Genomic DNA, 56,301 nt, shown 5'->3' with positions numbered 1-56,301 from the left:
CCCGAATCTCCAGCTGCATGTCGTTGGCACGGAGCGCCCGGTATCCGCCGAGGTCCGCCATGCCCTGCTGCGCGTGGTGCAAAGCGCCGCTGCCAACGTTAAGCTGCATTCCGGGGCGGATCAGGCCACCGTCACCATCGGCTTCCTCCAGGACACCGTCACCTTGGACATCCATGACAACGGCTGCGGCTTCACCCCGGAAAACATCGAGGCCCCCTCGGAATCCGGTGGCTATGGGCTGCGCGCCATGAGGCAACGCGTGGAACAATTAGGCGGGGAATTCTCGGTGGAAAGCACCCCTGGCACCGGGACCATCATTGCAGCGCAGATCCCCAGCGAGGAGAACTTCTCATGACAACAATTTCGGTGCTCCTGGTCGATGACCATCTGGTGGTCCGCAGCGGGCTCAAGGCGCTGCTGGACACCCAGCCGGATATCGAGGTGATCGCCGAAGCCGACTCCGGCGAGGCCGCCCTCAAGCAGCTTGAAACCCTCGCCCCGGATGTCATTGTCATGGATCTGGCCATGGGCGCGGGCATGGACGGCATCGACGCGATCAAGGAAGTCCGCCAGCGCAACGCCAAGCAGGCGGTGCTGGTGTTCACCACCTATGATTCGGATGCGGATATCGTGCGCGCAGTGGACGCCGGCGCCATGGGCTACCTGCTCAAGGATGCAGCCCCGGAGGAGATCTTCAGCGCCGTGCGCGGCGCCTCCAACGGCAAGAGCGTGATGAGCGCCCCGGTGGCCTCCAAGCTCTTCCGCCGGCTGCGCAACCCCGATGAGGCGCTGACTCCCCGCGAGGCGGAATTGCTCAGCCTGCTTGTCGAGGGGCTTGGCAACAAGGAGCTGAGCCAGCGGCTGTTCATCTCGGAAGCGACGGTCAAGACCCACCTGGCCCATATCTACGCCAAGCTGGGCGTTGAGACGCGGGTCGAGGCAATCACCACCGCCATCCGCCGGGAGGGAATGCGCTAGTGAGCAAGGCGTTGGCGAACTCATCCAGCAGGCCGCAAGGCCCAGCTTGATGGCCGATGTATTCCCTGATTCGAATCGACAAGATTGATTTATCACGATGCCCCACCAGGCATCCGTGCACAACATCTTTTACGAATCGAGGCAGGAAATATGAAGAAGCTCTCCAACACCCCCAAGCTGCTCATGTCGCTGGGCGGAGCATCCTTGGCCATCGGACTGCTGGCCGGTTGCACCGCCGGCGCCGATGCCGGGCAGTCCAACGCAGGCACGACCGCCGAAGCCTCGCAGAGCGTCTCAGCGTCCACCGAGACCATGACCCCGTCCGAGATCCTGTCCTCCACCGCCTGGGAAACCACCGGGGCCACCGATGCGAAGGGCGAGGCAGTCGAGCTTGCCGATGAAAACATCAGCAACTTCGTGGGCAACGCCTACTTCCACGCGGATGGCACTTTCGACATGTACAACTTGGATGACTCGCCCAAGATGCAGGGCGATTGGACCGTCACCGAAGACGGCAAGACCCGCAACATCGTCGCCAAGGATGACGCTGGCAAGGTGTTGTTCACCCGCGATTCGGATATCGTCACGCTGACCGATGAAGAATTCACCTACCGCGTCTTCCCTGACCCAGAGAAGACCGATGTCTACTTCGATATCATCCACGCCCCGACGGATCACGCAGAGCCAACAGCCCCATAGCAAGATTGACCCCGACCAGAAAGCCCGCCGCCCCCCTGATTCCTCCGTGGGGCGGCGGGTTTCTTCGGCTCAATAGCACCCGGTATCGCTTCACCTGCGATTGCCAGCAGGCGTGCTGCATCTGCCCGTCAGGCAGCATAATAGGCCAAGCCGCATGCCCCGGCTGGACCGCACCCCTGGTGCTAGTGCGTTTCTGGGTCTTTGGGCACAGATTCGTGCCAAACCAGGTCTCCTTCTGGATCATGCACGTAGATTTCGCCGGATCCGAGCTCCACGGCCTTGGCGACGGCTTCGTGGTAGGCCTCTGTCCGTGAGCCACACGTTTTCACATGCAGCCCATCCAAAGTGACGGTCCAAAGTTCATCTTTGGCAAGGACGTGAAAATGGTTGGTGCTCATCTGGATCCCTTCATGAATTCGAAATCAGTCTGTCCGCTTTAATATGCCATTCATCTTGTGCTGCAGCTGTGCCTCACAGGTGCTCTCCAGACGTGGGACGCAGCCTCACCGGCCAACTCCCTCCTCCATCAGGCCAAGGAACATAGCCCAACGGGTGATGTGCGCCGATATGGCGATCCGTAATGTTGAAGCCATGAACATTTCACCAATTTCCCGCCGTATCGCCCTGTCCACCGTTGCCGTCGCCGTTGCCGCCGGCGCAGTATTCAGCGTGGCCCCGGCCAACGCCGCACCAGCACCAGCACCAACACAGGCCGGCACCGTTTCCGCCAGCGCATCGGCTTGGCAGGGTCTGACTCCTTCGCAGACCCTGGCTTCAACCCCTTGGAAGACCACCAGCGCCGTAGACCAGGACGGCAACCGCGTAGCCCTGGACAACCCGGCGGTGTCCAGCTTCGTGGGCTGGGCCTACTTCAAGGCCGATGGCACCTACACCATGTACAACCTGGATGACAGCCCGAAGCTCAAGGGCGACTGGACCGTGAACGCCGAAGGCACCGAGCGCTGGATCAACGCCAAAAACGACGCTGGCGATGTGCTGTTCCAGCGTGTTGTCCCGATCACCGAGCTGACCAAGAACGTCTTCACCTACCGCGTATTCCCCAACGTTGCGGACACCAGCGTCTACTACGACATCGTGCACACCAAGACCAACCACGTTGAGCCGGGCACGGATGCCAAGGGTCCAGGCGCCAATGGCCAGGCCAGCCAGGGCCAGGGCGACTACCACTTCAACAACGGCAACCAGCACTAGGCACTGGTTTCTGCTTTCCTGCAAATAGCCAACTGAAAAACTATCGCCGTCCCTGCCAGCTTGCATCAGCTGGCAGGGACGGCGATAGCTATATCCAAAACCGTCCAACGTTGGACGATCCGGCTTGGAATTCCCGATTGGCCGGTTAAACCCACTGGGCTTCCCCGACGCGTGGCACCTTCCTGATAGGAACATCCCGGAGAGGATTCCAGCCTCGCGCCAATCTGCCGCTCACGGCGTGAAGCGGTAGCCCATCCCCAGTTCGGTGAGGAAATAGCGGGGATTCGAGGGCTCGGGTTCCAACTTGTTGCGCAGCTGGGACATGTACACCCGAAGGTAATTCGCTTCCTCGCCATATTCCGGGCCCCAGACTGTGGTCAGCAGCTCGCTGCGGCCAATGAGCCGATGCGGGTTGCTGGCCAGCACCTCCAGCAGCCGCCATTCCAGCCGGGTCAATCGGACCGCTTCCCCTTGAACGCTCACCGAGTGGCTCGACAGATCAATGCGCACCCGCCCATCGGTGGTTTCCACCACGGCCTGCCCTGGATCCGGCAGCGCACGGCGCAGGGCCGCGCGAAGCCGGGCCAGCAGCTCATCCATGGCGAAGGGCTTGGTGACAAAATCATCGGCTCCGCGATCCAGGGCGTCGACCTTGCTATGCGATTCATGCCGGGCCGAGACCACAATGATCGGCACCGTGGACCAGCCGCGGATTCCGTCGATGACATCGGCCCCTTCCAGATCGGGCAGCCCCAGATCCAGCAGCACCACGTCAGGGTGCTCGTCGGCGGCCAGCTGCAGGCATTGCACCCCGGTGGCCGCATGCAGCGCACGATAGCCCCGGGCCTTGAGATTCACCAGCAGGGCGCGGGCGATCTGCGGGTCATCCTCGACAATCAATACGGTAGTGGTCATTCCCTGTCCTCGGATATCGGCAGGCTGAAGACCATGGTGGCCCCGCCGCCTTCGGTGTCCTGCGCTTGGACGTCCCCATCCATGCCAGCGGCAAGTCCCCTCGCGACGGCCAGTCCCAACCCCAGTCCGGTGGTGCTGTTCCGGTCGCCTTGCCTTTGGAAGGGACGGAAAATCCGGTCTTTTTCGGCCTCCGGAACACCGCCACCGTGGTCGATGACTTGGATCTGCACCGCATCGGAGAGCGGCACGGCCCGCAGCTGCAACTGGTTTTCTCCGCCATAGCGCACAGCGTTTTCCAGCAGGTTGGCCAAAACGCGCACGGCCAGGCCATAGTCGGCACTGACCCGAGGGCAACCGCCTGGAATCTGCAGCTGGATGTGCGAAGGACGAAGCAGCCCGGCCACGTCGCGCAGGGCCGAAGCGACGAGGTCTTCGACTTGGATGGGACTACGATGCACCACCAGTTCACCGGCTTGGATGCGGCTCATGCTCAGCAAGTCCTCAATCCGCTCACTGAGCTGATCAGCCGATTCCTCGATGGTCGCGAGCAAGTCCGCGGTGTCTTGTTCGCTGAGCACCACATCCTGCATCCGCAGGCTCGAGGCGGAAGCCTTGATCCCTGACAGCGGAGTGCGCAAGTCGTGGGATACCGCGGCAAGCAAGGCGGTGCGCATCGCGTTGCCGGCGGCCAGTTCCTGGGACTTCAGCCGCGCTTCGGCCAATTGCCGTTGCTGCAGCACCGCCGAGATGCGGCCGGCAAATGCTTCAAAGATTCCCTGGTCAGAGGGCTCCCGCGGATTTCCGTCGATGAGCAGCACATGCTCCTGATCCACCGTGACGGCATAGTCGCTGGAGTGCGTCCCTTCCGGCGGCGTACCGGCCGAGGCTACGGTGCGGTGCGAAGGCGCGGATTTGGTACCGCGGTTGACCAGTGCAACTCCGCGCAGCTGGTAGGAACGGCAGACCCATTCAAGCAGTGCGGATACGCTCAATCCTTCGCGGATCACTCCGGCAGAAAGCTCGAAGAGGGTGTCAGCCTGGTGCCGCGCTTGGCCTGCCTCGGCGGTGCGCCTCGCCTCGACGTCGACTACCCGGGCCACACCGGCCGCGACGACGAGGAACAGCACCAGAGCCAGAATGTTAAATGGCTCATGGATATGCCATTGCCCTGTGGGCGGGGTGAAAAACCAGTTCAGGATGGCGGTGCTGAGCAGGGCTGCTGTCAGTGCGGGCCACCATCCGCCGAGCAAGGCCACGAAGACGACGAGGGTGAGCTGGCACAGGAAGTTGAGGGTCAGCAGTTCATTTTCCAGGCCACCGAGGAGGAATCCGGCGGCGAGCAGAAGCGGACCGGTAAGCGCCAAAAGCCAGCCGAGGACCCGACGCGTTGTGCCCAGCCGATGATGGCCGCCCAAGCGGTTTCGTGCGGGCCGGGGTTCTCTGCCTGGCTGGGCCGGGACGGGAATGATCAGGATGCTGGGATCAGTTGGCTCGGCAGCTTGCTCCAGCAACAACAGCGACACCGTATTGGCCGGGCGCTTGCCCCTGCTGGCGGGAAGCGGCGCGCCAACGATGAGGTGCGTGGCCTGGGTGCTCCGGGCGAAGCCGAGCAGCGCCTCGCCGATGTCCTGGCCGAGCACCATATGCCAGCTGGCGCCGGAGCTTTCGGCCACGGTGCGCAGCCGGGCCAGTTCGGTGTCCTGCGCCGCCGGGTTCGTCCCGACTCCGCGCTGCGGGACATGGACCGCCATCACTTCGGAGCCCGGCATCAGCGCCGCCTCGCGCAGCGCGCGGCGCAGCAGCTGCCCGGATCCGGCATGGCCCGAGAGCGCCACGATCAGAAGGGGATGGACCTGCGGCCCGGTGTTCGGCACGTCCATGCTGCTCCTTGCGCGTTCGGTTCCTGGCCGGTACCAAGTGATCGTACCGGAATCAGGGCAGCGGCGGGCATGCGGCACCATCAGCCGATGACCGGCTGTTCTTCAGGCAGCTTGAACAGCAGCCGCCGGTGGCGCAGGGCCAGTGCCGCGGCAGCCGAGACGATCCCGACACGGCCGATGAACATGAGGCCGATGAGAACCCATTGCGCCGCCGTGCCCAGATCCGCGGTGATGCCCATGGACACACCTACCGTGGCGAAGGCCGAGATGCACTCGAAGAGGACCTCTTGCATCGAGTGCTCGGTGAGCACCAGCAGGGCCAGCGTGCCGGTCACCACCGCGCCCAGGCCCAGCAGCGCGACGGACAGGGCCTGGCGCTGGATCGCCGGGCCGATGGCTCGGCGGCCCACGGTGATCTGGTCATGGCCGCGAGCTTCGCTCCACACCGCGAAGGCCAGCACCAGGAAGGTGCTGATCTTGATGCCGCCGGCGGTGCTGGCGCTTCCGCCGCCGATGAACATCAGCACTTCAGTGACCAGCAGCGATTCGGGGGAAGCCTGCCCGTAGTCGATGTTGTTGAAGCCCGCGGTGCGCGGGAAGACGCTGAGCCCGAGCACCCCGAGCGCCTTTCCCCCGGGGGACAGGTTCCCCAAGGTCTCGGCCCGGTTCCACTCGAACAGGCCCAGCAGCAGCGCGCCGACGGAGAGCAGGACGATGCTGCCCCAGACCGTCAGCGTGGTGTGCACGGACCAGCTCTTCTTCACGCCGTTGCCGCGCAGCAGTTCGTGGATCACCGGGAAGCCCAATCCGCCCAGAACCACGGCTGTGCACAGCGGCACCATGATCCATGGATCACTGGCATGGCTGATCAGGCTATCGCTGAAGAGGGCGAATCCGGCGTTGTTGAAGGCGGAGACCGAATGGAAGATGCCGCCCCAGATGGCCCCGGCCGGATCGCTGGGGGCGAGGGCCCAGAAGCGTCCCGCCAGCACGAGGGCGATGGCCGCTTCGATGGCGAAGGTGGTTTTCGCGACGAAGACGAGCACCCGGCGCACATCGCCCAGGTTCATCGCCTGCGCTTCGGAGGCAGCCACCAGCTGCGTGCGCAATCCCAGATGCTTGCGGATCAGCAGCGCGAGCAGTGAGCTGAGGGTCATGATGCCAAAGCCGCCCACCTGGATCAGGGCCAGGATGATCCCCTGCCCTATCGGGGTCCAGTAGGTGGGGGTATCCACGGTGACCAGGCCGGTGACGCAGACAGCGGACACCGCGGTGAACACGGCCGGCATGAATTCCGTGGCCTCGGGATCAACGCGCGAGATCGGCAGCAGCAGCAAGAGGGTGCCGAGGGCGATCGCGGCCAGGAATCCCAGCGGCACCATGCGGACCGGATTATCCCTCAGGGACTTGCCCAGAGGTCCGGCGAGGTTGCTGAGCACCCGGTTGGCGTTGCCCGGATGCTGGGCCTTCATGAACACGATGTGCTCCACCTTCATGCGACTGCAGAAATCGACGGTACCGGAGTGGACCGCTATGTTCCCATTGCACACCCCTGGGCCGGGGTGCGGACCGGCTCTTAATGCTGCCTTAACGCGGCCCGGAGCAATCTTGATGGCCTCTTCACACCATCGCCCGCAGTGTGCCGAAAGACACGTCCGGCCTCGCGGAATACCGTAGGTTGCCAGCCGTGCAGCGAATGTCGCTTTCACCCAGGGAACACCGTGCTTCAGCCAATCATCTTTACTTTATAAATCCAGGCAAATAGCTATTTTCATTTGAATACTTCCATCATTCAATCCCTCGGACGGAGTAGAATCCACTCTCCCGGGCTGGGCCGCTGGCTTCGCAGTAAACTGGCGAAACTCCTAGCTGACAAGGGAACTAAAAAATTTTGCTACCAGGTGACGCTTTCCTGCAATTTCGGGCGTACCGTTCATCTTCGTGAACACAACAATTGCGTCGGCCCCAGGGCCGCAAAAGGCATCGGCCAGCACCGTGCCATCACGTGTGCGCCGATGGCTGACGGACAGCTCCGTCGGCCAGGAAGACCCCAACGCCGAGAATCGGCAGGGCGCTAAATGGTGGCAGGTCATGTGCCTCTCGGGCCTGGACTACTTCTCCACGCTCGGCTACCAGCCGGCCATTGCCGCGCTAGCTGCCGGGGCGCTGGCACCCTTTGCCACCTTGATCCTGGTGGCCGTCACCTTGGGCGCAGCGCTGCCGGTGTACCGCAGGGTGGCCCAGGAATCCCCGCATGGCCAGGGTTCCATCGCCATGCTCGAACGCCTCATGCCGCACTGGAAGGGCAAGGTCTTCGTCCTGGTCCTCTTGGGATTCGCGGCCACCGACTTCATGATCACCGCCACCCTCTCGGCTGCGGATGCCTCGGCGCACCTGATCGAGAACCCGTTCACCCCAGAGTGGTTCACCGGCAAAGAGGTGCCCATCACCCTCGTTTTGCTGATCCTGCTCGGCGCGCTGTTCCTGCGCGGCTTCACGGAAGTCATCTGGATCGCCGTGACCCTGGTGTTCTCCTTCCTGGCATTGAACCTGGTGATCATCCTCGTCTCGGCCGCCAGCATCATGGGCCATCCTCTCGTCATCTCGAACTGGATGGATTCGCTGTTCACCGCGCATGGGGACCCGATCATGATGCTATTGGTCTGCCTGATCGTGTTCCCCAAGCTCGCGCTGGGACTCTCAGGTTTCGAGACCGGCGTTGCCGTGATGCCGCAGATTTCCAAGGCACCCGGCGATACCGAGGAAAACCCTGCGGGCAGGATCAAGGGCGCCAAGAAGCTGCTGGCCACGGCGGCACTGATCATGAGCGGCTTCCTGGTCCTTTCCTCCATCGTGACCACCATCTTGATCCCCGCCCAGGAATTCCAGCCGGGCGGCGAGGCCAATGGCCGCGCCCTGTCCTGGCTGGCCCACCATCTGATGGGTGATGCCTTTGGCACCGTCTACGACATCTCGACCATTCTCATCCTGTGGTTTGCCGGGGCTTCGGCGCTCGCCGGGTTGCTGAACCTGATTCCCCGCTACCTGCCGCGCTTCGGCATGGCCCCGGCCTGGGCCAGCGCGGTGCGCCCCCTGGTCCTGGTGGTCGTCATGGTGGCGCTGGGCATCACTGTCCATTTCAAGGCCAGCGTCGACGCGCAGGGTGCCGCCTACGCCACCGGTGTCCTGGTGCTGATGAGTTCCGCGGCCATCGCAGTGACCATCTCGGCCCGGCGCCACGGCGAGAAAGGCAAAACTGTTCTCTTTGGCGCCGCCAGCCTGGTCTTCGTCTACACGACCATTGCCAACTGCGTAGAGCGTCCTGATGGGTTGAAGATTGCCGCCTTCTTCATCGCCGCGGTGCTCCTGGTTTCCTTGCTGTCCAGGTTCCGCCGCTCCACCGAGCTTCGCGCCACCTCAGTGAGGTTTGATGACTGCGCCGTGGATATCATCCACAAGGCCAGCAGCGCCGGAATGCTGCGGCTGATTGCCCATGAGCCGGTGAAGATTTCCAGGCGGCGCTACCTGCATAAGCATCAGCATGCGATCTTGGCCAGCCATATCCCGCAGCGCGCCCCGGTGGTGTTCCTGGAAATCAAGGTCAGCGACTACTCGGACTTCGCGCAGGATATCGAGGTCCGCGGCATCACCCGCCATGGCCAGTGGATCCTCGAAGCCACGGCACCCTCGGTCTCGACGTCCATCGCGGCCATTGCCATGGCTATTCGCGACCACTACGAGGTGATGCCGCACATCTACTTCCGCTGGACCGAAGGAAATCCGCTGTTGAACCTCGCCAAGTTCATCTTCCTGGGACAGGGAGAGATCGCCCCGCTGACCCGCGAGGTACTGCGCGAGGCGGAACCGAACCTGCAACGCCGCCCGTGGGTCCACGTGGGATAAGGCTCCTGCGGATGCCGCTGCCCCGGCCCGCCCGGTGCCGGCTACCTCAAGCCGGCACCGATCTGGTCGATGTCATCGAGTACTGCTTGGCGGCCCTCCAGCCGCACGTTCTTGGCAAGCGGCAGCTGGTGCGATGCGCTCTCGATGATGTGCATCAGGTATCCCCCGGTATTGGGAAAAGCGATGATGTCGCCTTTGGACACGCCCTGCGGGAACTCGAAGCGCCGGCGCAGGATCACCTCCTCTTCAATGCAGTACGCGCCCACGAGGAAGCCGCTGTACGGCGAGCGCCCTTGCGCATGCCGGCCAGAACCCGTGACGAGGATCGGGTCAACCAGGAAGTCCGCACCGGCGGAACGGCACTGTGTGCGGTTCATATGGAGCCCCACCAGGCTCACCCCGTCGCTGCGCTGTTTGGTGAATGCGACCTCGGACAAGGTCAGCCCGCTGCCATCAAGCAGTGAACGGCCCGGCTCGCAGCGCAATTGGATCCCCCGGGCTCTTAGCATTTGGGCAATGCTCTGCGTTCCATCGGCACTGCGGGCAGCGAGGATCTGTTCAAGCCACGGGCCGCGAATCAGCTGCTGGTGATAGGGATACAGGGCAGTGCTGGGCTGCGGCCCGGTGGCGCCCAGCCGGTCGGATTTCCAGGTGAGGGATTCATCGCCTTCGGGCAGTTCGGCAAGGGCCTGCCAGAATCCGTTCCACTGGTTCGAATCATCAAGATACGACATGGGAATTCCGCCGCCCATGTCCACGAATTTCACTGGGTGCCCCAGCTGCCCCAGGGCATCGGCAAATTCCAAGGCCTCTTGAAGGACTACTGCACGCTGCTCGCCGCTGTAGCCGTTGAGGTGGAAGTGCACGCCGGTGACGCTGATGGCCTCGGGGTGATCCAGCTCGGCGAAAAAATCCAGCCACGTCTGCGCCGATAGCCCAAATCTGGTGGGAGGAATCTGAGGGCTGCTGGAGGCCAGACGCAAGGCCACCGGGACCGATTTTCCCCCCGGTTTGGCCATCTCCAGCAACTGAAGCGCTTCATCGGTGTTGTCCAGGATCAGCACGACGTGATGCTCCACCGCCAGCTGGAGCAGGGCTCTGGATTTCACCGCGGCGGTGACAATCAGCGATTCCGGGCTGACTCCACGCTGCAGGCATTGCTCCAGCTCGTGGAAGCTTGCCACGTCCACGCCGCAGCCTTCGGCCATGGCCTTGTCGATGGCCCCCAGGGTCTTGTTGGCCTTGCGTGCCAAATAAATCTGGAAGTCAACGCCATGTCCGGCGGCGGCATCACGCAGCTGCGCGATGTTCCGGCCCATGGCCGAGTAATCATGGACGTTCAGCGGGGATCCGAAGTCACAGAGCAATTCCTTGCACAGCTGCGGATCCTCCACCAGGTTCTTCATCCATGGTTCCAAGCGGGCGGTCAGGGGCAAGGTTCCGTGCATCAACGGTGGCATTAATAAGCTACTTTCCGGTTTCGAGCGTTCACTTGCGCAATGATGCGCTGGGACCAGCCCCGGTATTCCGGGTGCAGCGCCCTGTTCAAGGTGTCATGGCCCAGGGTGGGGTCTTCGGTGGGGCGTCCCAGCGCTGCCAAGGATTCATTGCGTGATCCTTCGGCAGTGATACAGGTTCCGTCGGTGTCCGTGAGCAGTCCGCGCTCGCCGGGCCTGATCTTGATCTGGCCGGACCGGAGCAAGCCCCTGATCAATTCTCTGGTGGGCTCCCCCTGGGGGCATGGACCGGAGAGCACCCCGGCAGGAGCTGTCACGGCATCGATTTTTATGGATTCCCCGGCTTCGCCGTAGCCGGCCCGTTCTTGACGGAGCATTCCTGCCTCGTGCAAGGCCAGCAGTTTCTGGGCGGTGGGCGCCGGCGGTCCGAAGGCCATGCGTTCGAGGTTCACGGCCGCCGCATTGAACTCCTTGCGGTCCTGCGGGTCCCACTGGAATCTTGCCAGCGATACGACGAGTTCCGAATAGAGGCCGGACCAGACCACGGCCCACACCCATTCCTGGGAATGGGGATTTCGTCCATGGTGCGCGTCAAGGCTGTACCGGATCTGCTCGAAGGGGTTGGCCTGGGTGGCGAACTGGTCCGATCTTCCCATCCTCACGGTGTGCGCCAAGGATTCTTCGCTGGCCGCAACCTGCGTCGCATCAGCAATGTCGATGGCGCAGTCCAGCAGGATGCGCCACATCTGCCCAATCTCCCGCGTGCCACTGCTTCCCCACTGGCGCAGTTGCAGCTTGTAGCTATCGAGAATTCGCTGCGCCGTGGAGTCAATGTCCTGTGGTTTCGGTGTCATGGGAATGCCGTGCCGCGAGATCATGGTGATCAGCCGTGGCTCATCACCGCTGGGCACATATTTCAAGGCATCCGGTGAACCGCCTGCCAGGGGCTCCCAGCGCCCGCCGCGCCCCTCGGTCAAGACCATGGCCACGTCGTAGGCGGTCAGCGCGGCACCGCGGATCTGAACTGCGGCTCCGGCTGGCACTTTCCGCGTGGCCTGCGCTGATTGCTCGACGGTCAGTTCCGCGGCCGGGATCATGCCGTGCAGCGCTTCGCGCCCAGCTCCTGCCAGGCCATGGCCGGTAGCCAAGACCACTTCGTCATATAGGACGCTGCCGGTGCTGGTGGCTACCCGCCATTGTTCCCCGTGGCGTTCCACGTGTTCCACCGCCAATGCCCGATGCGCTACTGGCAGCGTTCCCTGCCGAGCCAAAAGCCTGAATTGTTCGCTGAGGTATTCGCCGACCAGGGCCCTTGGCGGGAAGGCATCGTGGCTGCTTGCCGCTGATTCCTGCGCTCGATAGCCGTTGAACGTCTGGGCGCAAAGGCTGGAAGAGGCGTCGATAATGCGCGAGTTGACATTCAATCTCAGTTCCCGGGGCTGCCCGGTATTCCATACCCGTCCCGCGCCCGGCGGGTACGGGTCATACACATCAACCTGCACCAGCCCGGCGACATCGCCGGTGAGCGCATCATTGAGTTCCAGCAGCGCGAACAGGCACTTCGGCCCTCCGCCAATCATCGCTATGCGAATCATCGGGCGGCATCACCTTCCAGCAACTGGGTGTCCACCTGTTCCGGAGTTTCCCCCAGGTTCTCCTGGACCCATTCATCGTTGTAGACGCTATGCAGATAGGGAACCCCGGAATCGTGGACGAGGAAGGCCGCGCGCGATCCTGCGGGCAGCTCGGGCAGCACCTGGCCCATAGCGGCGACAATCGCCCCGGTGGAGGCACCGGCCAAAATGCCCTCGCGCCGGGCCAGCAGCCGGCAGCCGCGCACCATGTCGATTTCGCGGATCCTGCAGATGCGGTCCGGTTCCACCTGCAGGGACAGCTCGGGAATGATGCCCGCCCCCAGGCCTGGCAAGCGGCGGTTCCCGGCTTCCCCGCCGAAGAGCACCGAGCCCAGCGCGTCCACTGCCACAAGCTTCGTTGGCAGGCGGTGCTCCCTGAGGTAATTCTGGCACCCGAGGATCGTTCCGGTGGTGCTGGTCGCGATGAACAGCATGTCCAGGTCCCCATCCAGCGCTTCCATGATTTCCGGCATGGTCGAGGAATGATGGGCTTCGGGATTGCGCTCGGATCCGTACTGGTTTGTTGTCACGGCACCGGGGTTATCGGCCAGCAGCTGCGCAACCCGCTGGCGCCGCGCGGCCAGCCGGTTGCCGTCGGCCGGGTCCCGGACGAGATCCACTGTGGCCCCGTAGGCCCGCATGATCTCCACGGCCGACTGATTGGCCTTTTCATCCACGACGGCCACGAATTCGATGCCCCTTACGATGCATTGGCGCGCCAGCGAGATGCCCAGGTTCCCGGAGGTGGATTCCACCACCATGCCGCCGGGCTCCAGCTGGCCCGAATCCAGGAAAGAAGTAATCAGGTTCTCGGCGGTGCGTTCCTTGGTGCTGCCCGAAAGCTGCAGCGAATCCAGCTTGGCGAAAAGCTCGATTCCGCTGGCGTGGAATAGACGCTCGAGTTTCACCATGGGTGATTTGAAGGGCGTCAAGGCACCGGAAATTTCCATAGTTGCTGCTCCCATTCCTGCGACGAAAACATGGTTGACGGTACTCGTCTTGCCAGTAATTACAGGCTTGATTTGTCCCGTTTATCGCCAGTCTATGTGCAGAATTCCAAGGGCATCACTCGGGCCGGAAATTCACATGCAAAGTCCAGATTCTGTCCTCGCCTCCTTCAGCGCGCTTCCTGGGAGGCGCTTGGAACCAGATGCTCGTGGGCTGCCAGCGGGCCCCGTTCACGCCGGTTCCAGGACAGGCCGAGATAGAGCAGGAAACTGACCGCAAAGCAGGGAAGGGTGGCGCCAATGGGGCTTGGGAAGAGATAGGTGAGCAGGTAGGCGACCAGTGCTCCAGCCACCCACACGGCCACGGCAATCCAATTTACCCCGTCGCGGTACCAATAGGATCCCCCGCTGTGGCGCAGGATGTCCCGGGTGTAGCGGGCACGCTTGAGCAGGTAGTAATCGACAATCATGATGGCGAAGACCGGGACGAAAAATGCCCCGATGAGCGTCAGGAAGTCGGTGAACTGGTCCAGCAATGCCAGCCACGTGGCTCCAAGGATGGATATTGCGCCAACTACCAAGGCGGTGGCCAGGAATGGCAGTTTACGTTCGGGCCGAGAATTGACCACTGAAGTGATCATTCCGTAGACAGCCATCGTGTTGGTCGCCATGACCGAAAGGAAGATTGCGATGGCCAGCGGGGCGCCAAAAGCTTCAACAAGAATCGTCGGGTCAAATTCTGTAGCTTCACCGCCGGAGAGAATGACGTACCCAATGGCGGTGGCGCCAAGGATCATTGCCAAGACCGTCGAAAGGGTATAGCCGATACCTGCGCCCGCAATGCTGGCGCGCGTAGTGCGGGCCATCCGGTTGATATCCGCCGAAAGCACGGTCCACGAAATCGCGGTGGCGATGACAATGTCCAGCACGATGAAGGGCGTGTAGCCCAACGAAGCGTCGGCAGGGATTGCAGCGAACTCCGCCGGGTCAAATTTGCCGAAGGCCATGGCGAAGACGTAGGCCATAATGGCCAAGATCAGCACAGCGAGCCATGGTTCGACACGTGAAATGCCTTCATGCCCAAAGAGCGCCAGCGTAACCACGAATATTTGGCAGATGACGGAGAACAGGACCGGGTTGCTGAAACCGGTGGTTGAGGCAACCAGGTAGTTGACGGTGACGCCCGCCAGCATGGCTTGCACCCAGCTCCAACCCATCAGGACGATGACGTTGGCCGCGACGGGTAGGAGGCTGCCTCTGGTTCCGAAGGCTCCACGGGTTATGGCCATTGTGGGCAATCCGGTGCGTGTTCCGATATTGCCAACAAGCACCAAGATGACCGCACCGATCAGGGTACCGGCCACAATCATGATCAGCGCAAGACTGAAATTGAGTCCTGGGACAAAGAAGGTTCCGGTCAGCAGCGTGGTCACCACGAGGTTCGCGGCCAGCCAGATCATGCCGATGCGTCCAGCACCAAGCTGCCCGCGGATAGGTCCCGAGTTTTCCGCCCCGGCTTCCAGTTTCGATTCAGCTTTGCGATAGAGATTCATGCGTTTTCACCATTCGTTTCAGAGGCTGCTTCTTCTGGAACGGTGGAAAGGTGTTCATGGATAGCGATAAGTGACCCATCTGCTTCTTGCCGGAAAACGATGGTTTCACGCTCCACGTATGAATCAGTGGCGATGTTTTCTGGATCGGTGCCGGTTTTGATTTCGGTGGCTACGGTATGGCTGAAGATTGCACCGCCGGCAAAGACCTGGACCAGTTGATCCGAGGATTGGCAGCCGATGACCTGCCAGCCCTCAACTAACCAGCTGTTCCACAACTCTTCGTATTCAGCCCGGTTTTCAAGTCGGGAAGATTCAGGATGGAAGATGAACGAGGCATCGGGCGCGAAGAGTGAAAAATACTCTTGTGTATTGGTCGCAGCGAAGGCGTCCACGATCTTATTCGCGACGCCCAGGACATCTTGCTCTGAAGGTATGACGGTGCTCAACGATTCTCCCAAGGCTGAGGCCCACTTTCGGACACTGCGGGACGGGCATACGGCGTGAAATGGATTACCTATATGCATTTTTTGTTTACCCTAGGTGATCCACCGCAGAGGGTCAATGGGTATGATCCATGTGACGCGGGCCGGAACGCACGTGCCAAGGCCTGTAACATTTCAAGAAGATAGACAATGCACTTTCAGTGCAATATGATGCACTCATGGAAACTAGTGCGGAATTACTTGCCCAGACCATCGGCGCGCGGGTCAAAAGCGAACGCAAAAAACATGAATGGACGCTTGATCAGCTGGCAGAACAGGCAGGCATCAGCCGGCGCATGCTGATCAACGTTGAGCAAGGTACGGCCAACGCCAGTATCAGCATGCTGCTCAAGCTTTCCGATGCACTTGGCCTCGGACTGCCCGCACTAGTGGAACCACCTGAATCACGACGCTCGAAAGTTACTCGCGCTGGCGAGGGAGCCACGTTGTGGACTGGCGAGAACGGTGGACGCGGAACACTGGTGGCCGGCACCGATGCCCCGGAAGTCGTAGAACTCTGGGACTGGACCTTGGCATCCGGCGAGCGCCACGAAAGTGAAGCCCATGCCGAGGGGACCCGTGAGTTGCTCTACCTGCTCAAAGGATCCATCACCGTTGAAGTTGATGGTGAAGCCCATGAACTCAAGTCCGGCGATGCCATCTCCTTTGATGGCGACGTCGCCCACTCCTACGCAAACAGCCACAATACACCGGCCACCTTCAGCCTCTGCGTCTACGAACCAGGCGTAGGCCACACCCATAAGTCGGAGAACACCAATGCCAAATAACCTGACCCCCACCGAGTTCCTTTATGGCTGCTCCATCGGACCGGCCGTCCTGGAGCTCCGCCCGGACTACCGCGCCCTGCTGCTGGTTGTTGAAGGCATCAACCCACAGGCAAAGGCAGATATTGCCGATGATCTCATCCGCCGCGCCGAAGCGCACGCCACAGCGCTTCTTGCTGAAACTCCGGTAGATCAGCTACCGCAGATCAGTGCTTGGCGTGAAACGTACCGGGCTTTCGGGGCCAAGCCTCAGCGAACCCGCAACAGTCTGGAAGCACTCACCCGCCGCGCTGCCGCAGGACTGCCACGCGTGAATGCCCTCACCGACATCTACAACGCTATTTCCGTGCTCCACCAGATCCCTCTGGGCGGCGAAGACTTTGATCTCTACGAGGGTCCAGCCCAGCTCAGTCGAGCTACCGGCGATGAAGCTTTTGATACGACTGCCGGCGGTGAAACGGTCATCGAAAACCCCGACGCCGGCGAAGTGATCTGGCGCGATGGCTCCGGGGTGACCTGCCGCCGCTGGAACTGGCGCCAAGGCAAGCGCACCGCCCTCTCCGAGAACACCGCAACCGCGTTCTTCATCCTGGATGCCCTGGCACCGATGACCAATGAAGAACTAGAAGCCGCCGGTGAAGCCCTAAGCCACGCGCTGGAATCCTTGGGTACCGATGTGCAGGTTTCCAAGCGAATGGTAGGCGCTCAGTGAACGCTCGCTCTTCGCTGCACGGCGTCCCGCCGTGGACTTTAGCGATCACCGCCATGCTGGCGGTTCAGCTTTCTAACGCTACGTCGGTCTTCGTGATCGGACAGGTTGGCGCAGGCGGAACAGCCTGGCTGCGCATGTGCTTTGGCGTTCTCTTTTTATGGATTATTGCTCGTCCCAACCTGCGCTCTATCCGCAAGAAGGATATCCCTGCACTCATCGTTCTCGGTGTCGTGACCGGCTACATGACTGCGCTCTTCCTTGAAGCCGTGGACCGCATTCCTTTAGGCACTGCCGTGTCCATCGAGTTCCTCGGACCGCTAACGGTCGCCGGACTCATGAGCAAGAACCGTAAGGCGCTGGTCTGGCCGGCTTTGGCCATCCTCGGCGTGGTACTGCTGACCGAACCGTGGCACGGGAAAATCGACGGGGTTGGCGTGCTGTTTGCACTGGGAGCGGGAATTTGCTGGGGTTCGTACAACATCCTGACACAGCATGTCGGGGACCGTTTCTCTGGCATCAGCGGACTGTCCTTGACCATCCCCGTTGCGGCGATCGCCACTATGCCGGTGGGCTTGCATCAGGTCATCAGCCACGATTTCGCGTGGTGGACCCTTCCTGCTGCTGCGGGCATTGCCTTGATCACTCCGGTCATCGCCTTTGGATTGGAAATGCTCGCGCTCAAGCGGATGACTCATACGGCCTTTGGCACCTTGTTGTCCGTTGAACCCGCGTTCGGTGTCCTTATCGGCTTGCTGATCCTGTCCCAGACGCCAACGTGGTTCCAAGCCCTTGGCATCATCGTCGTCATTGCCGCTGGCGCCGGGGCTCAGCGCGGTGGTCGGCGCAGGAGTCACGAACTCCCGCTCACCGACCTGCCTCTAAAAACACAGAAGTAATCCCGTGCCGCCTCACAGCCGCAGATAAAGCTATTGCCCAGGATCCGGTAGATCCTGGGCAATAGCTTTATCTGCGGCTAGCGCATGCGGAACGAAGTGCTCGACTCAGGACTATCAGGGAAATCGAAACTGATAGTGCGCCACTTGTTCGTTTGCAAAGTCGTCACAGACATCTGCATCGGGCCGGCACACGAAAGCTTGAGCGAGTGAAGTCCCGTCATGCTCCAGCTGCACTGCCCCGAAACGTCCACCACGTCATAAGCCAGGTTTTTCATCCCAATGTTGACAATGTAATGCTGGGCATCATCTGATGGAGTGATATCGAAGGTGTACGTCGGCAGATACGGATGGCCGTCTCTGCTCATAGCCACGGCAAACGATTCTTGTGGCCCAATGCTCGGGGATTCCGTCGGTTCTGAACTTGGCTCTGGCGTTGGCGCAAGAGTCGGTTCAATGGTCGGTGTTGGTTCAACAGTGGGCTCTGGCGTTTGAGTCGGCTCTGCAGTCGGTTCAACAGTAGGTTCCGGCGTCGGCTCCACGGTTGGCTCAGGGCTCGGTTCAACAGTAGGTTCCGGCGTCGGCTCCACGGTTGGCTCAGGGCTCGGTTCAACAGTAGGTTCCGGCGTCGGCTCTGCAGTAGGCGTTTCACTAACCCCAGGCGTTGGCTCAACAGTCGGCTCCACTGTTAGCTCAGGGCTAGGCTCTTCCGTCGGAATTTCAGATTCGACTGACGTTGGTCCGACAGTCGGCCCGACGCTCGGCTCGCTCGTCGTCAAACTAGGCGCAGGCTGCGAGGAAACTTCAGGAACAGGCTCGGCTGAAGGCTCCACCGTCTGAGTCGCTGAAACCTCAGCGCTAACCTCGCCGCTTGGTTCTGTTTCTGGATTAGAACTCTCGCTTGGATCCACGGCATTGACCGTTGGAGTCTGGGATACTGCAATCGTCGAGGATGGCCCCGAGGACGGTTCTGTCGATAGTTCCAGGTCTGGAACTTGCGCGAAAACGCTTGGCTCCGGCGGGACAAACTCCTGCTCGGGCACTGGATCAACAAACCCAGGAGTATGAGCAAGATACTCCGACGGCGAAGGGTCCAAAGTCGGCACAGGCTGGGACAGCGTGGATCGATCAAAATTATCCGCTGATTGAGTGCTTTCAGGAACGAGCACTTCAGATGCCGGACCAGGATTGTATTCGTTTGCGCTCGCAGGTGGTATCGGCTTAGGGTCCGCACTCTTAAAAGCATTAGGAAAAATGCCTGCCGCAGCAGCGATAGCAGTCGTGGCCAACAAGCCAACACCCACGGATGACGCCAGCACCCCACCGCTGGTTACGCCAACGCCAACGGCATTTGCGGTTCCACCAGCAGTAGCGCCAGCACCAGCTGTCGCTACTGCTCCCACACTTCCGGCGCCTGCGATACCGCCTGCCGCTGGCACGCCAAGTGCAGTGGTGCCACCAACCACCAACGGCAAGATAAAGATGCGTAGGCTGGTGCCGACCTCGGTGAGTTCCGAGAAGACTTCGGTGCACTCAGCGCAAGTCTTCAAATGCTGCTTGACTGCTTTTTTGTCTTTGCTCTTAATGGTTCCTCGAACCAGCGAGGGCAAGTGTTTTCTGGCTTCCGCGCACTCTTGCGGAAGCCCGGAAAGCACCTTCATATGCGCCGTGAGATAAGCCTGGCGTAGCCCTTCCCTCGCACGGATGGTCAAGGCCGAAACTGCATTAGGCGATATCCCGAGAATCGGAGCGATTTCACGTGGAGCAAGTCCCTCAACCTCGACATACCAAAGCGCCATCCTCCAGCGTTCAGGCAAGGACTTAAACGCGTTGATGATAAATGATGATTCGGCCCTCTCCATCACATCGTCTGCATATGCGTCCCGCAAATGAAACTCTTTGAGATCATCGACGACAATCTGCTTCGACGCAGCCTTATTTCTGGCGAAGGCGCAACGCGATACAGCGGTCAACAAATAGGCGCGGAAAAATTCTTGGGGTCCAGAGCCACGTTCGATGGCTTGGAAGACCTTCAAAAATGCTTCCGAAACAATGTCTTCTGCCTCAGACGAAGTGTCGGTATGACGATAGGCGACAGCCAGCGCAACCTGCTTATGGCGTCGATAAAGATGCGCTTGAGATTCTCTATCTCCCCCGCGAATCCCTCGGATTAAGTGTGCATCGCTGAGTTCAGCGAAAATCTCTCCCGAATCTATGGTCATAGCGCCCCCAAAACGTCTACGGCATTCAGCTGGCCATCACGTTCCTGGCCATCTGCATCATTCCCCAAATTTGCGACCCACACAACGTCCACGGCCAAGATCCCACCCTTAGCCCCCTTGCCTCGAGCCACCGACAGGGTCACGCCGCGTGTATCGACAGTAAAGGACGATTCCACACGAACATCGTCGCTAAGTCCCGCTGCTTGATTTCCTGCTCGCATTTCATCTCCCTTGCATGTTCTTCCACGCCACTTCAGTGGCTACCTGGCCGCGCATTTCCAGCACTGAAGTTGTGCGTTGCACATCGCGCAGTCTCGCGCGTACATATTTTTAGACCACAGAATTCGACGATCGTGACGCTGCTTTCGAAAAAACTTTATTTTTCTTTTCCCGCTTCCCGCGGACACAGATCTGCGTTCTAGCCATCATCTCAAGGAATTACTTCCATAGTAGAAATTGTGAGGAAAAGCTCTGCTCGCTGCTCGCGGGTCACACCGACCCCTACCAACCCTGCGAAAAATATCCCCGTCAACCTGAGAAAAGTGTGATCCAGGCGACCCTGACGCTGCACTGAAGATGGGGTGCGGCAATCAGAAAATTCTCGGGAATCTTCAAAGTGTCGATTGACCTGATTCTTTATGAGGAAAAGCCAAACCATCCTGAACACTCAAGGAATTTTCTTCATATCCCCGCGTCACGATTCGCGCCACACGCTGTCTACAAGATATATCCATCACTCGCAGAGAACGGATAAATCTGAGGTATCGACGTGGCATTGGAACGCGGGGGCAATTCCAATGCCACGTCCACCTCTGTCTGATGTGCGCTCCACATCAGACGCAAGATTTATCGCTCCTTCGTTGACGGATTTGCATTCGGAAGTCCAAGAAGGAGAGCAATATGCAAGCGACCATCAGTGTCTTCGCGCTACTCGTTTCAATCACGGGTATTTCGACGGCTCTTAGCCGTTGGGGCAGGCGTTGGCTAGCACGTGATTTTGCAAACCACCGGCTGATCTTGATCATTTGGGTGGCAGGAAACTTCGTGTTGCTTGTCTCAGTCATCGGCTATCTCTCCGTGCCCAAGAACGCAGAACTTTGGGCAGGATTCGCCATCATCACCGCCATCTGGCTCTTCATTTTTTCAATGGCGAGCATCTTCTTGCAGAGACGTCCGGCACGAAGCGAAAACCCCAAGCGGTTCCTCGCCGTTGGCGCACACCCCGACGATGTTGAATTGGCATGCGGCGCGACCATTGCCAAACTCGTTGATTCCGGACATGAGGTGCGCATCATGGTGATGTCTCAAGGAGAAAACGGCGGCAACGCGCCACGACGAATCCGCGAAGCACAACGCGGAGCCGCTTATCTCGGGGCGCAATCCCACTCAGTCCAGGACTTCTGTGACACCCGCCTCTCGGAAAGCTCCAACGAGATGGTGGCAGCAATCGAACAGGAACTTGCACTTTTTAAGCCTGATGTTGTCCTCACGCACTCCGCCACCGACATCCACCAGGACCACGAAGCAGTACACCGCGCGGTGATGCGCGCAGGGCGAAAGCTCCCCTCCATCCTCTGCTTCGAAAGCCCCTCGGTAGGTCAAGACTTCTCGCCAAAATTCTTTGTTGATGTAGAGAAGTACACCGATGTCAAGGTCGAGGCCATCAAGCTGCATTCGGATCAACGCACCAAGCCCTACATGACTGGCACTCGCACTAAAGCCATCGCCAACTTCCGCGGAAGCCAAGTCAAGCAGAAAAGCGCCGAAGGGTTTGAAGTGATGCGTTTGGTTTCAAAGACGGTAGGAGACTTTTAATGAACATTCTTATTACCGGAGTTGGAGGGCCAGCCGGAAGCAGTTTGGCACGCCAGCTCCATGACCGTGGCCACCAAGTCATCGGGGTGGATATGAACCCGGTGGAGGACGAACATCTTGGCGTCTTCCTGCAGGTGCCCGCGGCGCGCGATGCGAGCTACGTTCACGCTCTTCGGGAGATCATCAGACAACAGGATGTTGCTCTGGTCATTCCCACAGTCAGCGAAGAACTGCCCATCCTGGCAATGGATCAGAATCGCGAACTGCTGGAATCAGCTGGGGCTGCAGTTCTGCTGTCTTCAGAAACGTCAATCCGCATCGCCGACGATAAGTACCTGACGATGCTGGTCCTCAACGATGACCACGTACCCGTACCGGATTTCGTTCGTGGCGACCTTTATGGCCGCCCCTCGGTGACAGGGTTCCTCCCCCACCAGTATGCCATCGTCAAGCCCCGAGTCTCCCGCGGTGGCCGTGGGGTGCGCCTGCTCGCTTCGTCCCAGCTGACAGATGGTTCACAAGACCTGTCGTCTTTGGATCTGGTCCAGCGTTTCGCTCCAGGGCGCGAATTCGCTCCGATGCTCTTCCGCCATCCTGACACCAAAAAAGTTGATATGTGCGTTGTCGTGGAGAAAACAGAATTACGCGAAGGTCTCATAGGCAACGCGGTATCTGTACAGCGCTGCGAATTCAATGCCACCACAGCCCATGTGGCCCAGGTGGCTAGAGCCGCGGTAGCCAGCCTTGACCTGGTCGGGCCGGTGGATCTGGATATCCGCCTGACCGACGAGGGCCAGCCGGTGGTTCTAGAGATCAATGCGCGCTTTGGCGCCAATAGCGCGGCAGCACCGGAGTTGGTGGATTCAGTGCTTCAGTTTGCCAGTTCCCCTGTCCCGGGCAAGGTGGGCAATGCATGAGTTCAGCACTGGTCATCGTCTTTAACGCGGCGATTGCCCTCATCATCATTTTTGGAACCATCAAGTTGGCCTACATCCCACTGGCCATCTGGTTTGAAGTTCGCCGTGGATTGCTGTTTACGCGCAACGGAAAACTCACAAGGCTCCCTCCAGGGTTCCCGCATGCCGAGCAGGAATTGCGCCGGCCCCGCGGACGTTCTCGCCGGGCGGCCCGATACTTCGGGACAACCCCAAATTACCAAGTATCGGTCATCGTTCCGGCCTACAACGAGGGCGTAGTGCTGCGCGCCTGCGTTGAATCAATTGTGCGTACCAAAGGCGAGCTGGCAGAAGTCATCATCGTGGACGACGGGTCCACCGATGACACTGCGGCGGTCATGCACGAATTGGCGCAAGCCCACTCGATGGTGCGAGCCATTACCCAGCCCAATGCCGGCAAGGGAGCCGCGCTGAATCGCGGCATAAAAGAAGCCACCGGGGATGTGCTGTTGTTTGTTGATGCCGATGGCATCTTCTCACCCGTGACCATTCCATGGCTGCTCGCCGGGTTCCGCGATGCATCGGTGGGTGCAGTCTGCGGGGATGACCGGCCGGTCAATCTAGACCGAGTCCTGACCCGCATGCTCTCGGTGCTCTCCCACATGGGAACCGGCATGGTGCGCCGCTCCCTGTCTCTGCTGCATTGCCTACCGGTAGTCTCCGGAAATATCGGCGCCTTCCGTGCCGACCTGGTCCGCGAACTCGGTGGCTTCCGCACCGATACCGTGGGCGAGGATTTGGAGCTGACCTGGCGGATATACGATGCCGGTTACCGGGTCGCTTTTGAACCCCGTGCCATTGTCCTGGCCGAGTCGCCCTCCACCCTGCGAGCGTTATGGAAGCAACGCGTGCGGTGGGCGCGAGGACTGCTGCAGTCCATCAAAATCCATTGGCGGCTTCACGGCAATCCACGGGTGGGGCCTTTTGGGCCCTTCCTGCTCTTCAATTTTCTCACCATGGTTTTTGTCCCGGTAGCCCAACTCTTTGTTCTGGCCGCCTTGGCCTATCTGGTGCCATCCGGCCAGGTGTCAATCACCAACGATGATCAAACCTCGATGCTGTGGAAAGTTATTGCCATCCTCAGCTGGGCGGGCTTGGGGATCACCGTAATCTCTGTTGTCATTGGCATCATCTTGAATACCGCGTGGCGGGATTTTTTGAATCTGTGGACCTTCCCGCTATGGCCCCTCTACGCAACAGCCATGGGCATGACCATGGTGGCCGCAATTGTTCTTGAAATCCGCGGGCAGCCCGCGCAATGGAACAAGCTCCAACGCACCGGTGTAGTCTCCAGCCACGAATTCAGCGCAATTTTGGGCAGCGACGGATGATCACGGACCGGGGTTCGCGTCGTAAACGGAGGCTGTTGCTGCTCTCTGTATTGCTGCTGAGCCTGGTTAGTGTGCCGCCGTATGGGCGAACCTCGGCCGAAACCCGAATTTATCACCCGGTACCTGCTGCCCAAGAAGAGTGCCTAAGCACGGTCCAGCGGCCAGAGAAAGAACGTAATAACCCGATGAAAAGCGATGCCGCCAATGCTCGTGTGGTCAATATCGGTTTCGAGGACGTCACTAGTGCGGACCCAACGCGGATTCCAGAAATCGCCGAGCAGCTTGACTCCGTCAACGCCACCGGGGTGTCCATTTCCGTGGGCCGCTTGGACTGGATCGGTTTCCCCTGGGCCGAAAACAAAGACATGCAATCCAGCGAGGTGGAAGACACCGGACGCGACTATGTGCGCGAGGCTATCGATGCATTTATCTGCAGCGATCGCGGAGCCCGACGCACCATCTCGCTGAACATCGACACCCTCCTAGGCCGCGAGCTTGAGCAGCGCCCGGAAATCGCTGGCGTCAATGCGCAAGGAGAAGCATCAAAGAATTGGACCAGTATCTCTTCGTGGAAGTATTCCGGACTCACGGAGCGTCTCACCGAGCTCGCTTCAGAACTCGTTCAGCGTTATTCGCCAGATAGCATCAACATCACCGAAATGATGTTTCCGTCCTACACTTTCGGTGATGCGGACTTGACTGATTTCCAAAAATTCAGCGGCATGAATAGCTGGCCTCTGCACCCCGACGGTTTGATCGATACGGATGCCGCCGCTATCTACGAGTGGCGTAGCGATGCAGTTGGCAAGATCATGGCCGAGGTGGCCACCCAGTTGTCCGGCACCGACGTGGAGCTGACTATGGATGTGCGCTCCCCCATTAACGGAGATTTGCGAGGTCGTCTGGACTCCGGGCAAGACTACGCAGCACTACTGGAAATGGTTGATCGACTGAACATCTGGAATTTCCAGGGCATCGACTCCACCAGCTACTATGCTACCGATCAGCTGGCCGGCTTCTATGTGGATCAGGATTCCACGCGCTATGGCATAGAGATTGGGCTTTGGGACTCCGACGGTGCCATCAGCCCGGAAGCATTGGAAAAAGAACTGCTGCTCGCCGAAGACTGCAACGTACCTTACGTATCCATTACGCCCACTTCGTTAATGGATCAGGGAGCGTGGGACCTCTTGCGTCGCGTTTGGGGCTCGCCTCAGACTGCCGCGACGGGAGAATAGCGTCATTTCCCGTCGCAGCAGGCCAATGCCTAGTGAACCGGAGGATGCTCTGCAATGCAGAAGAGATTGCCTTCTGGGTCAGCCAAGGTGGTCCACTGAACATGTTCATGCTCTTCAAGAACATCCCACTGATACGTTGCACCCAGATCGATGGCACGTTGAACTTCTTGCGCCCGTGATCCCCAAGGAACAGTTAGATCCATATGCGAGTCCTGCGACTGCAGACGTGGCCCGCTGCTTGGCTGGAAAAACATTCCAAAGCCGTCTGGCCCATTTGGTGCAAGATAGAAGCTGTCACCTCCACCGGAGATTTCGTTGCCGGTCACTGCCGACCAGAAGGTCGCTTGCGCCTGTGGGTTTTCGGCGGTCATGTTGATGGCGCCGAGAGAAATCTTTAAAGAGCTCATTTCCTCACGATAACCTGCATTGCTCTCGATCACTGCCAGCCGGCCTCGATGCTTTCATGCGGATATTGAGGGCCTCCGAGGTGCTACCCCGCACAGTCGATTCTTGATCGCTCACAATTGCCCGCCACACTGACACATCAGCTGTTAAACCTATACGTGGCAGACGGCTGAGCCTATGGTGGTCTCATAGGCCTCTGCTGTCGCCATCGGAGGTCCAAGGAAATCTCATCTTGATCGAGGCTCCCCATGAAATCCCACCGCTATGACGAAAGCTACCGTCAGCTAAGTGCCGAGGTGCATGATGCCGGCCTAGTCCGGCGCAGGTACGCCTATTATGCCGTGTCCATTCTGGGATGGATACTGGCCCTGGCGGCCATCCTGGGTGCGGTTGCCGCCCTTGGGGATACCTGGTTTCAGCTCATCGTCGCGGTACTGGCGGGCGTCGTCCTCACCCAACTTGGCTTCCTGACCCATGAAGCCGCGCACCGTTCGATCTTCGCTTCGCGGGCGTGGAACGAATGGACCTCGCGGTGCATCTCCGGACTGCTGATGGGCCTGAGCTACAGCTGGTGGATGGCAAAGCACAATACCCATCATGCCCATCCGAACAAGGAGGACGCGGACCCGGATGTCCAATCGACCGTCCTGGTTCTCACTCCCGGTGCCAGCGTCCGCCGAACGGGCTTGCCCGCTGAGATTTCCCGTTTCCAGGGCTGGTTCTTCCTTCCGCTGCTGTGCTTCGAAGGGCTTAACCTGCACGTTGCTTCCTTGAAGATGCTGTTCTTCACCCCGAAGGTGAAGCACCGGCTAGTCGAACTCCTGATGATCATTGCCCGGCACGGCGCCCTGGCGTATTTCCTCTGGACGTTCTTGCCTGCGGGAAAGGCGCTGGCGTTCCTGGGGGTCCAGCTCGTGGTTTTCGGGGTGATGCTTGGTGGAGCCTTCGCGCTGAACCACATCGGAATGCCGACGGTCCCCCCTGGTATCCATCTTGATTTCCTCAGACGGCAAGTTCTCATGTCCCGGAATATCACCGACGGCCCGCTGGTTCGATTCCTTATGGGCGGATTGCAGTACCAAATCGAGCACCATCTGTTTCCCGTCATCCCACGCTCCCGGCTTCCCGAGGCGCAACTACTGATCCGCCAGCGGTGCAAGCAGCTGGGCATCAAGTACACCGAAAGAACCTTGCCCCAGGCCTTCATCCACGTAGTCTCGTACCTGAACCAAGTGGGCTTGAGAACCCAAGACCCCTATGCCTGCCCTCTGGTCCAACGCTACCGCGGCTGAGCTGCCCATCCAGGAATCCCCACGCGGCCGAGACCGCACGAGAGCCCAGAGGAGCCAAGAATGAAAATCAGGGTGCACGGCGCCATGTGCATCGCCTCGGGGAATTGCGGTTTAACTGCTCCGCGTTCCTTCCAGAATCGCGCGGAAAATGGCGGTTTTGCAGAGCTGTTGCAGGAAGAACCAGCTCCAGGTGATGAACAGGCCGCGCTGGAGGCCGAATATCTGTGCCCGTCGGGGGCGATACAGATTGACAAGCACCGGATTCCAGCCCCAGGGACCGGGAGCGATCAGCACGGGGAACAGCCCGGTTCGTAAAAGGTGAAATGCTTGCTCCCCGCAAGGTCCCGTCGCCTGCACCGGTGGCATGATTTGCACGCCACGCACAGGTTAAGTGATAATCATTCTCATTATGATTAACAAGGGGAAGCGGCCTCGCGCCCACAGCGCCACGGAACTGTTCTCATTGAACAACTGCACGCTCTGCCTGCCCGGCGCATCCCGGCCGCTGCTGGAGATCCCGAGCCTGCAGATCCGCTCCGGCGAGTGCCTGGTGATCACAGGCCCTTCGGGCAGCGGCAAATCCCTGCTGCTCTCGATGATCACCGGACGCTGGGCCGCGGAGCTGGATTACGCCGGGACTCGCACCAGCGGCTGCGAACGCATCGGCTACATACCGCAGCGAGGCCAAGACGCGTTGCATCCGCTGATGCCGCTGGGCCGCCAACTGCGCAAGGCCACCGGCCGCAGCGCCCAGGACGTCGCGGAAACCCTGGCCGCGGTCGGCCTGGACGATCCGCAGCTGCTGCAGCGCCGCCCCGCAGAGCTCTCCGGGGGCCAGGCACAACGTGCCGCCGTGGCCCTGGCCGCGCTCAGCTCAGCCCCTCTGATCCTGGCCGATGAACCCACCAGCGCCCTGGATGAGGCATCACGCGACAAGATCCTCTGCCTGCTGGACACCGTGGTTTCCGCGCAGAAGGCGCTGGTGGTCGTCACCCATGATCCCGACGTTGCCGACACCCTGGCCACACGGCGCATCCAGCTGGACTCCGGAAAGCTGCGCGACGATCCGGCGCCCGCACTGCAGGCGGTGCCGGCATGAGCCACCCGGTGCTCGAGGCAACTTCAGTAGCCGCAATGCGCGGCACCGGTCCCAGCGCCCGGCAGGTCCTGGCCCCTCTCTCCCTGTCCCTGGATGCCGGGGAATCCGTGGCCATCACCGGTGCCTCCGGTGCCGGAAAATCCACGCTGGCCGACATCATCCTGGGACTGGGCGATCCCTCCGCGGGGCAGGTGAAGGTGCTCGGCGTGCCGTGGTCGCTGCCCGGCAGGAATCTCTCGGCGCAGCGCAGGCACCTCGTCCAAGGCGTCCCGCAGGATGCCGCGGCGGCCTTCGTGCCACGGTATTCCATCCGCAAGTCCCTGCACCTGGCGCTCTCGCGCCTGGCACCGCAGGCCGCCGCGGAAGAGCAGGTCGAGCGGGCCGCCCACGTGGCCCGATTCGACCCCTCCCTGCTGGACCGGCGTCCACGCGAGCTCTCCGGCGGCCAGGCACAGCGGGCGGCCTTGGCCCGCGCGCTGGTTGTTGCCCCGGCGCTGCTGGTCGCCGATGAACCCACCAGCGCCCTGGACGCCGCCACCGCGGGCGAAGTGGCAGAGAATTTGTTCACGACCGCGAAGGACACCGGAATCGCGCTGCTGCTGATCACCCATGACCTGCAGCTCGCGGCCCGCTGTTCACGACAACTATCCATCAGCGCGCCCCGCTGATCACCGCACATCACCGATCCACCTGCAAGGAACACACTTTCATGGCTCGTCGCCGCAGCACCTCCCTGCCCTTCCTCCTGGTCCCGCTCGCTGCCACCTTGGCGCTGACCGGCTGCTTCTCCGCCTCAGCCGAGCCAGCCGGCAGCACCGGCCGCATTTCGGTGGCCCACATGCAGCCGCCCCGCTCGGGCCTGGACCCGTTGAGCGATGACGCGTTCAAGCTTTCACGCTGGTCCACCGCCGAAACCCTGGTGTCCCTCAACGAATCCGGCGATGCCACCCCCGGGCTGGCCACCGCCTGGCAACGCACCAACGACACGACCTGGGAAATCACCATCCGCGAGGGCGTCAGCTTCCACAACGGCGAACCCTTGACGGCCGCGGCGGCTGCCAACTCGCTGCAGGCGGCCATCGATGCCACCCCCGTGCCGCGCATCCTCAACGGCACCGCCTTGAAAGTCGCCGTGGTCGACGGGCACACCCTGAGGATCACCACTGGCGATCCCGACCCGCTGCTGCCCCAGCGCCTTTCCAGCCCGCAGCTGGCCATCTTCGACGCTGCCGCCTACACCGATCACGGGGTCGATCCGGTGAACACCGGAACCGGCCCGTTCAAGATCACCGCGGTCGACGGCATCTCCGGGGCGAGCCTGGAACGCTTCGAAGGGTACTGGGGCGTAGCGGCAGCCGCCGAGGGCATCGACGTGAAGTTCGTCCCGGATGGAACTGCCCGCACCGCGGCGCTGCGCACCGGAGAAGCCGACATCGTCGAGGCCATTCCGGCGGGCCAAGCCTCCACCGTGGACCAGGAGCTGCTCACCGAAGTCCCGATGCCGCGGACCAATACGCTGTACCTGAACACCAAGAAGGGCCCCTTCGCCGATCCCGCAGTGCGCGCCGCCGCCCGCGAAGCCATCGACCGCGCTGCCATCATCGAATCCGTCTACGAGGACCGCGCCGATGTCGCCGAAGGCCTGCTCGGCCCGGCACTGCCCTACGCCGCCGGGTACCGCGACGATGCCGAGTACAAGGAACTGCTGGCCCACCGCGCTCATCCGGCCAAGGTCAAGGACGTCAAGATCTCGCTGGGCACCTTCACCGACCGCGCGGAGCTTCCCGAGGTGGCCGTCATCCTCGAGCAGCAGCTGGAAGCGGCCGGCTTCGACGTCCAGCAGGATGTGCGCGAATACCAGTACATCGAGGCCGACGCCCTGGACGGCGCCTTCGACGCCTTCATCCTCTCCCGCGCCACGGTCCTGGACTCCGGGGACCCGGTGGCCTACTTCGCCTCGGACTTCACCTGCGAGGGCGGCTTCGCCATCTCCCAGCTGTGCGATGCCCAGGTCGAAAAGAGCATCACCAGCGCGTCGGAAACCGAGGCCGGCACCGGCCGCCAGCGCGCCATCATGCTGGCCGAAGCACGGATCCTGGGAACCGATGCGGCTATCCCGCTGCTGCATGAGCGGGTGATCCAAGGCGAGAATGCCGCCGTATCCGGTGCTGCCCAGGATCCGCGCGAACGCGCGCTGGTCACCGCCCAGACGCAGCGCGACGCCAAGTAGCCCGAAGGCACAGCGCATGAAATTCCCCCGCTTCACCAGGCAGAAAACCTCCCTGGTATCAGCCGCCTCCTATCTGCTCAGCGCCCTGGTGCTGCTCCTGCTCGCCGGAGCCTTGCCCTGGCTCTCGCGCACCGATCCGGCCGCCGCAGTGCTGCGCGCCCGCTATGCGGAGCTGGAGCCCACGCCGCAGGCGCTGGCCGCCATTCGCGAGCAGCTTGGATTGGGCCAGGGGCCGCTGCATTCGAGCCTGCAGTGGTGGGCCGGCGTGCTGCGCGGGGATCTGGGCTCTTCCTGGGTCAGCGGCGCACCAATCGGCCCCGGAGCCTGGCAGGCCCTGTCCGTCTCGGCCACGCTCACGGCCTTCGCCAGCGCGGCGGCCCTGCTGGTCGCGCTGTGCCTGATCACCCCGGCGATGCTGCGGGTGCTGCGCGACAAGCCGCAGACCGGTTCCGGCCCGCTGGGCGTTGCGCTGACTGCCCTGCCCGAATTCCTGCTGGCCAGCATCCTGCTGGTGCTGGTCGCGGTGAAGCTGGAATGGCTGCCGCCCTATGGCTGGAGTGGGCTGGATACCGCGGTCTTGCCGGCATTGGCCCTGGGCATCCCGGCCGGCGGGCTGCTGGGCCGGCTGCTGGCCGATGCCATTGCCTCGGTAGCCGGCGAGCGCTGGGTGATGGTCTGGCGGATGGCCGGAGCCCCGCGACCGGTGCTGCTGGCCGGGGTGCTGCGCCGTGCGGCGGCTGGAATCATCGACCAGTTCGGCCTGGTATTCATCGGCCTGCTGGGCGGGGCGGTCGCCGTGGAACAGGTCTTTGCCATTCCCGGCCTGGGACGCTTCCTGCTCGGCTCGGCCAATGCGCAGGATATCCCGGCGCTGCAGGCGGGATTGCTGCTGATGGCCGGAACGGCACTGCTCATCGGATTGCTGGCCAGCGCCGCCCGGCGCTGGCTGCGTGGTGGTCCGCTGCCCGCCGGGGCCCTCTCCGCCCCGCCGGAATTCCGCGGCAAATCCTCCTTGCTGCGCTGGACTGCGGGGATCACCTGCACGGGCTTGCTGGCCATCATGGCCTTCGGCTTGCCCCGCGACCCCTACGCGACCAGCCACCAGCGGCTGGCTGCGCCGAGCTGGGCTCTGCCTTTCGGCGCTGATGCCAGCGGCCGGGACCTGCTGGGCCGGGTGGCCCATGGAACCCTGGGCACGGTGGCCCCGGCGGTGCTGATCGTGCTGTGCGCCGTGGCCGTAGGCCTGCTGCTGGCCGGGCTGGGCGAGATCTCCCGCGGGCCGTCGGCGATTGCCAATGCCACCCCGCCAATCCTGGCCGGCGTCGTGATTGCCGCGCTGCTCGGACCCTCGGTGATCGGCGCCGCCGTGGCGGTGCTGTGGGTGACCTGGCCCCCGTTGTCCGCCCATGCCGCGGCACTTTTCGAGGAAGCGCGGGCCATGCCGCATATCCGCTGGTTGCCGCTGTCCGGGGTTCGCCGCGGGGAAATCTTCGTCAAGCACTTGTTGCCGTCTATCATCCCGGCCTTGCTGCGCCATGGCATGCTGCGCCTTCCCGGAGTGGCCCTGGCGCTGGCGGCGTTGGGCTTCCTGGGCCTGGGTGCCCAGCCTCCCACCCCGGAATGGGGTTTGCTGCTGTCCGAAGGCATCGGCTACGTCGAGCGCGCCCCCTGGACGGTCTTCGCCCCAGCACTCTCGCTGGTGCTGACCTCGGTCTGCGCGGTGGCCGTTGCGGGGATGAGCCCCTCCCGGCGTCCTTCGAAACATTCCGGACTTTCCGATGCCGGCACCACGGCGCCAGCGGTGAAGGCAGCGCCTGCTGCTTCTGCACCCGCCGCTGCCGGCGCGGTACGCAGCAACGGCTGAATTCTGGCCTGTCTGCCCTGGAGCTATTTCCAGGCCGCATGGATGCTTGGGCTCGGGTCAAGACGGCAATCGCCCCCAGCCGCAATGTACGGCTGAGGGCGATTGCTGCCTGCTGAATAATCCCTAGTGCTCGCTGACGCGCTCACCTTCGTTCTCGTCTTGGATCGCCGGGGCGCCGTCCGAGGCACCGCGCTTCTTCAGGTTCCTGCGCACCAGCGGCCACAGGGCAACCAGCACCACGGTGGCCAGCAAGCTGGTCCACACCTGGGTCCGGCCGCTCTCGGAGCTGAGCATGACACCCAGCACGCCCGCGATGGCGGCAAACAGCAGGATGTTCAGCCACGGGTGCAGCCACATCTTCAGCTTCAGTCCCGCAACTTCTTCCGCCGTCATCTTCTGGCGCAAGCGCATCTGCGTCAGCGATATGAACACGTAGACGAACAATGCCACCAGGCCTGCGGAGTTCATGATGAAGTCGAAGACGCCCGAATCGGGAGCAGCGAAGTTCACGATGGTCGCGATCACCGCACCGGACGTGGAAGCCACCAGCGCCCACAGCGGGACGCCGTTCTTGGAGCGGCGGGCCACGAACTTGGGAGCGAACCCCTGATCAGCCAGGGCGGCGAACATCCGCGAGGCCGAATACAGCCCGGAATTGAGCACGGAAATCACCGCGGTGAAGATGACCAGCTGCATGATCATCGCGGCTCCGGGCAGGCCGAGCAATTCAAAGACCTTGGTGAATGGCGCGGCGGCCACATTCACCGGCTCAGGCAGCTCATCCCATGGAATCACCATGGTGATGACCAGTACGGCGCCGACAAAGAAGAGCAGGATACGCCAGATCACGGTGCTGGTGGCCTGCTTGATTCCCTTGGCCGGATCCTCCGACTCGGCTGCTGCCATCACAGCGATCTCGGTGCCGAAGTAGGAGAAAATCACCAGCGCCACACCGGTGAGCGCCACCCCGAAACCATTGGGGGCGAAGCCGCCGTGATCCCACAGGTTGCTGACCGAAATTTCGGCATCAGGCCACAGGCCCAACGCGAAGAGCAGGCCAGCGCCGAGGAAGACCACGATGGCCAGGACCTTGATGCTCGCCAGCCAGAATTCGACCTCGCCGAAGGTGCGCACCGAAATCGCATTGGTGCCGATGAATACCAGGATCAAGATCAGCGACCAGGCCCATGCCGGAACGAAGGCAAACCAGGAGTTCAGGGTTTCACCGCCAAGCACCGCTTCGTAGGCGAGCACCCCGACCCAGAAATACCAGTACAGCCAGCCCACCAGATAAGCGGCCCAATTGCCCAGCCCTACTCGGGCATATTCCATGAAGGAACCGATCGTTGGGCGTGCGGCGGCCATCTCTCCGAGCATCCGCATGGCAAGAAATACCAGCAGGCCTCCAATGAGGTAGGAGATGATGGCCGCTGGCCCCACCGAGCGGATGACGTTGCCCGAACCGACGAACAGGCTGGCGCCAATGATGCCTCCGAGGGTAATCATCATCACGTGGCGCGAGCGAAGCCGCTGGGGCTGCGCCGGTGTGCCGGTCGCGGTGCCGGAGGAACCCTGCGGTTCCTGCGGCGCCGGCAATGGGGGGTCTTGTGTTCCTGCCATGGCTACCTCACTGGAGAAAAGATCAACCAGCACGAATACGTGCCGTTATTTAGTGCGAGGTACAGCATAAACGTTGGGCCGCGGGCACAGCAATTGCGTGCCGGCGCATCCCAGGTGCGCGCGAAACCTGGCTGGCGATAGGCAAATCGCTTGCCTGTCTCCAGCCTCCTGGCCGATGGCCGTGCTACAGTCCCGGCGCGATAGTGCGCTCCGGCGGCGGGCCGACCACCTGCAGATCCAAGTCGGGGTTCGACTGGATCCCGACGATCACCGTGGAGGGGTCGACCAGGCCTTCGGAATACACCGGGGCATGGGCCGGTCCGGAGGTCACGTCGAAGAACTTCTCGAAGACCCCGCCGGTGAGCAGGCCGAGCATCTGGGTATTATGCGCGCCGATGGCGAAGCTGTGGATGGTTCCGGCCGGCGCATGCAGGAAGTCGCCCGCGGTCAGCAGCAGCTCCTGGCCATTGACCCAGAGCCAGACGCGCCCGGAAAGGCAGATGAAGTTCTCGGTGTGCAGCCGATGGAAATGGCGGATGATGTAGGGCTGCACCGCGGCCAGCGTATTGACCGCAAAGTAGCGTCCGCCGGTGTTCGAGGGCCGCGCCAGATAGCTGTTCAACGCGTCGGGCCACGCCCGGTGGTCGCCGCCGCCGGCATTCAGGAAGTATCCGCCCTGCACTGCCGGCAAGTGAAGCGACCTTCCGGACTCGACGCCCTGCGGGAGCTGCAGCTGCGCGGGCGCCGGGGAATCCATGGTGAACAGATGCCTTTCGGTGCGCACGCCTCCGTCCAGCAAATCGGCCAGCGCACCGCCCGGAGCGCTGAACATGAACAGCCGGGTCATATGGCTCAGCAGCCGGTACTCCAGAGCTTCGCCGGGTGCCACATGGAAGGAATCGCCCTGGACCAGGATGCGGGTGCGCCCGGCCACGGTGGCCTGCACGCAGCCATCGACCACGAAGAAAGAGCGCTGCACGGAGTCCAGTGCGCAGCCGGTGCTGCCTGCTCCGGCCGGGCCGAGGATGAAGGCCGCCTCGAAAAGCCCGCCGGTGTCCTGGGTGCGGGCGACTACGGTGATCAGCTGGCCGTCGACTTCGTGCCGTTCTCCTTCGCCCGAGGCCAGGTAATAGGGAACGGGTTCGCCGGGCAGGGCGTTGACCACCGGGGCCAGGCAATGGATGCGTTCCAGATCAATGGTGCTCATGTTGGGGTTTCTCCTGATTCAGCAAGGGGCTTCGGTGCGCATGGGTGCAAGTGCGTGGCCAGGAATGCCTCGATGTGCCCGAAGCTGAACGAGGTGTCCCGGGGTTCTGGCTCTCTGGTGTCCCTGAGTACGGCAGCGGCACTGGATTCGGCCTGGAGCCGTCCGTCGTCCATGACGGCCGCGATCTGGACATCGAGGCGGCCCGGCGGATTGGCGAATCCATGCCGGTATCCGTCGAGCAGGTACAAGCGGGCATCGATTGAATGGGATGCCAGGGCTTCGAAGAGCATCTGCGAGTGGATCGGAGGAACCAGCACATCGGCGGTGCCGTGGCAGAGCAGGAAAGGCGGGGCCTGCTGTGAGACGTGGGTCAGCGGATTCGCCGCCTGCGCCGCCTTCCGGCCGGTGTCCGTGCCCGGATCTTCTCCCAGCAGGCGCCCCTCGGGAGTCTGCCGCCAGGTTGTCCCGGCAGGCTGAGTCGCGATAATCAGCTCCAGGTCGACCGGCGGGTAGCAGGCCGCCACGCAGCTGACCTGCGCGTCGGCCGGCGAGCCCGGTGCACCGGAAGAGGCCGCCAATGCGGCCACGGCGGCCAGATGGGCGCCGGCCGAAGCGCCCCACAGCCCGATGCGCTGGCCATCGATTCCCCACTGCTCCCCTTGCGCGCGCAGGTGCCGGATGGCGGCAATAACGTCATCCAGCGGTGCCGGGAATTTCGCTTCCCCTGAGAGCCGGTACTCGATGGAGGCAAAGGCGATGCCTGTGCGGGCCGCGGTGCCGGCCAGATCCGGGGCCAGGGTGCGGTCGCCGGTGAACCAGCCGCCGCCATGCAGCCATATCACCACTGGAACCAAGGGCCCGCCGGCATCCGGGAGATATAGGTCCATCAGCTGCGCGGCCCCATCACCGCCGGGATGCTCCAACGCAGCTTCGCTGCGTACCGGATTGCTCGGAGAAGAGGAAGTCATCTTTCCATCTTCTGCCCGGCAGGGCATCACTGCCCATCAGAAAAAACCGAAGCAGCATTCGGAAAACCTGAATCACCAGGGCAACGCGGGGTGTTCCGCGGCGCCACGGGTTCGCCGGGTGCATGGGCTACTCTCGAAGCGTGGATCTTACCCTGCATCAATTACGCTGTTTCATGGCGGTGGCCGATACCCTGCATTTCGCCCGGGCCGCCGGGCTGCTGCACGTGAGCCCCTCCACGCTCAGCGCCCAGATTTCCGCGCTGGAGCGCCAACTGGACTGCAAGCTCTTCGAGCGCAACCCGCGGGCGGTCCTGCTGACCGGGCGCGGCCAGGAACTGGTGGCGCTGGCCCGCGAGACCCTGGATGCCGCGGAGAACATCGCCCGCTGGTCCCGCGCGCCGCAGGATTCGGTGCTGCAGATCGGCACCCCGGCCTCCAGCGCCGGGTTGCGCTCCATCCTGCAGGCAGCGGCCGTGCAGCTGCCGCGGGTGGATTTGAGGTTGCGGCCCAGCGGCTTCACCGGAGGACTGCGCGCGCTCAGCACCCGGCAGGTGGACTGCGCATTGATCTTCGAGCTGGATCCCCACGCGCGCTACGCCGGAATGCAGAGCACCGAATTGTGGACCGAGCAGCTGGTGGTTGCCCTTCCGGCGGGGCACCGGTGCGCCGGCCAGGACCGCATGGCCGTGGCAGACCTGTTCGGCGAGACGCTGATCGGCCCGGCCCTCGGCGAGGCCGCGGATGAAGCGACGCGTCCCGGCTGGTACGAGACCATCGATCCCCTGTTGCCCCAGCGCTGCGCCATCAAGGCGCTGGTGGACTCGGCGGATCAGGCCATGGAGCTGGTGGCGGCCGGCATCGGGCTGAATATCGCCGGCTCCTCGGTGATTTCCTCCTATGCCAGACCCGGAGTGCGCTTTGTCCCGCTGGAGACCGGGCACCGGGTCAGGGTCCTGCTCGCCACGCGCGACGAGCAGCCAGCGCCCGAGGTCGCGGCCTTTGTGGACGTCGCAGCCAGAACCGTGGCCTAGGAGGCCACCGGCCCCACCGGGCGGGACGCCGGTTCCTCCAGAGCGGTGGCCCGCGCGTCCGAGGCGCGGAAGACCACGACCGAGGCAAGTACCGCCACGGCCAGGATCCCCAGCGCCACCGAAAGCATCACGGTGAATCCGCCAGCGGATTGGATGATCGAGCCGGCCAGCAGCGGGCCTATGGCCAGGCCCCCGCCAATGGCCATATTGGTCGCGTTCATCACCTGGGGGCCGCCGACGCGGGAGACCTCAGCCAGCAGGAAGGGCAGCAGCCAGCTCCAGGCGATCTTGAACAGCACCGCGGCCAGCACGAAACGCACCATTCCGGGCATCCCGTAGAGCAAGGCGACCGAGATGCCCATCAAGGCGAAGCCGCCGAGGACGAAGTAGCGTGCCCGGGCGTTCTCGCCGACCAGCGTGCTGGCGAAGGAAGCAGCTACCCCGAAGAGCGTGGCAATGCCGATCATGCTCGAGGCGGTGTCCAGCTCGATCCCCGAACCGATGGCGATCTGGCCCATGAAGGTCCACACGCCACCCAGGGCAATGTAGAAGCCGAGCACCGCCACCAGGGCGCAGGCGAAGGGGAAGACCCGGCGCTTGGCCGCGGAGCGTTCCCCGGGGACCGCGCGCAGCTCGTCGCCGCGCACGCAGCGGGCGCAGAACAGGCAAAGGGCTGCCAGCACCGCCAGGGTCAGGTAGACCGCCGAGACCGGGCGCTGCGCATAGATCAGCGGGAACAGGAACAGGATCACCGCGCCCATGGCCAGCTGGCTGACCACGAAAAGCCCGTAGGCCCGCGAGGGATTGGCCGCCTTGGCGCTGAGCGAGAGGATCACCACGATGATCGAACCGGCGGCGAAGGAGGTGATGGCGCGGATGCCCAGCAGCATGGCGAAGCTGCCGGCCAGCGCCGAGACCACGTTGCCGGCAACCACCACGAGCAGGCAGGCGATGGTCAAGGTCCGGATGTTGACCTTGCGCAGCCACAGGAAGGCCGGGACCGTGGCCAGCGAGAAGCAGCCCAGCTCCACCGAGGCGATCAGCCCCACCTGCGCCGGCTGGAGCCCCAGGTCGGCGCTGAGCTTCGAGGCCAGGATCGGGGCCACCAGCAGGACCGCGTTGAGCACGGCGGAGATGGCGGCGATATAGATGTAGATGCTGCGTTCGGCACTGCGGGCGATAGGGGACATGGAAGGCTCCTGTGATCGGGCGGCGCTAGCCGCGTGATGCCGTGCTCTGCGCCGCGTAGACGCGGCGGCCGGCGAAGTAGGTGGACTCGGGGCGCAAGTCGATGAGCTGCTCGGCCGGGACCGCCATGGGGTCGATGGGCAGCACCGTGAAGTCCGCGGATTTGCCGACCTCCAGGCTGCCGGTGGCATCGGCCAGGCCGCAGGCCTCGGCGGCCGCGCGGGTGTAGGCGGTCAGCGCCTCGGCGATGGTCATGGCCTGCTCCTCCCACAGCGCTCCGGGGAAGGCGCCGCTGGGGTCCTTGCGGGTGACCAGGCCGTAGATGGCTGGCCAGGGATTGGGGCTCGGCGCCACAGGCCAGTCGCTGCCGGCGGCGATGCGCGCCCCATGCTCAAGCAGCAGGCGGTTGGGCTGCACCTGGGAAGCCTGCGGCTCGTCGAGCACCTCGTGGAAGGTTTCGGTGATTACTCCCGGATACCAGATGGCTGGGGAGATATCTGCCGACACCTCCAGCTGGGCGAAACGCGGCAGGTCCTCGGGGTGGATGAACTGCCCATGGGCCACCTGGTAGCCGATATCGGTGAATCCGGCGGCCCGCACCTGGGCGACGGCGTCGAGCACCGCGCGCACCGAGGCATCCCCGGTGCAGTGGATTTTCGCGCCGACGCCCAGCGGCGCGGTGCGCAGCAGCCAGCCGGCCAGCTGGTCCTGGCTCATGGTCATCTTGCCGTGCGAGCACGGGTCGGATTCGGCCGCGCCCTTGTAGGGGTTCAGGAAGGCGGCGGTGCGCGTAGGCGGCACCCCATCGAGGAAGATCTTGATGAACGTGGGCCGGTGGTGTTCGCTGGCGGTGCCGGGCATGGACTCGATGACCGGCTGCCCCACCGGCTCGTAGCCGAAGATGAACTCTTCGACCGGGGTGGAGGAAACCACCCAGGCATTGAGCCGCCCGGCCGTATCGAGCCGGTGGACCGCCTGCATGATCTGCATCGAGGTCGCGGCGTCCTGGAATCCGGTGATGCCGAAGGCGTTGCATTCGGCCACGCCGCGGGCGCTGGACTCGACGAGCTTGTCCAGGTCGAAGGGGTCCAGGCGTTCCTTGGCCTTTTCGGCCATCATGCCCGCCGCCTCCACCAGCCACCCCGTGGGCTGGCCCTGCGCGTCGCGGCAGATTCGGCCGCCGGCCGGGTCCGGCGTGCCTTGGCCTATTCCGGCCAGCTCGAGCGCCTGCGAATTGGCCCAGCGGTTGTGCAGCGAGTCGTCGGTGAGCAGTACCGGATGCCCGGCGCTGGCCTCATCCAGCCGGGCCAGGGCTTGCGCGGTGTTGACCTGGCCGATGAGCCCGGAGCCCACCGAACCGCCGGTGAGCCAGGCGCCCTCGGGCAACTCTGCGGATGCCTGCGCGATCCGCTGCAGGATCTCTTCCAGGCTGGCGGTGGGCGCCACGCAGAAGTCGAAGAGCTCCTTCTTGCCGCCCTGCACATGGTGGATGTGGGCATCAATCAGCCCGGGCAGGACGGTGCGCCCGCCCAGGTCCGCCTCTTGGGCTCCGGCCGCCAGCAAGGCGCGGGCGGCGTCGCCGAGGGCCGTGATCCGGCCATCGGCCACCGCGAAGGCATCCACGGCGGTGAGGTCGGCGTCCATGGTGTGGATCGTGGCATTGGTGTAGACGAGGGTGTTTTCGCTCATGGTTGCTCCAGGGAATTCAGAACGGTGCAGTATTCAGGAAAGTGCGTCAAAGCAGATGGTGGGCAGATCCACCATGTGGGCGCCTCCGTCGGCCACCAGGGTGGCCCCGGTGATGTAGCTGGAATCGGGGCCGAGCAAAAAGGCGATGGTCCCGGCGATCTCCCCGGGGTCCGCCGGGCGGCCCAGCGGCACATGCTCCGTGACCTTGGCGTAGGCGGCCGCGCGCCCGGCCAGGCCCATGGCCTGTGCCAGCTCGTCCATTTCGGCATCGGCCATGTCGGTGCGCACCCACCCGGGGCAGACCGCGTTCACCCGCACCCCGTGCTTGCCATAGTCGCGGGCCATGGAGCGGGTCAGTCCAATCAGCGCATGCTTGCCCACGGTGTAGCCGGCCACCGAGGGGCCGGCGGCGATGCCGGCCAGCGAGGAGACGACGGCGATCCGCCCCCGGGTGCGGGCCAGTTCTGGCAACGCCGCCCGGCAGAGCTTGAAGGCGGTGGTCAGATTCGCATCCAGGCTTGCGGCCCAGGACTGGTCATCGGTGTCGGCCACCGTGGAGAAGCCGTGGCCCCCGGCGTTGGCAAGCAGCGCATCGATCCGGCCGAAGCGCTCCAGGGCGCCCTCGACGACTTCTTGGGCACTGGCAGTGTCGGTCATGTCCCCGGGGATGGCCAGTGCGCCCAGGCTCGCCGCGGCGGCCTGGAGCGGTTCGGCGCGCCGGCCGGTGAGCACCACGCGGTAGCCGTCCCGGCTCAGCCTGGTGGCGGCCGCCAGCCCGATGCCGGTGCCGCCTCCGGAGATCAGCGCGACGGGGGCATCTGCGGATGAAGGGGACTCGGAAGAACGTTCCGGGCTCATGGGCGGCCTCCGTTGGCTGGGGCGTTGGCTGGAGTCTGGCTGGGCTGGCGCTGGGCGGGCTGGTATTGCCCGATGAGCTGCATGACCACCGGGACGACCCGGGTTTCGATGAAGGTGGCCTCCTCGTCCCCGTGCCGTTCGGCGGCCCAGCCCAGGTAGGTCAGGCCGCGGGCCAGCAGCAGGTCCTCCCAGGGCTCGAAGAATCCGGCGGGCAGCTGCGGGCGCTGCGCGCGGTAGCCGGCTTCCAGCCCCCGGCGATACTCGGCCAGCAGCGGGTGCCGGCTGTAGAAGAAGAGCACCGTCACCAGGTCGAACAGATGCCAGCCGGTGCCGAAATCGTCGAAGTCGATCAGCGTGGGCTCGCCTTGGGACACCAGCACGTTTTCCGGGGTCAGATCCGCGTGGATCACCCCGAAGCGCTCTGCGTCCACCGGGAGGGCGGCCAGCCGGGCGCGCAGGGCGGCCATGGCATGGCGGATGGCTTCGCGCTGGGCCTCATCGAGGCTCGGCAGCTTGGCCGGATCGCCCCAAAGCGGGGCCGGGCCGGCCAGGCCCCCGGCATCCCAGGCGCCGCGGGCGAACCATCCGGGAACCCCGATCCGCTGGCAGGCGATATGCAGCTTGCCCAGTTCCCCGCCCAGGGCGTGGAAGTCGGACTCGGCCAGCGTCCGGTCGCCATCCAGCGCCAGGACGATGTCCCCCATGGGGGCCGCCTGGTCGATCCAGTCCTGCAGGTCGATGACCACCTGCTGACCGCCGGATCCGTGAGCCACGTTGGCCGCCCCGTCGGTGGTGGGCAGCAGCCGGGGCACGCGCAATCCGCGGCCGGCCAGGGCCAGCAGGTAATTGGCTTCCGTGTCCAGCTCGGCGGTGCTGCGGTAGCCCACTCGGTGGATGCGCGCGGCGTAGTCGCGCCCGGAAGCATCAGTGACGCGGTAGACATGGTTTTCGCGGTATTTCACGAGGGACACTTCTGCCGTTTCCTCGATGCCGTAGCGGGGCAGGACAGCCCTGAGTGCTGCTTCGGCGGTGCTGGCGGAATGCATGGAAGCCTTTCGGAGGTGGCGTTGGGGTGTGAGTCCGGTCATACCAAGTAAAAAGTTGAACAGAGTGTTTGTCAACAGTACAAACTGTTCAATTTTTTGATTTTTGCGGCTATGCTGGTGCCAGCGGGGCTGAGATCCCGCACCAGCACCACACCATCAGGGACCACAACCAGCCGAGGACCATGAGCCAGAAACCAGCCATCACCAGCCAGCGCGAACGCAACCGGCTGCGCACCCGCAACGACATCCTGGATGCCGCCGCCCAGCTGCTGGGCGAAAGCGGCTATGCCGGGACCGCCCTGGAGAAGATCGCGGCGCTCGCTGGCATTGCCCGCGGCACCATCTACGCGCATTTCCCCGCGGGCCGCGAGGAAATCGTCCGCGCGGTCTACCTGCGCCTGGCCGAGTCCGTGGTCGAGCGCGGGGTGGAACTGCGCGGGCAGGCCGAGGGGCTGGTCGACCGCACCCGCGCCCTGGCCCGGGCCCTGCTCGAGGCCAGCGCCGATCCGCGCGGGCGCTTCTACGGCATCATGGGGCCGGACCTCGCCCCGATCCTGGCCGGGGTCACTGGCACCGCCTCGCGCTCCTTCGAGAACTTCATCCGCGACGACCTGCTCATCGCGCAGCAGGAGGGCCGCTTGGTGCCAGGCGCTGACGCCGACGCCCTGGCCGAGATCCTCAACGGCGCCCTGCGCGCCGCAGGGGCACGGGCCGCCACCGAGCCGGAGAGCCTGGAAACCCGCATCGACGCCATAGGCCTGCTGGTGGCCGGGCTGCTGAACCGCCCCGAACCATCCACGATCGGAGAAAAGCCATGACCTCAGTGGCCCCCAAGCAAGAGATGGCCCCGGCCACCGCCGCGCTGATGGCCCGCCGCGTGGCGACCATCGGCCCGCACTCTCCGCTGTTCTACGACACCCCGCTGGAGCTGGTGCGCGGCGAAGGCGCCTGGCTCACCGATGCCGCCGGACGCCGCTACCTCGACGGATACAACAATGTGCCTCATGTCGGGCACGCCAACCCGGTGGTGGCCAGAGCGGTCAGCCGGCAGCTGCGCACCATCAACCTGCACACCAGGTACCTGAACCACATGGTGGTCGACTATTCCGAGGCGCTGCTGGAGACCTTCAAGGCCGGCCTGGATCGGCTGTTCCTGGTCAACAGCGGCTCCGAGGCCAATGAGCTGGCGCTGCGCATTGCCCGCCAGCATACCGGGCGCAGCGGGATCCTCGTCTCTGATTTCAGCTACCACGGGAACACCACCTCGCTGGCCGAGCTCACCACGGGCCTGGCGGTCCACGAGGAGTTCGGGGCCCACGTGCGCGCGGTGCGCATCCCGGATGCCACCGGGCTGGACGCGCAGGCCGAGGCGGCGCTGCGCGATCAGGCGCTGGCCGAGGTCGACGCTGCCATCGCCTCGCTGCAGGAAGCCGGGCACGGGCTCTCGGCTTCCCTGTTCGACCTGATCTTCTCCACCGAGGGCCTGCTGAATGTCCCGGCCGGCTATGTCGAGGGGCTGGCTCAGCGGGTGCAGGCCGCCGGCGGCCTGTTCATCGCCGATGAAGTGCAGTCCGGGTTCGGCCGGCTGGGCTCCCGCATGTGGGGCCATCAGCTCTATGCGATCACCCCGGACCTGGTGACACTGGGCAAGCCGATGGGCAACGGCCATCCGGTTGGCGCGGTGGTCACCACCGAGGCGCTGCTCGACGAGTTCGGTGGCCGGAACATGTACTTCAACACCTTCGCCGGCAGCCCTGCCTCCAGCGCGGCTGGGCTCGCGGTGCTAGGCGAAATGCGCGATCGGGCACTGATGGACAACGCCCTCGCCACCGGGAAGTTCATCGCCGATGCCATGCAGCAGATCGCCAAGAACAGCCCGCTGATCGGCGCGGTGCGCGGCCAAGGGCTGTTCTTCGGCTACGACATCGTGCGCCCCGGGAACCCGCAAGAGCCCGATGCGGCCGCCACCAAGGCGCTCATCGAGCTGATGAAGGACAAGGGCGTGCTGATCAGCCGCATCGGCCGCGACGACAACGTGCTCAAGATGCGCCCGCCGATGGTCATCGAGCACGAGCAGGCGCAGCTGCTGGTAGACCGGCTGGCCGAGGCAGTCGCAGAGGTCACCGCACGGCAGGGCTAGCCGGCCGCGCTTCGCCTGGCCTAGTGCCCGGATGATTCCAGGTGCCGCAGATGAACCCGGACCATCTCCTCGATCAGCTCATCCGGCAGGCTGTTGCCCAGGGTGAATTGGACAGCATGCGCCGTTACCTTGTATCCGGAGAGCCGGTCGCCCAGCTCTTCGATGGCAAAGGAGGAGGGGTAGAAGCTCATGTGCTTCTTGGAGGCGGTGAAGAAGACCAAGGCCCTTCCCTGGTATTTGAGGGTGGGCATGGAGTAGCTGATGGTTTCCTCGGCCTCCGGGACCAGCCTGGTCACGATCGCACGGATTCGTTCAAGATCCGGGCGGAATTTCGGGTCGATGGCATCCAGGTAGGCATCGATTGTCGCAGGTTTCGGGTCCATGGAAAATCTCCTCGTGGTGGATTGCACGCAGCCTTGTAATACCACCCTACGACGGCATCCGAGGTGGTGGGTCCCGGGGCGTTCCTCCTGGCCCCGGGACTCGCCGCGCGGTGAACCGCCGTGAAGGCTTCCTGGAACTCGTCCTGAACATTCGAGGGAATGACATTCGAGGCATAGCAGGACTCGGTCCCGGTCCACCTGGTCGGCGAAACGCTGTGCCGCATCTTCGGCCAGCCAGGAACCGGCCGCAGAGAACCAATGCAGTGCGGCAAAGTGCCAACACCAGCGGATATTGGTGCCTCAATCGTCCCCACAAGCATTCTTCTTGGGAACAGCCAACCACTACTCTCTTGGCAATCCACCAATCAATTCCGTATTTCCATGCATGGTTCCCGTCGCCTGCCCGAAGACCACCGGTTGCGGCCCGCTGGCGCAACACGAAGCATCCTCGGGAGCCGGAGCATCGCATGAGCCGGCCAGATCACTGGAGCAGACACCCGTTTCCGGCAGCTCCAGCTCCACCCGCGCCGCAGCCTGGTCATCCCCGGACAATGCGGCGGCAATGGAGCGCACCTGCTCATAACCGGTGGCCATCAAGAAGGTCGGCGCCCGGCCATAGCTTTTCATCCCGGCGATGTAGAAGTTCTTCTCCGGGTGAGCCAGCAGCTTTTCTCCATGGGCGCTGACCGTTCCGCAGCTATGGAATTCCGGGTCGATCAGCGGGCCCAGCTGGCGCGGGGCTTCAACGCTTTCGTCCAGATCGAGGCGCAACTCGGAGAGCATCTGCAGATCCGGGCGGAATCCGGTGGCCGCGATAATCCGGTCAATTAACAGCTGGCGGCCATCAGCCAGGGACACTGCCAGCTGTTTGCCGGGGTTCATCGATGCCACAGCCACATTTTCCAGCAGCTGCACGCTGCCGTCCTCCACCAGCCGGCGCAGGCTGGTCCCCAGCTGGCCCCGCGCTGGCAGCTGATCCGCCGCGCCTCCGCCGTAGAGGCGAATCGGATTGGCCGCCGAGCGCAGTCCCCACAGGATGGTGGTGTCCGGGTATTTCTTCTGCAAGCGCCCCAGGGCAATGATGGTATTGGCCGCCGAGTGCCCGGCACCGAGCACCAGCAGTTTCTTCCCTGCCAGCGCTGATTCGTCCGCACCCAGCGGATCAGGCAAGCCGCCCAGGATGAACCCGCGCTCGCGGGCTTCGGCTTCGCCGATGGCCTCGATGCCACCCCGGCCTACCGGACTGGGCTGATTCCAGGTTCCGCTGGCATCCACCACGGCCCGGCCGATCAAATCCATCTGGCCATCGGCGGTTTCGGCGCGCACCAGGAATGCCGCCTCACCGCGGCCGGCGGTGCGGGTCTTGTCGGCACCCCGGCCATCTTCCAGCACCCGGCTGATCTTGATCACACGGTGGCCATAGCGGATGCGCGGGGCCAGTTCCGGATGCGTTGCCAAGGGCTCCAGGTACTCGCGCACCACCTCGCCACCGGTGGGCAGCTTGGTGAGCCGCGGTGCTTCCCAGTCCCCCGCATAATCTCCGCTGGGTGATTCCAAAAGGCGCTGGGCGGCGGCATCGATGTTGAAACGCCAAGGAGAGAAAAGCTTGATGTGCGCCCACTGCTCCATGGCCGCCCCGGCCTGCCCTCCGGCTTCCAGAACCAGCACCTCCTGCCCGCGTTCTCGCAGGTGTGCCGCGGTGGCCAGGCCAATAGGACCGGCGCCAATGACGATCACAGGATAGGTCGGGTTCATGGAACACTCCTCAGCGGGGAAACAACAGGTCGATGGTTAGTTGGCAGGCAGCAGTTCAGGGATCAGGGTTTCGATGCGCGCGCGGATCTCATCGCGGATCGGGCGCACTGCGTCAACACCCTGGCCGGCTGGGTCATCCAGCTTCCAGTCTTCGTAGCGCTTGCCGGGGAAGATCGGGCAGGTATCTCCGCAGCCCATGGTGATCACGACGTCGGATTCCTTCACCGCTTCGGTGGTCAGGATCTTCGGGGTTTCCGCCGACATGTCGATGCCTTCCTCGGCCATCGCCTGCACGGCGGCAGGGTTGACCGAATCGGCTGGCGCGGACCCTGCCGAACGAACCTCGATCCGCCCTTCGGAAAGGTGCGCGAGGTAGGCGGCGGCCATTTGCGAGCGGCCTGCATTGTGGATGCAGACGAAGAGGACTGAAGGTTTGAGGTTTTCCATTATTGGTTCTCCTGTGTCTTACTTATTGTTCAATGTGTCGAGCAGTGCACGAACGCGTGTGGTGATGTCTTCGCGAATTTCTTCAAGGTCCTGGCCAGATGCGGCAGCGGGGTCTGGCACGTCCCACTCTTCATAGCGGACTCCGGGAAGGATGGGGCAAACATCCCCGCAGCCCATCGTGATGACAACATCCGCAGCACGTACTGCGTCATCAGTCAGCGGTTTGGGGAAACGTTCAGCCGACCGGCTTTCGCCTTCGATGTCGGTAAGCATGCGCTGAACGCCTGGATGGATTTCGGATGATGGTGCTGATCCGGCGGAGCGAGCAATGACTGAGCCATCTGAAAGGTGGTTCAACAGTGCTGCAGCAAGTTGGGAACGCCCAGCATTCGCGACGCAGAGGAACAGCACTTGTGGTGTATCGGAATGCGTGTGGTGTCGAGCGATATCGGTCAAACGCTGTTTCGCGAAACGCGCAGTCAGCGACACCAGGTGCTGGCTTACGCTGGCCGTGCGCGCCAACGAGGCGTAAGACTCGCGAACAATTCGGAGCACTAGATCACCGGACAGATCTGGTGATCCCTTGGACAATTCTTGTGCGAGACGGGTGAGCTGCTCATCGTGCGATGCATGTAGTTCGAAAGACATGGCTAACCAGCTAACTTCTCAGAGTTTCAGCAGTGGATGGGAAGAACTTGCGAGACCATAGGGCCACATAGACCAGAGCTACAAGGATGGGCACCTCGATCAGCGGGCCAACGACGCCGGCCAGGGCCTGGCCGCTGGTGGCGCCGAAGGTCGCGATGGCTACCGCGATGGCCAGTTCAAAATTGTTTCCTGCCGCGGTGAAGGCCAGCGTAGTGGTGCGCGGGTAGCCCAGCTTCAGGGCGTGGCCGATGAGCATGCCGGCGCCGAAGACCACGACAAAGTAGGTCAGCAGCGGGATGGCCATGCGCAGCACATCCAGCGGCTTGGAGATGATGTTATCGCCCTGCAGGGCGAAGAGCAGCACGATGGTGAACAGCAGCCCATACAGTGCCCACGGGCCGATCTTGGGCAGCAACTTTCCTTCATACCAGTCCCGGCCCTTGGCCTTCTCGCCGAGTGTGCGGGTCAGGAAACCAGCCACCAGCGGGATGCCCAGAAATACCAGCACCGAAGCGGTGATGGCGGCGACGGAGAATTGCGCGCTGGTGGTTTCCAGGCCAAGCCAGGATGGCAAGACCTGGAGATAGAACCAGCCCAGCGCGCCGAAGGCGATGACCTGGAAGACCGAGTTGATGGCCACCAGCACGGCGGCCGCCTCGCGGTCGCCACAGGCCAGGTCATTCCAGATGAACACCATGGCGATGCAGCGCGCCAGGCCCACAATGATCAGCCCGGTGCGGTATTCGGGGAGGTCTGCCAGGAAGATCCAAGCCAGCACGAACATGAAGGCAGGAGCCAGGACCCAGTTGATCACCAAGGAGGTGATCATCAGCTTCTTGTCGGCCAGCACCCGGCCGGTCTCGTTGTACCGGACCTTGGCCAATACGGGGTACATCATCACCAGCAGGCCGATGGCGATGGGCACCGAGACACCCGCAACGGTGAATCGATCCAGCAGCTCACCGAGCTGCGGGAAGATCCGCCCAAGGCCCAGGCCGACGGCCATTGCAAGCAGGATCCATAGGGCCAAATAGCGGTCCAGGAAAGACAACTTCTGGGCTACAGGGGCAGTATCGGGCACAGGCGCGGCTGTCACTGATTCATCACTCCAAAGATAGACATCGACGAACATCGATGACTCGAGTATGCTTACACATATCGAAGTTTGTCAATCTCTTGACGAAGCGCAGCAAGGAGCACTGGGACATGAGCACACATACCTTGAACGAGCCTCCACAGCAGGCCGAGGACATCGACGCACCGTGCTGCGTGCCCGCGCGCGGCGAAGGCATGTTGCAGCTGGAGGAAGCCAGGTTGCTGGCCGTTCGATTCAAGGCGTTGAGCGACCCCAATCGCCTGCGAATCTTGTCGATAGTTTCCTCGAACCAAGACGCTGAAACCTGCGTCTGCGACCTGCCGGAGCCGCTGGGGCTCAAGCAGCCCACCGTCTCCCACCACCTGAAAATCCTGGTGGACGCAGGAATCCTGCACCGCGAAAAGCGGGGTGTGTGGGCGTATTTTTCTGTCGTTCCAGGAGCACTGGAATCTTTGGGCTCCACCTTGCTGCCCAAAGGCTAGGTTTGCCTTGGAGGCTCAGAACCGCATTTCATACAGGCAGGTATCCATCCACTGCCCTGCCAGCGGTCCGGCCGCGACTTGGGCTATCCGCTCCCGGAAACCCACTTCCCGGAACCCGGTCTTTACGTGCAGATTCCGGCTGGCCTCATTCTGGGCGATAATGGCCGATTGCAGCATCCAATAGCCCTGCGCCGCGGCCCTGCCAATGAGTTCTTCCATCAGCGCCCGACCTATGCCCTGGCCAGCAGAATTCGGATCCACATAGATTGAATGCTCGATGACCCCGCAATAGGCAGGGCGTGCTGAAACTGGCGCGGCAGCAGCCCAGCCAAGCACATGCCCCCTCCGGGGCCATGGCAACCAGGGAGAGTGCAGGGATTTTCCCGCCAAAGAATGATTCTCGGGTCGGGACCTGGGATTCAAAGGTAGCCACCCCGGTCGCGATTCCTTGCGCGTAAATGCGCGAGACGTCCTGCCAATGGCCTTCCGCCATGTCGCCTATCCGGATTTCCATGCCATTCAACTCCCCACGGCGTTCTCTGCCCGCTTACCGGGTGCTACTTGGTGCGCAGATCAGCGATGAATGAATCCGCACGCTGCAGATTCAGCTCCAGCTTGTCCCGCTTGGCGCTGGCTCGCTGGATATAGTCATCGAGCTTGGCCCGCGCCGTGGCGTCCTTCGGGTTTCCGGCGAGCGCATCCACCGCGTCGAGCAGCTCGCCCATCTCTTCGAGGCTGAACCCCAAGGGCTTCATCGAGCGGATCACCAGCATGCGCTGCAGGTCCGAATCGCGGTAGATCCGGAAACCGCCTTCACTGCGGGTACTGGCGGGCAGCAGCCCCACTTCGTCGTAGTGGCGGATAGTGCGATGCGACAGCCCGGTGGCCTCGACCATGTCACCGATGTGCATTGAGCTTCCCTTATCGCGGGCTTCTGGCTGATCCATGACGTTCTCCGTTCCCTCCGGTTACAACCCTACCCTTACGTTAGGTTAGAGTTAATTGCGGCGGCATCAGGCGTTCCACTGCCCAAGCACTTCTTGCCCCGCCCCCTAGAATTCTACGCACGGCATGTGCCCCCGCTTAAAGACGCGAAAAGAAGGGAGCTCAGTCATGAGCACCAATACGACGGCGGGCCTCTCCGCCCTAAGTCCGGCCGAGCGCCAATCAGTGCTACGCACCCTGAAATCCCCGAGGTTGCTTAAGACCGAGGTCCTCGCCGGCCTGGTAGTAGCGCTGGCCTTGATCCCCGAGGCCATCGCCTTCTCCATCATCGCAGGAGTGGACCCGCGCATCGGGCTGTTCGCCTCCTTCACCATGGCGGTATCCATCTCCTTCTTCGGAGGCCGTCCCGCCATGATCTCCGCCGCCACCGGAGCGATCGCGCTGGTCATCGCGCCTTTGGTAGCCAGTCATGGAACCGACTACTTCATCGCCGCGGTCATCATGGCCGGGATCTTCCAAGTGGTGCTGGCGCTGCTTGGCGTGGCCAAGCTGATGCGCTTCATCCCGCGTCAGGTAATGGTCGGTTTCGTCAACGCGCTGGCCATCCTGATTTTCCTGTCCCAGGTCCCCGAGCTGCTCGGCGTGACCTGGCTGGTCTATCCGCTGGTGGCGCTGGGCCTGTTGATCGTCTTCGGCCTGCCCAAGCTGACCACTGCGATCCCGGCCCCGCTGGTGGCCATCGTGGTGCTGACCGCGATCACGGTCATCGCCTCGCTCGCCGTCCCCACCGTGGGCGACAAGGGCCAGCTGCCCGAATCCCTGCCGGCCCTGTTCTTCCCGGATATCCCGCTGAACCTCGAAACTCTGCAGGTGCTCTTCCCCTATGCGCTGGCCATGGCCTTCGTGGGCTTGCTCGAATCGCTGATGACCGCCAAGCTGGTCGACGATGTCACCGATACCCATTCGAACAAGACCCGCGAATCCTGGGGCCAGGGTGCGGCGAACATCATTACCGGATTCTTCGGCGGCATGGGCGGCTGCGCGATGATCGGGCAGACCATGATCAATGTGAAGGCGTCCGGGGCGCGCACCCGCATCTCGACGTTCCTGGCCGGGGTGTTCCTGTTGATCCTCGTGGTGGTTCTCGGCGATGTGGTGGCCTTGATCCCGATGGCCGCACTGGTGGCAGTCATGATCTTCGTTTCCATTGCGACCTTCGACTGGCACAGCATCCGGCCCTCGACGCTGCGGATGATGCCCAAAAGCGAAACCACAGTCATGCTGATAACTGTGGTTTTCACGGTGGTCACCCACAATCTGGCTATCGGCGTCGCCGCTGGAGTACTCACGGCCATGGTGCTCTTCGCCAACCGAGTAGCCCACTTCGTAACGGTAACCCGAACCGTGTCCGCGCCCAGCGATGCCGGCATGGCAACCTACAAGGTCGACGGCGAGCTGTTCTTCGCCTCGTCCAATGACCTGTTCACCCAATTCGACTATGCCGGGGATCCGGCCAATATCGTCATCGACATGACCCAGTCGCATCTGTGGGATGCTTCGACCATCGCGGCTTTGGATTCGGTGACCAGCAAGTACGCGAAATACGGAAAGAACGTGGAGATCACCGGGCTCAATAAGGCCAGCGCCGCGATGCGCGAACGCCTTGGCGGAAAACTGGGTGGCGGGCACTGATTCGGGAGATCCGTTGTTCGTCGAATCAGGCATCTCTACCCTGGCGGATTTCCCATTGAACGAAACATAAGCGGCATCTGGACACAGCCGATGCGACAATCCGACTATCAGTTCCATGCCGCGGCTTCCACGGCCTACTTAATGCAAGGAGGCATCAGCGGCAGTGCATAGCCCGACAGCCCAATCACCCCAGCGGACCAACATCGCCTGGATCATCATCGTGGCTTCTGGGGTCATGGCGGGGTTGCATATCTGGAAGCTCTCCCCCGCATTGGGCATCATCCGCGGAGAACTCGGCTTCTCGCTCTTCTTCTCAGGCGTCCTCCTGGGCGTGGTCCAGGTTGCCGGAATGGCCGGTGGATTGGCCGTCTCGCTGCTGTCTGAAGTGATCTCCCAGCGCCGAACGTTCATTGCCGGCCTGCTGCTGGTGGCCATCGGCAGCGCCTTGGGCGCATTCTCCCCCAATGCTATTGCGCTGTTGGCAACACGGATCATCGAAGGCGCCGGGGTCATCATGGCCACGGTGATGGGCCCGGGACTGGTCAGGCTGCATGCTCCGTTGAAGACCATGAACATGGCGGTGGGATGGTGGGCCGCCTACATGGGGCTGGCGACTTTCATCGGCGTCTTTTCCACCGCCGTCGCTCTGCAGCATCTTCCCTGGCACATCTGGTGGGCGGTGCTGGCCTGCATTTCCCTGATCCCCATTCCGCCGATCCTGAAATTCGTTGCCGCAGACAGCCCTTCGGGATCTTCAGCCGTGGGGATGGCAGCATCACGCATCGCCATGACCGCTCGTTCCGCACGGGTGTGGGTCAGCGGGCTCATTTTCGGATGCTATACCGTGCAATGGATGGCCGTAGTGGGGTTCCTGCCCACGATCTTTTCCGAATTCGGGCTGTCCGCGGTGGCAGGCGGCTTGGCCTCGGCGGTGGTTGGCGGGCTAAACGCAGTTGGGGCGATCATCAGCGGCGCGCTGCTGCATCGAGGGCTGAATGGGCGGACCCTGCTGCTCATTGGCTTCGGAATGATGGCCCTGACCTCGGTACTGACCTTCGCGGTCGATTATCCGGCTGACTTGCTATGGGTCCAGATGCTTTGCGTCGGGATGTTCTCGCTGGGCGGGGCCGCCATTCCAACAACGGTGACCAGGATCGTCGTGGACCTCGCACCGCCGGGCGGCTCGGCGCCAGCGGCCATGGGCCTGGCGCAGCAGATCTTCAATATCGGCAACTTCACCGGCCCGATGCTGCTGGCCGCGATGGCTTCATGGACTGGCGGCTGGAATTCGACCTGGTGGCTGACGGTGCTCTTCGCTGCGCTCGGCTCGCTGCTCACCCTCCAGCTTTCGCGCAAGAATTCGCCTTTCGCCAGTTCCCCATGACAGTGCCGCACAGCAACGACCAGGGTGGATGGCTGCGCCGTCCTGCCCTGGCCGCTGCCCGATGATCCACCCCTACGGGGTGCTGCGGTGTTCGTTCCTGATCTGCCCCACGAGCTCAGCAAGCATGTCCTCCAAGGTCACCATGCCTGTCACCTGGTCACTCCCGGCATCGCGCACCAGCGCCAAGTGCGCGCCGGAGAGCTGCATTTCCTGCAGCGCGGCGCGCACGCTTTGCGTGCCGCTGAATGATGGCAACTCGCGGATCAAGCTGCTCGGCAGCGGCTGCGGGCGCGCGTGTGCGTCCGCCCCCAAGACGTCCTTGACGTGCACATACCCCACGGCGCTTCCGTCGGGCTGGACCAACGGGAATCGCGAGAAGCCATGGGCGGCCGCCGCTTCGATATCCTCCACGGTGCAACCCACAGGAAGCGTCTGGACCTCCTCGAAGCTGATGGCCACTGAATCGATGCGCCGGGCATCGAAGTGCAGCGCGCCCATCAGCAGCTGCTCATCGTGCTCATCCAGGATGCCTCCCTCGCGGGATTCGGCCACCATGGAAGAGACCTCGTCGCGGGTGAAGGTGCTGGCCACTTCGTTCTTCGGTGCCACCTTGAAGATGCGCAGCACCAGGTTGCCCATCGCGTTCATCAGCCACAGCACCGGCCGCAGGATCTTCACCAGGATGACCATGCTCGGTCCCAGGATCAGCGCCATGCGTTCCGGGCCGGCCAGGGCCATGTTCTTCGGCACCATCTCCGCGAGCACCACGTGCAGGTAGGTCACCGCGATCAGCGCGATCGCGTAGGACAGCGCGTCGATCATGCCCTCCGGGATGCCGATAGCCTCGAAGGGCCCGGCCACCGCGTACTTCACCAGCGGCTTGGTGACATAGCCAAGGGCCAACGAGCACACGGTGATGCCCAGCTGCGCCCCGGCCATGACCAGCGATACGTTTTCAATGGCCCAGAGGGTCATCTTCGCGCTGCGGCTGCCTTCGATGGCCTTGGGCTCGATAATGCTCCGGCGTGCCGAGATCAGCGCGAATTCGGCGCCGACAAAGTAGAAGTTCGCTGCAAGCAGCAGGATCGTGACAAGAATTCCGAGAAGATCGCTCATCGCTTCGCCTCCCCTTCTGCCTGCCCGCCGACCCTCACGTCAACGGTGGCGATCCGCTGCTCATCCATGGCGTGAATAGTGAACTGCAGCTCCTTGGGCCCACTGCCTGGCTCGCCGGGCACAACCAGGTCGACGACATCGCCCACCTCGCCGAACTTGCCCAGCTGCACGGTCAGCAATCCTGCGAGGGTCTCGTAGTCCGCGTCGTGCGGGATGCGGCAGCCCAGCAGCTCATTGGCCTCGTCAGGGCGCAGGGCCGCGTCCAGGCGCCAGGTATCTTCCGAGAGCACCTGCACGGTGGAATCCTCCGGGTCATGCTCGTCGCGCACTTCCCCAACGATTTCTTCCACAAGATCCTCCAAGGTCAGCATGCCGGCGACATCGCCGGTCTCGTCAATCAGCACGGCCATCTGCAGCCCGTCGCTGCGCAGCTGGTCCATCAGGTCATCGAGCTCGATGGTGTCCGGGACCAGTCGGGCTTCTTCGGCAAAGCCGCCCACCGGCGTCTGCTGGCGTTCTCTATAGGGGACAGCGAGCAGGGCGCGAATATGCACGAGCCCCAGTATCCGGTGCCCGCCCTCGCCGGCCAGCGGGAATCGGGAGTGCCCGGTGCGCGCCGCCAGCTTGAGCACCTCGTGCACCGTTTGCTCAGCGCCCACGGTGACCATCCGGGAACGGGCCGTCATCACGTCATGGCCGCGGCGGTTGCCGAAGGCGACGGTCCGGCGCAGCATCTCCGCGGTTTCCGAGGGCAGGACGCCTTCGCGGGCCGAGTGCCCCACCAGCGCCACGAGCTCCTCGGCAGAACGGGTGGAGGCCAGCTCCTCCTGGGGCTCGATACCGAAGCGGCGGACAATCCAGTTCGCGTTGCCGTTGAAGAACGCCAGGAATGGCTTGGTCACAGTGCTGAAGCCGCGCTGGAATCCCACCACGGACTTGGCCGTCTCGAAGGGCTTGGCAATGGCCAGGTTCTTGGGCACCAGCTCGCCGAACACCATGGTCAAGACGGTGGCCAGCACCAGCGCGAGGGCAATGGAGGTCGACCGGGCCAGCGCCTCGTTGAGGCCGAGGTCCTGCAGCGGCCCTACGACAAGGGCCGCGATGGCGGGCTCGGCCAGGAAGCCGATACCCAAGTTGGTCAGGGTGATGCCCAGCTGCGCGCCCGAAAGCTGGGTGGACAAGGTTTCCATGCCCTTTAGGACACCTGAAGCGCGGCGGTCGCCGGCCTCGGCGGCTTGCTTCACCCGGTTTCGATTGACCGTGATCAGGGAGAATTCAGCGGCTACGAACAAACCGCATCCGAGAATGAGGAGCATTGCTATGAGCAGCGAGATCCATTCCATTATTTGCACCCCCTGTCCTTCGAAGCCTGTGCGGCAATCCTGCCGGGCAGAGGGTTGGAACTATGAGATCTACTGTCGCCTGAAGCGTCCATCATTCCCTTCCGGCCACAGTATCTTCCCGGGGCCTGATGTGTTCCCACCATTGTCCAGCATGCTGCAGGGCATTTTGCTTGAACCGTACATCTGTTTGCCGGATTCCCCACTTCTGCACAGCAATTTCAAAGAAGACCCGGCTGAATGCCGATGCGGACCTACCGGCGGATCCGGCAATCGCGCGGCATCGATGAAGGCCGCTGCACCCTTTATGTTGTCGACTGCTCCTTAAGTCCGAGGAGCATAGGAGCTGCAGGCCCACCAATCCCCTCATAATGCCTTGTCCCAGATTAACCAATAGTCCGGGAGTTCCCGCAGGTTGGAAGTCAAGCACTTTCCAGCTGTGGAAAGTCCTAGGTTGGCCCGTCACGGTTCTTTGCAAGCAATACATAGAAGCGTCAGTAGTTCATAGTTATCGATGTTCCGAAACGAATACTAAACGAAAAAGGCGGAACGAGCGGTTGAAGTATTCAACCGCTCGTTCCGCCTAGCCTCAGTTAGGCTTTTCGCCTACGTGCAATTAGCAGCCCCAGAGCACCCAAGACAAGCGCACCAGCGCCGGCCGCAATGAACCCGAAGTTGTTTGCGCCGGTTTGAGCTAGGTCATCCTTCGGATCAGTTGGATCAGTTGGATCAGTTGGCTCCACCGGATCAGTTGGATCAGTTGG

At 62.9% G+C, this 56,301-nt stretch carries 51 protein-coding genes and 1 pseudogene (1 of these 52 only partly in view); 24 read left to right on the top strand and 28 right to left on the bottom strand.

What is annotated here, in order from left to right:
• The 3 genes from AC6CHO_RS13300 to AC6CHO_RS13290 all read left to right on the top strand — a co-directional run.
• Positions 1 to 355: the final stretch of a sensor histidine kinase gene (locus tag AC6CHO_RS13300; RefSeq protein WP_498215571.1), read on the top strand. The gene continues 788 nt to the left of window position 1, outside the view; only the last 355 of its 1,143 coding nucleotides appear in the window; its start codon lies off the left edge, out of view; it ends in the stop codon at positions 353 to 355.
• Positions 352 to 978, top strand: a complete 627-nt coding sequence (locus AC6CHO_RS13295; RefSeq protein WP_498215569.1) for a response regulator — start codon at positions 352 to 354, stop codon at positions 976 to 978. Before AC6CHO_RS13300 ends, AC6CHO_RS13295 begins: the two co-directional genes overlap by 4 nt.
• Before the next feature lie 150 nt (positions 979 to 1,128).
• On the top strand, positions 1,129 to 1,677 hold the full coding sequence (locus AC6CHO_RS13290) for a DUF4822 domain-containing protein (RefSeq protein WP_498215567.1): 549 nt from the start codon (positions 1,129 to 1,131) through the stop codon (positions 1,675 to 1,677).
• A 182-nt stretch (positions 1,678 to 1,859) separates the two neighbouring features.
• On the opposite strand, the gene AC6CHO_RS13285 is transcribed toward AC6CHO_RS13290, so the two are convergent.
• Entirely contained in the window at positions 1,860 to 2,075 is a 216-nt protein-coding gene (locus tag AC6CHO_RS13285) for a hypothetical protein (protein WP_061956111.1), read from the bottom strand.
• A 193-nt stretch (positions 2,076 to 2,268) separates the two neighbouring features.
• Between AC6CHO_RS13285 and AC6CHO_RS13280 the strand changes: the two genes are divergently transcribed.
• Entirely contained in the window at positions 2,269 to 2,889 is a 621-nt protein-coding gene (locus AC6CHO_RS13280) for a DUF4822 domain-containing protein (protein WP_498215565.1), read from the top strand.
• A gap of 231 nt (positions 2,890 to 3,120) precedes the next feature.
• Here AC6CHO_RS13280 and AC6CHO_RS13275 read toward each other — a convergent pair whose 3' ends face one another.
• The 3 genes from AC6CHO_RS13275 to AC6CHO_RS13265 all read right to left on the bottom strand — a co-directional run bounded on the left by AC6CHO_RS13275 (position 3,121) and on the right by AC6CHO_RS13265 (position 7,180).
• The gene (locus AC6CHO_RS13275) at positions 3,121 to 3,804 is read right to left on the bottom strand and encodes a response regulator (RefSeq protein ID WP_498215563.1); all 684 of its coding nucleotides are present in this window, start codon (positions 3,802 to 3,804) and stop codon (positions 3,121 to 3,123) included.
• Entirely contained in the window at positions 3,801 to 5,684 is a 1,884-nt protein-coding gene (locus tag AC6CHO_RS13270; protein ID WP_498215561.1) for an ATP-binding protein, read from the bottom strand. The genes AC6CHO_RS13275 and AC6CHO_RS13270 overlap by 4 nt, the downstream gene beginning before the upstream one ends.
• 80 nt (positions 5,685 to 5,764) lie before the next feature.
• On the bottom strand, positions 5,765 to 7,180 hold the full coding sequence (locus tag AC6CHO_RS13265; RefSeq protein ID WP_498215559.1) for a TrkH family potassium uptake protein: 1,416 nt from the start codon (positions 7,178 to 7,180) through the stop codon (positions 5,765 to 5,767).
• Between the two features lie 595 nt (positions 7,181 to 7,775).
• Between AC6CHO_RS13265 and AC6CHO_RS13260 the strand changes: the two genes are divergently transcribed.
• Positions 7,776 to 9,587 (top strand): amino acid transporter, encoded by a 1,812-nt coding sequence (locus tag AC6CHO_RS13260; protein WP_498215881.1) that lies wholly within the window; start codon positions 7,776 to 7,778, stop codon positions 9,585 to 9,587.
• Between the two features lie 41 nt (positions 9,588 to 9,628).
• On the opposite strand, the gene AC6CHO_RS13255 is transcribed toward AC6CHO_RS13260, so the two are convergent.
• The 5 genes from AC6CHO_RS13255 to AC6CHO_RS13235 form a co-directional block, all read right to left on the bottom strand.
• Positions 9,629 to 11,047, bottom strand: a complete 1,419-nt coding sequence (locus AC6CHO_RS13255; RefSeq protein ID WP_498215557.1) for an alanine racemase — start codon at positions 11,045 to 11,047, stop codon at positions 9,629 to 9,631.
• Complete coding sequence (locus AC6CHO_RS13250) at positions 11,047 to 12,639, bottom strand: FAD/NAD(P)-binding protein (protein WP_498215556.1); 1,593 nt, start codon at positions 12,637 to 12,639, stop codon at positions 11,047 to 11,049. Before AC6CHO_RS13250 ends, AC6CHO_RS13255 begins: the two co-directional genes overlap by 1 nt.
• Positions 12,636 to 13,589 (bottom strand): pyridoxal-phosphate dependent enzyme, encoded by a 954-nt coding sequence (locus tag AC6CHO_RS13245; RefSeq protein ID WP_498215555.1) that lies wholly within the window; start codon positions 13,587 to 13,589, stop codon positions 12,636 to 12,638. The genes AC6CHO_RS13250 and AC6CHO_RS13245 overlap by 4 nt, the downstream gene beginning before the upstream one ends.
• A gap of 206 nt (positions 13,590 to 13,795) precedes the next feature.
• Complete coding sequence (locus AC6CHO_RS13240) at positions 13,796 to 15,178, bottom strand: purine-cytosine permease family protein (protein WP_498215554.1); 1,383 nt, start codon at positions 15,176 to 15,178, stop codon at positions 13,796 to 13,798.
• Positions 15,175 to 15,624, bottom strand: a complete 450-nt coding sequence (locus AC6CHO_RS13235; RefSeq protein WP_498215552.1) for a YybH family protein — start codon at positions 15,622 to 15,624, stop codon at positions 15,175 to 15,177. Before AC6CHO_RS13235 ends, AC6CHO_RS13240 begins: the two co-directional genes overlap by 4 nt.
• A 215-nt stretch (positions 15,625 to 15,839) precedes the next feature.
• On the opposite strand from AC6CHO_RS13235, the gene AC6CHO_RS13230 reads away from it, so the two are divergent.
• Genes AC6CHO_RS13230 through AC6CHO_RS13220 form a run of 3 tightly spaced genes read left to right on the top strand, consistent with a single transcriptional unit; the run spans position 15,840 to position 18,053 of the window.
• Positions 15,840 to 16,448 (top strand): helix-turn-helix domain-containing protein, encoded by a 609-nt coding sequence (locus AC6CHO_RS13230; RefSeq protein ID WP_498215550.1) that lies wholly within the window; start codon positions 15,840 to 15,842, stop codon positions 16,446 to 16,448.
• Positions 16,438 to 17,157, top strand: a complete 720-nt coding sequence (locus AC6CHO_RS13225) for a B3/B4 domain-containing protein (RefSeq protein ID WP_444661644.1) — start codon at positions 16,438 to 16,440, stop codon at positions 17,155 to 17,157. Before AC6CHO_RS13230 ends, AC6CHO_RS13225 begins: the two co-directional genes overlap by 11 nt.
• Positions 17,154 to 18,053: an EamA family transporter gene (locus AC6CHO_RS13220; protein WP_444661643.1), complete on the top strand. Its 900-nt coding sequence runs from the start codon at positions 17,154 to 17,156 to the stop codon at positions 18,051 to 18,053. The genes AC6CHO_RS13225 and AC6CHO_RS13220 overlap by 4 nt, the downstream gene beginning before the upstream one ends.
• 77 nt (positions 18,054 to 18,130) lie before the next feature.
• Here AC6CHO_RS13220 and AC6CHO_RS13215 read toward each other — a convergent pair whose 3' ends face one another.
• Entirely contained in the window at positions 18,131 to 20,272 is a 2,142-nt protein-coding gene (locus AC6CHO_RS13215) for a sigma-70 family RNA polymerase sigma factor (protein WP_498215548.1), read from the bottom strand.
• Positions 20,273 to 21,316: 1,044 nt separating this feature from the next.
• Here AC6CHO_RS13215 and AC6CHO_RS13210 point away from each other — a divergent pair.
• The 4 genes from AC6CHO_RS13210 to AC6CHO_RS13195 all read left to right on the top strand — a co-directional run bounded on the left by AC6CHO_RS13210 (position 21,317) and on the right by AC6CHO_RS13195 (position 25,612).
• A complete protein-coding gene (locus AC6CHO_RS13210; RefSeq protein ID WP_498215546.1) occupies positions 21,317 to 22,087 on the top strand; it encodes a PIG-L deacetylase family protein in 771 nt (256 codons plus the stop codon).
• Entirely contained in the window at positions 22,087 to 23,004 is a 918-nt protein-coding gene (locus tag AC6CHO_RS13205; protein ID WP_498215545.1) for an ATP-grasp domain-containing protein, read from the top strand. The genes AC6CHO_RS13210 and AC6CHO_RS13205 overlap by 1 nt, the downstream gene beginning before the upstream one ends.
• Positions 23,001 to 24,374 (top strand): glycosyltransferase family 2 protein, encoded by a 1,374-nt coding sequence (locus tag AC6CHO_RS13200; RefSeq protein ID WP_498215543.1) that lies wholly within the window; start codon positions 23,001 to 23,003, stop codon positions 24,372 to 24,374. Before AC6CHO_RS13205 ends, AC6CHO_RS13200 begins: the two co-directional genes overlap by 4 nt.
• 185 nt (positions 24,375 to 24,559) lie before the next feature.
• Positions 24,560 to 25,612 carry a hypothetical protein gene (locus AC6CHO_RS13195; protein WP_498215541.1) on the top strand — a complete coding sequence of 351 codons (1,053 nt, stop codon included), beginning with the start codon at positions 24,560 to 24,562 and terminating at the stop codon, positions 25,610 to 25,612.
• Positions 25,613 to 25,641: 29 nt separating this feature from the next.
• On the opposite strand, the gene AC6CHO_RS13190 is transcribed toward AC6CHO_RS13195, so the two are convergent.
• Positions 25,642 to 26,052 carry a VOC family protein gene (locus tag AC6CHO_RS13190; RefSeq protein WP_444661637.1) on the bottom strand — a complete coding sequence of 137 codons (411 nt, stop codon included), beginning with the start codon at positions 26,050 to 26,052 and terminating at the stop codon, positions 25,642 to 25,644.
• Between the two features lie 213 nt (positions 26,053 to 26,265).
• Between AC6CHO_RS13190 and AC6CHO_RS13185 the strand changes: the two genes are divergently transcribed.
• The 6 genes from AC6CHO_RS13185 to AC6CHO_RS13160 all read left to right on the top strand — a co-directional run bounded on the left by AC6CHO_RS13185 (position 26,266) and on the right by AC6CHO_RS13160 (position 32,502).
• Positions 26,266 to 27,309: a fatty acid desaturase family protein gene (locus tag AC6CHO_RS13185; RefSeq protein WP_498215539.1), complete on the top strand. Its 1,044-nt coding sequence runs from the start codon at positions 26,266 to 26,268 to the stop codon at positions 27,307 to 27,309.
• Between the two features lie 60 nt (positions 27,310 to 27,369).
• A complete protein-coding gene (locus AC6CHO_RS13180) occupies positions 27,370 to 27,624 on the top strand; it encodes a ferredoxin (protein WP_171918834.1) in 255 nt (84 codons plus the stop codon).
• A 94-nt stretch (positions 27,625 to 27,718) separates the two neighbouring features.
• On the top strand, positions 27,719 to 28,408 hold the full coding sequence (locus AC6CHO_RS13175; protein ID WP_498215537.1) for an ATP-binding cassette domain-containing protein: 690 nt from the start codon (positions 27,719 to 27,721) through the stop codon (positions 28,406 to 28,408).
• A complete protein-coding gene (locus AC6CHO_RS13170) occupies positions 28,405 to 29,076 on the top strand; it encodes an ATP-binding cassette domain-containing protein (protein WP_498215535.1) in 672 nt (223 codons plus the stop codon). The genes AC6CHO_RS13175 and AC6CHO_RS13170 overlap by 4 nt, the downstream gene beginning before the upstream one ends.
• 41 nt (positions 29,077 to 29,117) lie before the next feature.
• Positions 29,118 to 30,638, top strand: coding sequence for an ABC transporter substrate-binding protein (locus AC6CHO_RS13165; protein ID WP_498215533.1), 1,521 nt, complete (start codon positions 29,118 to 29,120; stop codon positions 30,636 to 30,638).
• A 16-nt stretch (positions 30,639 to 30,654) separates the two neighbouring features.
• Positions 30,655 to 32,502 (top strand): ABC transporter permease subunit, encoded by a 1,848-nt coding sequence (locus AC6CHO_RS13160; RefSeq protein ID WP_498215531.1) that lies wholly within the window; start codon positions 30,655 to 30,657, stop codon positions 32,500 to 32,502.
• Positions 32,503 to 32,625: 123 nt separating this feature from the next.
• Here the strand turns inward: AC6CHO_RS13160 and AC6CHO_RS13155 are convergent, their stop codons facing one another.
• From AC6CHO_RS13155 to AC6CHO_RS13145, 3 genes are all read right to left on the bottom strand, one after another.
• Positions 32,626 to 34,122, bottom strand: a complete 1,497-nt coding sequence (locus AC6CHO_RS13155; RefSeq protein WP_498215529.1) for an amino acid permease — start codon at positions 34,120 to 34,122, stop codon at positions 32,626 to 32,628.
• A 184-nt stretch (positions 34,123 to 34,306) separates the two neighbouring features.
• Positions 34,307 to 35,329 carry a quercetin 2,3-dioxygenase gene (locus tag AC6CHO_RS13150; RefSeq protein ID WP_498215528.1) on the bottom strand — a complete coding sequence of 341 codons (1,023 nt, stop codon included), beginning with the start codon at positions 35,327 to 35,329 and terminating at the stop codon, positions 34,307 to 34,309.
• Entirely contained in the window at positions 35,326 to 36,297 is a 972-nt protein-coding gene (locus tag AC6CHO_RS13145) for an alpha/beta hydrolase fold domain-containing protein (RefSeq protein WP_498215526.1), read from the bottom strand. The genes AC6CHO_RS13150 and AC6CHO_RS13145 overlap by 4 nt, the downstream gene beginning before the upstream one ends.
• Positions 36,298 to 36,437: 140 nt before the next feature.
• Between AC6CHO_RS13145 and AC6CHO_RS13140 the strand changes: the two genes are divergently transcribed.
• Complete coding sequence (locus tag AC6CHO_RS13140; protein WP_498215524.1) at positions 36,438 to 37,328, top strand: LysR family transcriptional regulator; 891 nt, start codon at positions 36,438 to 36,440, stop codon at positions 37,326 to 37,328.
• Here the strand turns inward: AC6CHO_RS13140 and AC6CHO_RS13135 are convergent.
• From AC6CHO_RS13135 to AC6CHO_RS13120, 4 genes are read right to left on the bottom strand one after another with little or no spacing between them, the layout of a single operon-like run.
• On the bottom strand, positions 37,325 to 38,518 hold the full coding sequence (locus AC6CHO_RS13135) for an MFS transporter (RefSeq protein ID WP_498215523.1): 1,194 nt from the start codon (positions 38,516 to 38,518) through the stop codon (positions 37,325 to 37,327). The genes AC6CHO_RS13140 and AC6CHO_RS13135 overlap by 4 nt on opposite strands.
• A 25-nt stretch (positions 38,519 to 38,543) precedes the next feature.
• On the bottom strand, positions 38,544 to 40,205 hold the full coding sequence (locus tag AC6CHO_RS13130; RefSeq protein WP_498215522.1) for an amidohydrolase: 1,662 nt from the start codon (positions 40,203 to 40,205) through the stop codon (positions 38,544 to 38,546).
• A gap of 33 nt (positions 40,206 to 40,238) precedes the next feature.
• Positions 40,239 to 41,063, bottom strand: coding sequence for an SDR family NAD(P)-dependent oxidoreductase (locus AC6CHO_RS13125; RefSeq protein ID WP_498215520.1), 825 nt, complete (start codon positions 41,061 to 41,063; stop codon positions 40,239 to 40,241).
• Positions 41,060 to 42,109 (bottom strand): phosphotransferase enzyme family protein, encoded by a 1,050-nt coding sequence (locus AC6CHO_RS13120; protein WP_498215519.1) that lies wholly within the window; start codon positions 42,107 to 42,109, stop codon positions 41,060 to 41,062. Before AC6CHO_RS13120 ends, AC6CHO_RS13125 begins: the two co-directional genes overlap by 4 nt.
• Positions 42,110 to 42,291: 182 nt before the next feature.
• Here AC6CHO_RS13120 and AC6CHO_RS13115 point away from each other — a divergent pair, with 182 nt between their 5' ends.
• Entirely contained in the window at positions 42,292 to 42,927 is a 636-nt protein-coding gene (locus AC6CHO_RS13115; protein ID WP_498215517.1) for a TetR/AcrR family transcriptional regulator, read from the top strand.
• On the top strand, positions 42,924 to 44,249 hold the full coding sequence (locus AC6CHO_RS13110; RefSeq protein WP_498215515.1) for an aspartate aminotransferase family protein: 1,326 nt from the start codon (positions 42,924 to 42,926) through the stop codon (positions 44,247 to 44,249). Before AC6CHO_RS13115 ends, AC6CHO_RS13110 begins: the two co-directional genes overlap by 4 nt.
• A gap of 20 nt (positions 44,250 to 44,269) precedes the next feature.
• Here the strand turns inward: AC6CHO_RS13110 and AC6CHO_RS13105 are convergent, their stop codons facing one another.
• The 5 genes and pseudogenes from AC6CHO_RS13105 to arsB all read right to left on the bottom strand — a co-directional run bounded on the left by AC6CHO_RS13105 (position 44,270) and on the right by arsB (position 48,614).
• Positions 44,270 to 44,632 carry an iron chaperone gene (locus AC6CHO_RS13105; RefSeq protein ID WP_498215513.1) on the bottom strand — a complete coding sequence of 121 codons (363 nt, stop codon included), beginning with the start codon at positions 44,630 to 44,632 and terminating at the stop codon, positions 44,270 to 44,272.
• A 342-nt stretch (positions 44,633 to 44,974) separates the two neighbouring features.
• Positions 44,975 to 46,387 (bottom strand): FAD-dependent oxidoreductase, encoded by a 1,413-nt coding sequence (locus tag AC6CHO_RS13100; protein WP_498215511.1) that lies wholly within the window; start codon positions 46,385 to 46,387, stop codon positions 44,975 to 44,977.
• A 36-nt stretch (positions 46,388 to 46,423) separates the two neighbouring features.
• A complete protein-coding gene (locus AC6CHO_RS13095) occupies positions 46,424 to 46,834 on the bottom strand; it encodes an arsenate reductase ArsC (RefSeq protein ID WP_498215509.1) in 411 nt (136 codons plus the stop codon).
• A gap of 18 nt (positions 46,835 to 46,852) precedes the next feature.
• A pseudogene (locus tag AC6CHO_RS13090) lies at positions 46,853 to 47,455 on the bottom strand (arsenate reductase/protein-tyrosine-phosphatase family protein); the annotation flags it as partial.
• A 37-nt stretch (positions 47,456 to 47,492) separates the two neighbouring features.
• The gene (gene arsB / locus AC6CHO_RS13085; protein WP_498215507.1) at positions 47,493 to 48,614 is read right to left on the bottom strand and encodes an ACR3 family arsenite efflux transporter; all 1,122 of its coding nucleotides are present in this window, start codon (positions 48,612 to 48,614) and stop codon (positions 47,493 to 47,495) included.
• A 74-nt stretch (positions 48,615 to 48,688) separates the two neighbouring features.
• Between arsB and AC6CHO_RS13080 the strand changes: the two genes are divergently transcribed.
• Positions 48,689 to 49,060: an ArsR/SmtB family transcription factor gene (locus AC6CHO_RS13080; RefSeq protein ID WP_498215505.1), complete on the top strand. Its 372-nt coding sequence runs from the start codon at positions 48,689 to 48,691 to the stop codon at positions 49,058 to 49,060.
• A 15-nt stretch (positions 49,061 to 49,075) separates the two neighbouring features.
• Here the strand turns inward: AC6CHO_RS13080 and AC6CHO_RS13075 are convergent, their stop codons facing one another.
• Both AC6CHO_RS13075 and AC6CHO_RS13070 read right to left on the bottom strand, forming a co-directional pair.
• Complete coding sequence (locus AC6CHO_RS13075) at positions 49,076 to 49,396, bottom strand: GNAT family N-acetyltransferase (protein ID WP_498215879.1); 321 nt, start codon at positions 49,394 to 49,396, stop codon at positions 49,076 to 49,078.
• A 221-nt stretch (positions 49,397 to 49,617) separates the two neighbouring features.
• Positions 49,618 to 50,007 (bottom strand): helix-turn-helix domain-containing protein, encoded by a 390-nt coding sequence (locus AC6CHO_RS13070; protein WP_498215504.1) that lies wholly within the window; start codon positions 50,005 to 50,007, stop codon positions 49,618 to 49,620.
• A gap of 166 nt (positions 50,008 to 50,173) precedes the next feature.
• On the opposite strand from AC6CHO_RS13070, the gene AC6CHO_RS13065 reads away from it, so the two are divergent.
• Entirely contained in the window at positions 50,174 to 51,697 is a 1,524-nt protein-coding gene (locus AC6CHO_RS13065) for a SulP family inorganic anion transporter (RefSeq protein WP_498215503.1), read from the top strand.
• 163 nt (positions 51,698 to 51,860) lie between these two features.
• A complete protein-coding gene (locus AC6CHO_RS13060; RefSeq protein WP_498215501.1) occupies positions 51,861 to 53,081 on the top strand; it encodes an MFS transporter in 1,221 nt (406 codons plus the stop codon).
• Positions 53,082 to 53,153: 72 nt separating this feature from the next.
• Here the strand turns inward: AC6CHO_RS13060 and AC6CHO_RS13055 are convergent, their stop codons facing one another.
• The 3 genes from AC6CHO_RS13055 to AC6CHO_RS13045 form a co-directional block, all read right to left on the bottom strand.
• On the bottom strand, positions 53,154 to 54,197 hold the full coding sequence (locus AC6CHO_RS13055; RefSeq protein WP_498215499.1) for a hemolysin family protein: 1,044 nt from the start codon (positions 54,195 to 54,197) through the stop codon (positions 53,154 to 53,156).
• A complete protein-coding gene (locus AC6CHO_RS13050; protein WP_498215497.1) occupies positions 54,194 to 55,540 on the bottom strand; it encodes a hemolysin family protein in 1,347 nt (448 codons plus the stop codon). Before AC6CHO_RS13050 ends, AC6CHO_RS13055 begins: the two co-directional genes overlap by 4 nt.
• Before the next feature lie 590 nt (positions 55,541 to 56,130).
• Entirely contained in the window at positions 56,131 to 56,280 is a 150-nt protein-coding gene (locus tag AC6CHO_RS13045) for an LPXTG cell wall anchor domain-containing protein (RefSeq protein ID WP_498215877.1), read from the bottom strand.
• Between the last annotated feature and the right edge of the window lie 21 nt (positions 56,281 to 56,301).

This window comes from Glutamicibacter sp. GQ173 (assembly GCF_059759215.1).
The sequence above is the reverse complement of the archived record's forward strand: the minus strand, read 5'-3'. Positions and strand labels throughout refer to the sequence as shown.

Excerpts from the sequence above, each read along its gene's own strand:
- AC6CHO_RS13295 (WP_498215569.1), top strand. The coding sequence starts at position 352 with ATGACAACAATTTCGGTGCTCCTGGTCGATGACCATCTGGTGGTCCGC.
- AC6CHO_RS13290 (WP_498215567.1), top strand. The coding sequence starts at position 1,129 with ATGAAGAAGCTCTCCAACACCCCCAAGCTGCTCATGTCGCTGGGCGGA.
- AC6CHO_RS13285 (WP_061956111.1), bottom strand. The coding sequence starts at position 2,075 with ATGAGCACCAACCATTTTCACGTCCTTGCCAAAGATGAACTTTGGACC.
- AC6CHO_RS13280 (WP_498215565.1), top strand. The coding sequence starts at position 2,269 with ATGAACATTTCACCAATTTCCCGCCGTATCGCCCTGTCCACCGTTGCC.
- AC6CHO_RS13275 (WP_498215563.1), bottom strand. The coding sequence starts at position 3,804 with ATGACCACTACCGTATTGATTGTCGAGGATGACCCGCAGATCGCCCGC.
- AC6CHO_RS13270 (WP_498215561.1), bottom strand. The coding sequence starts at position 5,684 with ATGGACGTGCCGAACACCGGGCCGCAGGTCCATCCCCTTCTGATCGTG.
- AC6CHO_RS13265 (WP_498215559.1), bottom strand. The coding sequence starts at position 7,180 with ATGAAGGTGGAGCACATCGTGTTCATGAAGGCCCAGCATCCGGGCAAC.
- AC6CHO_RS13260 (WP_498215881.1), top strand. The coding sequence starts at position 7,776 with ATGTGCCTCTCGGGCCTGGACTACTTCTCCACGCTCGGCTACCAGCCG.
- AC6CHO_RS13255 (WP_498215557.1), bottom strand. The coding sequence starts at position 11,047 with ATGCCACCGTTGATGCACGGAACCTTGCCCCTGACCGCCCGCTTGGAA.
- AC6CHO_RS13250 (WP_498215556.1), bottom strand. The coding sequence starts at position 12,639 with ATGATTCGCATAGCGATGATTGGCGGAGGGCCGAAGTGCCTGTTCGCG.
- AC6CHO_RS13245 (WP_498215555.1), bottom strand. The coding sequence starts at position 13,589 with ATGGTGAAACTCGAGCGTCTATTCCACGCCAGCGGAATCGAGCTTTTC.
- AC6CHO_RS13240 (WP_498215554.1), bottom strand. The coding sequence starts at position 15,178 with ATGAATCTCTATCGCAAAGCTGAATCGAAACTGGAAGCCGGGGCGGAA.
- AC6CHO_RS13230 (WP_498215550.1), top strand. The coding sequence starts at position 15,840 with ATGGAAACTAGTGCGGAATTACTTGCCCAGACCATCGGCGCGCGGGTC.
- AC6CHO_RS13225 (WP_444661644.1), top strand. The coding sequence starts at position 16,438 with ATGCCAAATAACCTGACCCCCACCGAGTTCCTTTATGGCTGCTCCATC.
- AC6CHO_RS13215 (WP_498215548.1), bottom strand. The coding sequence starts at position 20,272 with ATGACCATAGATTCGGGAGAGATTTTCGCTGAACTCAGCGATGCACAC.
- AC6CHO_RS13205 (WP_498215545.1), top strand. The coding sequence starts at position 22,087 with ATGAACATTCTTATTACCGGAGTTGGAGGGCCAGCCGGAAGCAGTTTG.
- AC6CHO_RS13200 (WP_498215543.1), top strand. The coding sequence starts at position 23,001 with ATGAGTTCAGCACTGGTCATCGTCTTTAACGCGGCGATTGCCCTCATC.
- AC6CHO_RS13195 (WP_498215541.1), top strand. The coding sequence starts at position 24,560 with ATGAAAAGCGATGCCGCCAATGCTCGTGTGGTCAATATCGGTTTCGAG.
- AC6CHO_RS13185 (WP_498215539.1), top strand. The coding sequence starts at position 26,266 with ATGAAATCCCACCGCTATGACGAAAGCTACCGTCAGCTAAGTGCCGAG.
- AC6CHO_RS13180 (WP_171918834.1), top strand. The coding sequence starts at position 27,370 with ATGAAAATCAGGGTGCACGGCGCCATGTGCATCGCCTCGGGGAATTGC.
- AC6CHO_RS13175 (WP_498215537.1), top strand. The coding sequence starts at position 27,719 with ATGATTAACAAGGGGAAGCGGCCTCGCGCCCACAGCGCCACGGAACTG.
- AC6CHO_RS13170 (WP_498215535.1), top strand. The coding sequence starts at position 28,405 with ATGAGCCACCCGGTGCTCGAGGCAACTTCAGTAGCCGCAATGCGCGGC.
- AC6CHO_RS13165 (WP_498215533.1), top strand. The coding sequence starts at position 29,118 with ATGGCTCGTCGCCGCAGCACCTCCCTGCCCTTCCTCCTGGTCCCGCTC.
- AC6CHO_RS13160 (WP_498215531.1), top strand. The coding sequence starts at position 30,655 with ATGAAATTCCCCCGCTTCACCAGGCAGAAAACCTCCCTGGTATCAGCC.
- AC6CHO_RS13155 (WP_498215529.1), bottom strand. The coding sequence starts at position 34,122 with ATGGCAGGAACACAAGACCCCCCATTGCCGGCGCCGCAGGAACCGCAG.
- AC6CHO_RS13150 (WP_498215528.1), bottom strand. The coding sequence starts at position 35,329 with ATGAGCACCATTGATCTGGAACGCATCCATTGCCTGGCCCCGGTGGTC.
- AC6CHO_RS13145 (WP_498215526.1), bottom strand. The coding sequence starts at position 36,297 with ATGACTTCCTCTTCTCCGAGCAATCCGGTACGCAGCGAAGCTGCGTTG.
- AC6CHO_RS13135 (WP_498215523.1), bottom strand. The coding sequence starts at position 38,518 with ATGTCCCCTATCGCCCGCAGTGCCGAACGCAGCATCTACATCTATATC.
- AC6CHO_RS13130 (WP_498215522.1), bottom strand. The coding sequence starts at position 40,205 with ATGAGCGAAAACACCCTCGTCTACACCAATGCCACGATCCACACCATG.
- AC6CHO_RS13125 (WP_498215520.1), bottom strand. The coding sequence starts at position 41,063 with ATGAGCCCGGAACGTTCTTCCGAGTCCCCTTCATCCGCAGATGCCCCC.
- AC6CHO_RS13120 (WP_498215519.1), bottom strand. The coding sequence starts at position 42,109 with ATGCATTCCGCCAGCACCGCCGAAGCAGCACTCAGGGCTGTCCTGCCC.
- AC6CHO_RS13115 (WP_498215517.1), top strand. The coding sequence starts at position 42,292 with ATGAGCCAGAAACCAGCCATCACCAGCCAGCGCGAACGCAACCGGCTG.
- AC6CHO_RS13110 (WP_498215515.1), top strand. The coding sequence starts at position 42,924 with ATGACCTCAGTGGCCCCCAAGCAAGAGATGGCCCCGGCCACCGCCGCG.
- AC6CHO_RS13105 (WP_498215513.1), bottom strand. The coding sequence starts at position 44,632 with ATGGACCCGAAACCTGCGACAATCGATGCCTACCTGGATGCCATCGAC.
- AC6CHO_RS13100 (WP_498215511.1), bottom strand. The coding sequence starts at position 46,387 with ATGAACCCGACCTATCCTGTGATCGTCATTGGCGCCGGTCCTATTGGC.
- AC6CHO_RS13095 (WP_498215509.1), bottom strand. The coding sequence starts at position 46,834 with ATGGAAAACCTCAAACCTTCAGTCCTCTTCGTCTGCATCCACAATGCA.
- arsB (WP_498215507.1), bottom strand. The coding sequence starts at position 48,614 with ATGTTCGTCGATGTCTATCTTTGGAGTGATGAATCAGTGACAGCCGCG.
- AC6CHO_RS13080 (WP_498215505.1), top strand. The coding sequence starts at position 48,689 with ATGAGCACACATACCTTGAACGAGCCTCCACAGCAGGCCGAGGACATC.
- AC6CHO_RS13070 (WP_498215504.1), bottom strand. The coding sequence starts at position 50,007 with ATGGATCAGCCAGAAGCCCGCGATAAGGGAAGCTCAATGCACATCGGT.
- AC6CHO_RS13065 (WP_498215503.1), top strand. The coding sequence starts at position 50,174 with ATGAGCACCAATACGACGGCGGGCCTCTCCGCCCTAAGTCCGGCCGAG.
- AC6CHO_RS13055 (WP_498215499.1), bottom strand. The coding sequence starts at position 54,197 with ATGAGCGATCTTCTCGGAATTCTTGTCACGATCCTGCTGCTTGCAGCG.
- AC6CHO_RS13050 (WP_498215497.1), bottom strand. The coding sequence starts at position 55,540 with ATGGAATGGATCTCGCTGCTCATAGCAATGCTCCTCATTCTCGGATGC.